This is a genomic window from Yaniella soli (assembly GCF_054782375.1).
The window spans coordinates 57672-115342 of record NZ_BAAGSP010000006.1; the positions used below are offsets into that span (position 1 = coordinate 57672).

Sequence of the window (57671 nt, forward strand, 5' to 3'; positions counted from 1 at the left end):
AACTTGGACCTCGTCTATGCTCACGCGGTGAACGGTGACGCCATCCACATCCAGCACGTGAGCAAACGTAGGTTTTCTCATAATGAGCGCATCGAGCTGTCGAGAGGCACGACCCGCTGCCATATCCTCAAGTGCCTCGCCCCCGGTGAGCATCAAGGCAATAATCAACCCGGCCAGGTATTCTTCAACGGCCAGGGTAGCCACCATCGCGACCACCGCCAGGATGTCTAAACCCCAGTGGCCGGCCTTGAGTTCGCGCAACATGTCGATACCCGTTAAGACAATGGTCATACCGACCACAAGGTAAGCGGTGACGGCCAGCGCTGTGGGCATATTGGCGAAGAAGAAGACAACACCCAATATCAGGCCAATTACAACCAGCAGGACAACAGGATGCAGTAGTGGATGTCGGACTTCGCGCGTGTTCTGGCTCATGTCACACAATGATGGTCTGACGTGCCGATAATTTCCACCAAGGAAAGCCATCCCTAACTCTGACGGGCGGAAATTTCGGCTATGTTTTGCGGCAACGTCGAGTAGGAGGAGCCGTGTTACCTCCGGTGGACGCATCAAGATTGAAGCGTTTATTGAGTAAAATACCTGGATATTCGTTCGCCTGAAGCGTAGGGGATCGAGTGGTGACATGTATTCTTTGAGAACGCGCCTCTACCTTTACAGTGAGTCTGGGAGTGGACCGTTGTGACCGACCAAATACCGGAAAATTGACGTGAATAGACCACTGCAACGCAAAAAGGTTGGTATTTTATGGTGTAGCTCACTTTATTGCAAGCCTTTGTCCTGTACTGGCAATAACGTTTTGGCTGTTGTCAAATTAAACAGTCAATACCTGATAACAGTCTGGCTAGAGTCTGTAATTGTCCTGCCAATCTTGTTACCGTTGGAACTCTAGGGGTTGTGTCTACAAATACTGGTCCTGTATTTCAGGGCAGTGAGTAGGACGCGACCTGTATTTGTTTTTTGTTAGCAAGTCGCACATAAAAGGACGTGAGGAGGAGCTCACCCGCCACTAGGTGGCGGTGGGTCAAAGCACCATGAGCGAACCAAGCACAGGCCAACCCGTAGTACGGGTTGAGAATGTTTATAAGATCTTTGGTCGGCGTCCCAAAGCTGTCGTAGAGCGGATGCGCAACGGCGCGACTCGTCAGGATGTTGCAAAAGAGGGAACAGCTGCCGTTATTAACGCAAGCTTCAATGTATACCCCGGTGAAATTTTCGTTGTCATGGGGTTGTCCGGTTCGGGTAAGTCGACGCTGATCCGTACTCTCAACGAGCTCCAGCCCGCGACCTCCGGTACCGTCGAAATTTTAGGCCAGGACCTAGCAAAGCTTTCCCCCAAAGAACTTCGAGCTCTTCGTTCCGAACACATTTCGATGGTGTTCCAGCACTTCGCGCTCTTTCCACATTGGACTGTGGCAGAAAATGCTGCCTACAGTCTAGAAACCCAGGGCGTTGCCAAAGAAAAGCGCTTCGAGGAAGCTCAAGTGGTGCTCGAAGCCGTCGGCCTAAAAGGATGGGAGAACTCGTACCCATCCGAGCTTTCTGGCGGTATGCAGCAGCGTGTTGGTCTCGCTCGCGCTTTGGCAGCAGGTACCGACATCATGCTTATGGACGAAGCGTTTTCCGCGCTCGACCCGCTGATTCGTCGTGAGATGCAGGAGGAGCTCAAACAGATTCAGGCTCGACTTGGCCGAACCATTGTGTTCATTACGCACGATCTGAATGAAGCCATGTTCCTCGGAGACCGTATCGCCGTAATGAAAGACGGTGAGATTGCACAGATTGGTACACCAGAACAGATCTTGTCCGAACCAGCAGATGACTACGTCGCATCATTTACCTCCGACGTGGATCGTGCTCGGGTGCTCACCGCAGAATCCATCATGGTGCAAGCACAAGAACTCACTGAAGAAGATCGCATTGCGTTCGAACGCAAAACACTGACGGTCAAACACGACGCGACACTGCAGCAGATCGTTCCAATTGTTTTGGAAGCGCAGGGACCAATCGCCGTGGAAGGTGAAGGCTCGAGTGACCACGTAGGGTACATTCGTCTCGCCACCCTCCTCGAAGCCCTCACACCACAACAATCCGAAGTCGTCGGCGGCGCAGGGGAGGCACGCTAAATGGAATTTCCACTACCACGTATCCCATTGGGTGACTGGGTTGAAGTCATCCTTGATTGGGTACTTGCTACCCTCGGCGGATTCTTTACCGTCATCCGCAACCTCCTAGAAGACGCCTACGAACTCCTGCTCTGGGCACTCAGTACCCCAGAGTGGTGGATGGTCACCCTCGTGCTAGCTGGTCTCGGCTGGTGGCTGCGCAGTTGGAAACTCGCCCTGGGTACCGTCATCGGCTTCATTCTGATTGTTGGCGTGAACCAGTGGGAAAACGCCATGTCGACACTCTCGTTGGTTGTCATTGCGACGCTGATCGCCGTGATTATCGCGATTCCACTGGGCATTTTGGCCGCGAAATCTCAGGTTGCGTCCAAGATTCTGCGTCCCGTCATGGACTTCATGCAGACCATGCCGCCGATGGTGTACCTCATTCCCGCACTGGTTATTTTCCGCGTGGGTGTTGTCCCCGGCATGGTTGCTACCGTCATCTTTGCGATGGCGCCCGGCGTACGCTTTACCGAACTCGGTATTCGTGGCGTTGACTCCGAGGTTGTCGAAGCTGGTAAGGCATTCGGCTCGACTCCGGGCAAGATCTTGCGCCAAATTCAACTGCCCTTGGCAATGCCAACCATTATGGCCGGTGTAAACCAGGTCATCATGCTCTCGCTGTCCATGGTCGTGATCGCCGGTATGGTCGGCGCAGGCGGCCTTGGTGGTGAAGTCGTTGCCTCGCTGAACCGTATTAACGCTGGCCTTGGTTTCGAGTCCGGTCTCGCCGTGGTCATCCTGGCCATGTACCTCGACCGGCTCACCTCGATTCAAGCGAAGTCATAGAACCGCGCAAATCTCGCACTCTTAAGCTCTATATTCGAAGATAGAAAGGAACACGTTGATGATGAAATCACGTATATTCAAATCCGCAGCCGCACTCTCCGTAGCTGCTCTGGCGCTCACTGCTTGTGGCGACAACGGCGGAGACAATGGGGGCGACAACGCCGCCGGAGGCGAAGGTGGTGGCGAGATCACCATCGGTGTCTTCAACGGGTGGGAAGAAGGCATTGCCGCTTCTGAACTGTGGGCCTATGTTCTCGAGGAAGAAGGCTACGACGTCACCCTCGAGTACGCAGACCCAGCTCCTGTCTACTCTGGTGTCTCCACTAATGACTACAACTTCACGCTCGACACTTGGCTGCCAGTGACGCACGGTGACTACGTCGAAGAGTACAGCGAGGACATGACAGATCTGGGTGTCTGGAACGACGAATCCTCGCTGCACCTTGCAGTAAACGAGGACGCCCCAATTGAGTCACTCGATGAGTTGGCTGAAAACGCGGACGAGTTCAACAACGAGATTGTTGGTATCGATCCAGGCGCAGGCCTCACACAGACCACTGAGGAAGAGGTCATTCCAACCTACGGCCTGGAAGACATGGAGTACACCACCTCCAGTACCCCAGCAATGCTGCAGGAACTCGAAACCGCTACTGAAGCGGGCGAAAACATTGTCGTGACTCTGTGGCGTCCACACTGGGCATACGACGCCTACCCTGTTCGTGACCTGGAAGATCCAGAAGGTGCGCTCGGTGGGGCCGAAAGCATTCACACCTATGCGAATACCGAATGGGCCGAAGATGAAGCCAATGCTGACGTAGTCGGCTGGCTCGAGAACTTCGAAATGGATTCGGAAACGTTGTACTCGTTGGAAAACGTTATGTTCAACGAGAACCCGGATGCTGACGACTACCGTCCAATCGTTGAAGAATGGGCTGCAGAGAACCAAGAATACGTTGATGGCCTGACAAGCTAGTCCTGCCTCAACTTACTAACAGCCGCTGGCTTCCACCACCCATATGGAAGCCAGCGGCTACTTTTAACACAGCGGAAGGACACTTTTGGCAACATCGCTCACAACACGGCAGCAATTTGTCGCCACTGGACTCACCGCCAACGCAGGATTCGTCGACGGCCTCTTTTTCATCCACCTCGGCGGATATTTCGTGTCCTTCATGTCTGGGAACTCCACCCGAGCAGCAGCCGACCTCGCCCAGGGCGACTTCTCAGGATGGCTAGCCGCATCGCTGCTCATCGTCGGGTTTCTCATCGGTGTGATGTTGTCATCCTTCGCGGTTCGCTTCGGCCCTCAACGCTTCCATCCACCCGCAGAATCGTTGCTCTCCGAACAGATTACGCCACACGGTTCAGCCGTCTGGACCGCCTACATACTGATGCTGCTCGGCGGGACCACCGCTATGATTCCGACAACCGAAATGGTGGCCCCATTCATCGTGGCCTCGGCAACCGGGGCCATCAACGGGACGTTTACCCGCAGAGGCGAGGTCACCGTTGGGCTGACGTATATGACCGGAACTCTCGTGAAAATGGGCCAATCCTTGGCGTCCGCCATCGCTCTGCGCTCTTCGGTCTATTTGTCACGGTTTCTCAGGTATCTCATCCTCTGGTTGGCGATTGCTATCGGTGCACTGGTTGGCGGCTGGGCATATCTTGAATTCGGGTTAGCTGCCATTTGGCTGTCGGTGCTTGCCATGACCGGACTGGTGGTTGCTGTGACATGGCGGGCGGCGAAGCGACGTTAAAAGGGGTGTGGGGTCTACCCGCCGAAGCGAATAGACCCCACGAACTGTGAGCACACGAGGAAGTTATGCGCTGACTTTCGCGTCAGCGGAGAGGTAGCGTTCATACGCCGGCAGCGTCAGGAAGTCCTCGAACTTTTCTGACAGTGCGGATTCGGCAAACAGTTCTTTTGCGTGATCCAGGCGGTCACCGTCGTAGCGTGTCAGCCCAGCGAAGCCTTCTTCAATCTTCTGACTGACCCACTCGGTGGTGATGGTCTTGGTCGAACCATCTGTACGCTGGGCCTGCGTTCCGGTATGGATCCACTGCCAGATCTGTGAACGGGAGATTTCTGCGGTGGCAGCATCCTCCATCAGTCCATTGATGGCAGCGGCGCCGGAACCGTTGAGCCAAGCATCCATGTATCGGATACCGACTTCAATATTGGTGTCTAAGCCAGCCTCGGTGATCGAACCCGTCGTGGCCTGTACATTGATGAGCGCATCCGCCGACGGGACGACATCTTCACGCTTATTGGTACGAATCTGGTGTGGTGCATCGAGCAACAGTTCATCGAAGACACCCATACAGGTTGGTACCAGACCGGGGTGGGCAACCCACGAACCATCGAAGCCATCTTTGGCTTCACGAGTCTTATCCTCGCGAACCTTCCGCAACGCTTCTTTGGTGCGTTCTGGGTTTGACGACTCGGGAATAAACGCTGCCATCCCGCCGATCGCTGATGCACCACGTTTGTGACAGGTGCGCACCAGCAAATCGGTGTAGGCCCGCATCATCGGCTGCGTCATCGAGACATCAGCACGGTCCGGCAACACATAGTCTGCACCAGAGTCGCGGTAGGTCTTAATGATGGAGAAGATGTAATCCCAACGCCCGGCGTTCAACCCGGCGGCGTGGTCACGCAGTTGGTAGAGGATTTCCTCCATCTGGAAGGCCGCGGTGATCGTCTCGATCAACACGGTGGCACGAATGGTGCCCTGGGGAATACCCAAGTAATCCTGCGCCTTGTTGAATACGCAGTTCCACCAGCGAGCTTCTAGATGATGTTCGAGTTTCGGCAGGTAGTAGTACGGGCCGCGACCCAGCTCGACGAGTTTTGCGGCGTTGTGGAAGAAGTACAGCCCGAAGTCCATCAGGGAACCGGCCAGCGGCTCACCGTCAACTTCGATGTGGGACTCATCGAGGTGCAGTCCACGGGGTCGCACGATGATCGTTGGCATCTGGGCTAATGCTGGTTTCTTGAGTCGGTAGGCCTTGCCCTGTTCCGAAGTGAAATCAATATCATGACGGATCGCGTCATAGAGGTTGACCTGACCGCTGATCATATTGTCCCAGTACGGGGAGGAGGCGTCCTCAAAGTCAGCCAGCCAGCATTTTGCTCCCGAGTTCAGGGCGTTGATCGTCATTTTTCGGTCCACCGGTCCGGTGATCTCGACGCGACGGTCTTTGAGCCCCGGGGCAAGGGGAGCAACCCGCCATGAATCGTCTTCACGGATGGTACGGGTCGATTTTTCAAAGTCCAGTTGTTCACCTGCTGCCACTTTTGCCCGGGCGTCCTTGCGCGCTGCAAGCAGTTCGAGGCGTTTGGTGTTTTGTTTGGTGTGCAGGTAGCCCAGAAATTCCAGGGCTTCGTCGGTGAGGACTTCGCGCTGCCGTGCATCGAGTTCACCGAACACGGCAACCGAGATGCCTTGTGGTGTTGTGTGTTGGATAGTTGGTGATGCCATGGCGGGTGCTCCTTAGCTTGCCTAGCGAATCAGACTAGAACTGTTGGGATTCGGTCGAATCAGCCAACGCCGTGGTGGACGATTCTGGGTTGACGGTGGTGGAAATGAGGTCGAAGTAGCCGGTACCTACCTCACGCTGGTGACGGGTCGCGGTGAAACCATCTTTTTCAGCAGCAAACTCTGCCTGCTGCAGTTCGACGAATGCAGACATCTGACGTTCGGCGTAGCCTTTGGCCAGGTTAAACATTGAGTAGTTCAGCGAGTGGAAACCGGCCAGCGTGATGAACTGGAAGGTGTAACCCATGGATGCCAGTTCGCGCTGGAACTTGGCGATGGTGTCATCATCCAAGTTGGCTTTCCAGTTGAAGGATGGCGAGCAGTTGTAGGCCAGCATCTGGTCGGGGAACTCAGCCTTGACTGCTTCGGCGAATTGACGTGCAACATCCAGATCTGGAGTCGAGGTCTCCATCCACAGCAGATCCGAGTATGGGGCGTAGGCCTTGGCACGAGCAATCGATGGTTCCAGGCCGTTTTGGATGTAGTAGAAACCTTCGGACGAACGCTCCCCGGTGAGGAACTGGTGGTCGCGCTCATCGATATCGGATTGCAGCAGTGTCGCGGCCTCGGCGTCGGTCCGGGCCACAATGAGCGACGGGGTATCAGCAACGTCGGCCGCCAAGCGTGCCGCGTTGAGGGTTCGCACGTGATGGGAGGTCGGGATGAGCACCTTGCCGCCCAGGTGACCACATTTCTTTTCGGAGGCAACCTGATCTTCCCAGTGCACACCGGCCGCGCCGGACTCAATCATCGACTTCATGAGTTCATAGGCGTTGAGTGGTCCACCGAAGCCTGCTTCCGCATCAGCAACGATTGGCACCAGGTAATCTTCAACGCTCTGGGTACCTTCGGCCCATTCGATCTGATCGGCACGCATCAGCGCATTGTTGATCCGGCGAACAACCTGCGGCACCGAGTTGGCTGGGTACAGCGACTGGTCCGGGTACGTGTGACCGGCGAGGTTGGCATCCGCTGCAACCTGCCAACCGGAAAGATAGATCGCACGCAGCCCGGCTTTGACCTGCTGGACGGCCTGGCCACCGGTCATCGCGCCGAGGGCGTTGGTGAACTGACCGTTGGGATGTTCGGAGGTGAGCTGATTCCAGAGTTTTTCTGCACCGCGACGGGCCAGCGTGTGTTCTTCTTGCACACGACCACGTAGACGGACGACTTCCTCTGCGGTGAAGTCACGAGTGATGTTTGCCCAACGGGGGTTGGTGTTCCAATCCTGCTGAACTTGATCCGCAGCTGCCTGAATTGCCTGTTCCATGTTTCTCCCTAAATTCGCAGTTCGAATTGTGTGGTGCGATTGCCAACCTCTGTGAGCTGTGCAATCGGTGTAGGAACTACTCTGCCGTGCTGCGCAACCCAACAACAGAGGAATCAACGGAAAAGAATAGCGAAAATTTTCAGTGCAAAACTTTTTGGCATATTCTGGAGATCTGCATGATTTTCATCAGATATACCGTCACAGGGCGTGAAGATCGGACAATCTTTACAGCATAATTTCTAGTATATTAGCTTGTTTTGGGAACTTCGGGGTCGGTGCTGAAATATCGGGCCAAAAACACGCCGAAAAGTTTTCCAGAAATCTTCTTCGTCTATGTTCGAGCAGCCTCGTTTTTGGCGGCTACTGGAGGGGCGTATGCCGTGTTGTTGTGAAAATCTCCGATTGTTTACTATGCTGCTACTATGACTTCAGCCACAGATCCCGACGCGGGTACCAATCCAGAGTCATCAGAGGCGACAGTGCCAGACCGGATCGATCCGGTGATTTTGGGTCATCGTCTACGACACTTTCGAACAGAGGCAGCCATGACACTGGATGGCTTAGCGTCCAAGCTCGGCGCCACGGCGTCGCATCTATCAATGATTGAAAATGGCAAGCGCGAGCCAAGAGTCTCGTTACTGTCGCAGACCGCGGACCTTCTTGGCGTAGAAGTTGCCGATCTGCTGAACCCGGAGGCACCATCGGCGCGTGCCGCACTGGAAATTTCAGTGGAGAAAGCTCAGCGCGCCCCGCATTGGCAGGCCATGGGTCTGCCAAATATCCGGGTCTCGTCTGGTATGTCCACGCCGGTATTGGAGGTCATTGATGGTCTGACCCGTGAGCTGCGGCGCCAATATGCTGAACAGGCCGCCACGCCCGAAGAAGCGCGACGCGCCAATGTCGCGATGCGAAAGGAACAACGGGAACGCAACAACTACTATGCCGAACTTGAAACCCAGGCGTCTGAACTGCTCACCGCAGTCGGACATGATGAAGGCCCGCTGTCCTATCACGCCATCGCTGATATAGCCGACCATCTCAATTTTGAGCTGCGCTTCATTTCCTCGCTGCCACACTCCACGCGGTCTGTCACAGATCTCAAGAACCGCATCATTTTTCTGGCAGACTCCCGCAATCCGGACCACGATCCTCGTTCTGTTGCCCTGCAGGCATTGGTGTCGTACGTGCTCGGACATGGTGAGCCCGTGGATTATAAGGATTTCTTGCGGCAACGCGTGTCCACCAACTACATGACGGCTGCGTTGCTCATGCCGGAAAAGTCTTTGGTCAAACAGTTGCGGCGCCGTAAGAATGACCGTGACCTTGCGATTGAGGATATCCGAGATGCCTATTCGGTGTCCTATGAATCTGCAGCCCATCGATTTACCAACCTTGCTACACATCATCTCGACATCGAATGCCACTTCCAGAAAGTGCATGAATCTGGTGTCTTGCACAAGGCATATGAAAATGACGGGGTCAATTTTCCGGTGGATTCGATCGGTGCCATTGAAGGGCAAGCCGCCTGTCGGTATTGGACCTCGCGTGAAGTCTTTGGCACCAGCGACCGTTTCCGCCCGTTTAACCAGTACACCGACACCGTGGTCGGGACGTTCTGGTGCACCGCGGTGGTGGAACCCTCGCATTCCTCACTGTTTTCCCTGTCCGTGGGCATCCCATTTAATCAAGCACGCTGGTTTCGTGGGGCAGACACCGCCGAGCGGTCCCGATCGAACTGTCCGGACCCCACCTGCTGCCGCACACCCTCGGCTGAGTTAGAGGCGCAGTGGGGTGGATACGCGTGGCCGGCGGCTCGCACGAATGCGCATATGTTGGCAGCCATGCCGCCGGGGTCTTTTCCGGGTGTGGATGACGTCGCGGTGTATGAATTTTTAGCTGCGCAAGAACATCTGGGCCAATAAGCTTATTTTGATCCGGCTTGCGTTGCCGATTCGACATGCCGCTGTTACAGTGAGATCGCTAGACTGTTTGCGACAGCTGTGCCCATTTTCGTCTTGGACTCCTTGCAGCTTGTCGTTCCTGCCCAATGAAAGGTGCCCACCGCACATGCGTCTGACCCTTGGTAAATTCGTAGTTCACCCTCAGCACGGTCCTGCAGAGGTCGTTGAGCGCAAAACCAGGAAGGTCAAAGGTGAAGATGTCGAGTACGTAGTGCTTGAAGTAGAAGATCAGCGCCTACAGATCGCCGTTCCCGAAGACAGCCTGACAGAAATTGGTGTCCGTGACTTGGCCAGCCATACGCGGTTGCGCAAACTCATGTCGCTACTGGCCAAGACCGGTGACAAACTCGAAACACAGTGGTCGCGCCGTCTCAAAGCACTGCGCGAGAAGCTGGCAACCGGTGACCTCGACAATGTCGCAGAAGTCGCCCGCGACCTGTACCGTCGCCAGCAAGAAAAAGAACTTTCCATGGCTGAGCGCAACCTGTATCAGGAAGCCAAAGACATGGTGGTCGCTGAAGTCGCACTCGTCCTTGACGTCGACCACGAAGAAGCCGAAAAGACCATTGACGGCGCTATCGACGGTGTTCCCCTGACTCGCTTGGGCCTGGACCGCGGTAAAAAATAACTTTCCATAACGCATGCCGTCTCAAAGAATTCTTTGAGACGGCATTGTTGTACCATCTCATCGCGATTCTCCCGTGCTCAGGTAATCCAACATGGTGAAAGGGCAGGCATGCTGCTAGAGAACAAAACTGCTCTGGTCACCGGTGGCGGCCGCGGGATCGGGCGAGGCATTACCGAGCAATTCTTAGCCGAAGGTGCCAACGTCGTCGTCGTGCAACGTCGCAACCTCGACGAAGAGCTCGCCAATCATCCACGCGTGGCACACATCAGCGCAGATCTCGGTGACCTGAAACAGTTGCCCGCGGTGATCGAAGGCACGGTAACACACTTCGGCGGAGTCGATATTTTGGTCAATAACAGCGGCGTGATGTGGGAACGTAGCATCGCCGACATCACCCCGGATGAATGGGACCAAATGGCAAACGTCAATATGCGTGCCCCGGTCTTTCTCATTCAAGCCGCACTGCCGCACCTACAGCAGCACGGCGGCAGCATCATTAACATCGGCTCCATCGAAGGTATGGCCGCGAACCCAGAACACGTCCTGTATGTCACTTCGAAAGCCGGCATTCATGGAATGACCCGTGCACTCGCAGTGGACCTCGGTGAGCTTGGCGTCCGGTGTAACGCCATTGCGCCGGGGTGGATCAGCTCTGAACTCAGCGAGCAGTACATTGACTCGCTCTCGCCCGATGGTTCGGCACGTGATGATTTGAACCGCCTACACCCGGTCGGCCGGGTCGGCACGCCCGCGGATATCGGTGGCGCCGCAGTGTATCTGGCCAGTCAGCGTGCAAGTTTTGTGACCGGTCAGGTACTGGTTGTCGATGGTGGCCGGACCGCTCGGCTACCGATGCCGGTGTGAACTACGAAAGTTATTCGATGACTGCAATGGGCTCACCCAACACTGACTCATCGACAACGACCCCGAGCCCCGGCCCGTCGGGGAGTTGAATATAGCCGTCTACAACATCGACCGGGTTGGCCGGGTCATAATGAACATCATCCAAATATGGTGCGGCAATCCAGGTTCCCTCGTTAAGTTTGGGGTGCACAGTGGCCGATACATGGGTGCAGGCTGCTGCGATAATGTTGCCACCCCATGAATCGTCGCAGGTATGTGGTCGCGACCGTATCTGGCACATATCCCGCACTTGTGTCATGGGGCGAATCCCACCAATGCGTGTGATTTTCATACCGAACCCGTCGCACAGCTCCTGGCCGACCGCGTCCAGGGCAGTTGACAGGTTCTCGGTGGACTCTCCAGATATAACGGATGACGGAGGCGCTCGCGGACCGCTAGATTTTCTTGCAAGGTACTGCATGGTTGCTCTAAAACAAAGGGAACATCTCGGCATTCCCTACTGAGCCGCAGTACGCCCTGACCCGTCAAGCCCCGATTCCCATCCACGGCCAGACGTGCACGTTCTCCAATGTGTTCCCACACTGCTTTGACCGCCGCGATGTCATCTTCTACGGGACGCCCACCGGCTGTCAACAGCAAGCGGGAGTATCCTTTTGAGACCTTTTCGGCTGCCTGTGTGATACGCATAGCAGGCCATTACGGTCCGTTACGCCGTTATGGGATAGGCAATGTGCTACTGTTCCAATACTACCGGTGGCACAAGCACAAGTTTGCCGGGATAGGTTTTGTCGATGAAATCCTGTTGCGCCGCACGAATCTCTTTGAGCTCATACGTCTGCGAGACCAACGGAGCGATCTCATTGCGTTCCACATCCCCAATCAGATTGGTAAAGACCTCGTCTTCCTGGAACGTGCATGCCAGCAAGCTCAGATCCTGGAGATACACCGTGCGCAAATCGATCTGGGCCAGTGATCCACCGATTGCCGCGGCCACCGCATAGCGGCCACCGAGTTTCAAGGTTTTCAGGACATCGGCTACCCGTTGCCACCAACAATATCGAGTACGACGTCGACGGACCGCTCGCCGAGCACTTCGACGGGGTGTTCAGCGCGGTCGATGACCTGCGCGGCGCCTGCATCACGCACAGCTTGGGCCTTCGCGGGAGAGCTCACGCCGATGACTTCGGCACCGCGTCGGTGTGCCAGCTGGACGGCTGCCAGCCCGACCCCACCTGACGCACCAGTGATGAGTACGCGTTCCGCCCCAACGTCAGCACGATCCAGCATGTTCTCTGCTGTGGTTACGAGCACGGCACCGCAGCGAGTGCAGCATCTGACCAATCGGAGAGGACCGCGTGTGTTTCGGCAGATGCGATGGCCACAAACTGCGCGAATCCGCCGTCGCATTCGCTTCCCAACGTCCAGCTTTCATAGTGGCGCCGATCCACATAGTGGCGCAACATGTTCCGGACCATCACCCGCTCGCCGATACGGGAGGCATCCACCGCACTACCGACGGCAACAATGTGCCCCACAACGTCGGCGCCTTGAATGCGTGGAAATTTCAACGGGGTGCCAGACCAGCCAGCGTCATCGTTGGAGATCTCGCTGAAACCTTCAGCCCCACCGACATTGGTAGCCTCCTCGACGGTTTTCGAATACCAGCCCAATCGAGTATTGATATCGGTGTTGTTGACGGCTGCAGCATCGACCTGAATCAGGACTTCATCAGCGGCAGGTTGTGGGACGGAGACATCGGTTCGATACTCAAGCTTATCCAACCCGCCATGTCCGATCAGCAAGACGGCCGCCATTGTGTGCGGTAGAGCCATTACTCATCCTCTGTATCGTCGCCGACCACAGACAGGGAACGGCGTAGTACCGTACCGTCCTCCACGGTCGAGTTGTACTTCTCGACCTGTTTTTCAACGGTGGACACCGAACGCGGACGGATTTTCAGCTGTCCCTCGGCCGGGATACCGGCGACGAGCTGGCGTGCCCGGAGTATTTCGACATCGATTTCTGCGCCGAGGAACATCACGATGTTGAAGACCCACACCACAAACAGCACCGCCATCACGGTCCCGATCATGCCGTAGGACGAGTATGAAGCGAAGTAGGTTAGGTAGATGACCATGGCGACGCCGGCCACCAGAATCCCAATCACCGCGAAGATTGCACCGATCGAAAACAACCGGAAGCGGCGTTCTACGTTGCCGGTGAAATGATAGAGGACCCCAACCAATGTGACCACGAGGATAAGTACCACTGGGTATTTCACCCACGTCCACACAGGCAGGAAGGTATCCGTCATCGTCTCCAGGGCAGATTCAGCGCCGAGGGCCTGTGCAACCGGGGCGAACACCGCATTGATGATGGTGTCGTTCAGGGCCAGGGAGACCAGTGCAGCCACCACGATGATCACCACGGCTAACGTGATGATCAACATGGTGAGGTTAAAACGGACGGCTGAGCGGCCTTCAACCACGCCATAAATGTTGTTCATGTTGCGCGAGAACGCTTTGACATACGCCGATGCTGACCACAGGGCCACAACGGCACCGATGATCAGCGCGATCACGCCGCCCGATGCCGAATCTGTCATGGTGTTGAGCACGTCGGTGACGAGCGCCTGATACTCGGACGGAACAGCTTGAGAGACGAAATCTTCAACGAAGTTCTCTACCGTATCGGCAGCGGAGGCTAACACGAGGGTGAGTACCGAGAACACGGCCAACAGTGTCGGTGCTAGTGACAGCACCGCGAAGTACGTCAGGATGGCAGCACGGTCTGTTCCCTTATCGATCAGGAACTTTTGGATGGCGCGCTTTAGCGCGTATCCCATGGCGGAAGCCGGGAGGCGTTGGGCCGGCTTGCGGTCCGTGGGATCGTTCAGTGCACGCTGTTCTGCGGCGATCGTGCGTTCCATATTGTGTTGATTTGTCACGGCGAGCTGCTTTCTCCCAACGGAAAGTTGACTGGTTCCAGTGTAGAAACATGACAACGCCTTGTCAGCTCTCACTGTGCGTCAGACCGAAGTATTTCCAGCTGGCTCACGGAGACCTGTGGTGAAATAGGTCAGAATTGACGTCCACTGTAGAATCTGTTTGAGTCAGCTGTCTGCTGGTATCCACATATGTCCGATAAGTAGCAAGAAAAGTTATGCCAAAATCGTCCACTCGGCGCAATAGCCGCCTGACCACACCGGTGATGATCACCTTCGTCGTCGTTGCAGTCGTTATGCTTGCCTTGACCGTGACTTCGGTGGTCAAAGCTATGACCCGCGGTGATGATCCTGTGGTCGTCAACGCTGTCTTGACCGGCCAGTCCATGGAGGTCAATCGCACGACCGGGCTGGACGTGATTCGTTTCCAAAGCGTGCGCGCCCCGTTGCCAACGGAAGAAGATGTGCCAGACACACTTGATACCTGCATGGCGGGCGAGGCTCGCGAGCATCTCGCCAGTCTTGCTGGTGAAGGTACCTCGCTGGATGTCGAAATCGAAGCCTACGCGAATGCGCCAAATGGTGAACTTTGGGCAGATATTTATCATAACGGCGAAGATCTCGCGCTGGAAATGGTCGAAGCCGGGTATGCAGTCGTTGATCCAGCCTCGGTCGACGACCAACAGACACTGGACGCCTTGAACGCAGCGCAGGAACAAGCACGCCAGGACGAGCGTGGCATCTTCTCCAAAGATGCCGAATGCACTCTGCCGTCCTATGTTGACCCGATGATTGCGGGTCTCAATGATCTGCCACCTTCGCCGCCAGCCAATGATGTCACCGAGCTGACCAAATACATCGGTGAAATGAACTCGATCCGATCAGACGCTCAGCAGGCCGTCGCGGTGCTCACAGCCATTCCCGATACTTCAAACGACGACTCCGTGGCCGCATTGGCCTGGGGTGACGCCAAAGAAGAATACATCTCCACCCTCGAAACCCACCTGGAAGAAATTCGCGGACTTATCGAGGATGCCCAGGACAACCGCGCGGATCTGCGCGATACGAATCAAGCCTCACAGTCCAGCTCACGTCAGGCCCAGCCGGAACCGGAACCATCCGCTGACGAACAGCCGACAAATGAGCCTGCACAACAGCAGTCGGACGACGAGCAGCCTCAACAGCAGCCGACCCAACAACAGGCTGCAGCAGAACCCGAACAAGAGCAGTCACCTGCTTCGCAGGAGCCTGTCGAGGCAGACGCCCAGCCGCAGGATAACCAGGACCCGCCTGAACTTGGCAGTTCGAATAGCAGCAATAGGGGCCAGACGGGACAAGGCGAGTCCTAACATCATCGATGTTGTAGTACGCGAGTCCACGATGCTGTGGCACGGGTGCGGAAGTGGAATCTTCTGACGGATGATTCTGTGTGTTAGATTGGCGCCGATGCGGCCTCTTGGGTGAATAGCTCACCGCAATAGGAGGAAAGCCCAATGACACAGAATATTTTTGTTCTCGGTTTAGACGAACTCGGCCACGAAGAACTGGCCAACCTGCCCGATGCCGAGCAGTATACATTCCACGGCCTCCTGACGATCGATGAGCTCCAAGGCGGACTCATCTCATTTTCTGACTTATACGGCCAAGCCGTGGAACAACTCGAGCGTTTCGAGGGTTCCATCGATGCCATCGTGGGCTACTGGGACTTCCCGGTGAGCATGTTGTTACCGCCGCTCTGCGAAAAATATGGGTTACGCTCCAAAAACCTTGAGGCCGTCGTCAAATGTGAACACAAATACTGGAGCCGACTCGAACAACAAAAAGTAATCACCGAGTACCCGGGATTCGACCTGATCGATGTTGACGACCCACAAGCCCGTCTGCCTGACCACATGTCATATCCAGCATGGGTGAAGCCCATTAAATCCTTCTCTTCTGAGGGAGCACACCGTGTTGCAAACGACCAAGAACTCAAAGACGCCCTGGCCGAAGAACGTGCTGCTGCCGAACGCGTCGGCACCGCATTCGATGAAGTGCTCGAGCAGCTCGAACTGCCCGCCGAGATCGCAGAGGTGTCCGGCGGCGCATACATGGTGGAAGAAGCTGCCAGTGGCAAGCAATACACGGTGGAAGGGTATAGCTGGGGCGACCAAGTCGAAATTATCGGTGTGATTGATGCGCCGACTTATGAACACTCCTCGAGCTTCCTGCAATACCTCTACCCCTCGGCACTGCCAGACGACGTGCAAACACGGATGACAGACGTCACCCGACGCATCATTGCATCGATCGGTCTGACAGACAGTACGTTCAATGTCGAATACTTCTGGGACGAACCGACACAACGGTTGAACTTACTCGAGATTAACACCCGGCATTCCCAATCACACGCCCCACTGTTTCACAGTGTGGACGGTGTGACCAACCACGCGCCAATGGTCGATCTGGCCCTTGGAAACAAGCCACACATGCCCACCGGCGAAGGCGAATACCCGATGGCCGCCAAATGGTTCTGGCGACGGTTCTCCGACGGTGACGTCCAAAGAGTCCCGACCGACGAAGAGGTCGCGACCATTGAAGCGCAGCACCCGGGCGTCATCGTTGAAATCGCAGCACAAGAAGGCACCCGACTCTCTGACGCCGACAGCGAGGACAGTTACAGTTTTAGTCTCGCCGAGATCTTCACCGCCGGTGCGAACGAAGACGAACTGCGACACCTCTATGACCAGTGTCGCGAAGCCCTCATATTTGAAATCGATGAAGTTGAATAAGGAGCCTCATGCGCACCGTCACTTCCTTGCCGTATCCCGTCGAGGAAACGGAACACCTTTGGATTCCAATGTCCGATGGCACCCGATTGGCCGCGCGACTCTGGAAACCCGTATCAGCACAAGACGATCCAGTGCCGGGTGTACTGGAGATGATCCCGTATCGCAAACGGGACCTGACTGCCAAGCGCGATTCGATTCACCATCCGTACATGGCTGGCCACGGTTACGCCTGCTTGCGTGTTGATCTGCGCGGCTGCGGCGACTCCGAAGGCGTGCTGACCGACGAATACCTGCCCCAAGAACTCGACGACGTCGAAGAGGTGCTCGCCTGGATGCACGACCAGCCCTGGTGTACTGGTCGATCCGGCATCATGGGTATCTCCTGGGGCGGGTTCAACGGTCTCCAGGTGGCTGCACGACAGCCCAAAGGTTTAGACGCGGTCGTCACCGTGTGCTCGACCGATGATCGTTATACCGATGATGTGCACTACATGGGCGGACTGATGTTGACCGACAACCTGTCCTGGGCTTCAACCATGTTCTCCTATAATTCGAATCCGCCAGACCCTGCGATCGTGGGGGACCGGTGGCGTGAGATGTGGCAAGACCGCATTGAAAACAGTGGGCTGTGGTTAGAGAAATGGTTGCAGCACCAGCGCAAAGATGACTACTGGCGCCACGGCTCAATCAATGAGGACTACTCCGACGTGCAGGTCCCCGTCTTTGCGGCCAGCGGTTGGGCCGACGGCTACTCCAATGCGGTCTTCCGGCTGCTGGCGGGACTCGACACCCCAACCCGCGGTCTGATCGGACCCTGGAGCCACAAATACCCGCATCTGGGTCAACCCGGTCCGGCCATAGGATTCTTACAAGAAGTCGTGGCCTGGTGGGATCATTGGCTCAAAGATGACAAAGACAATGGCGCGATGGATGGCCCTGAGCTCGCGATCTGGATGCAAGACACCGTTGCCCCCGCGACCACGTACGAGCAACGCCCGGGACGGTGGGTCGGTGAGCGCAGTTGGCCCAGTCCGCGGATTGACTACACCCGTTATCCGCTGGGTCGGCACCGAATCCTGCGTCCAGAAACCACCCAGGATGACGTCCCCGCGTCACCTGAACTTACGGTCGAGTCCCCGTTGTCCGTTGGGAAGTTTGGTGGCAAATGGTGTTCATATAACGCACCACCGGATATGCCCTACGACCAGCGTGAGGAAGACGGCGGGTCGATGATCTTTGACAGTGAGCCACTACCTGAGCGGCTTGAACTGTTGGGGTCGCCCGAGGTGGAGCTGTCGATTTCGGCCGATCAACCCGTAGCTATGGTCGCCGTTCGCCTTTCCGATGTTGCCCCAGATGACTCTGCCACACGCGTCAGCTACGGGGTACTGAATCTGAATCACTATGCGGGGTCCGATAACCCGCAGCCCCTAGAACCCGGTGCAGCGCAGCAGTTTAGAGTCCAGCTCAACGGGCTGGCACAGTCCTTTCCGGCGGGCCATCGTGTCAGGATTGCGGTGTCAACGTCATACTGGCCGGTGGTGTGGCCGTCCCCGGAGCCGGTGCGACTCACCATCGACCCAAATGAAAGCGCATTGGTTTTGCCCGTGCGCCCAATGGAGGCCGATGATGAACTGACCCCGGTGTTCGGTGAACCAGAAGGTTCCCCGCCGTTGGAGACCACCCAGATCGAACCCGATGAACACGATTGGACCGTCAGTCGCAATCTGGTGGATCTGACCGGAAAACTTGAAGTTGTCAAAGATCTCGGGGTGGTTCGGTTCGAAGACATTGACTTGGATGTCACCCGTCGCGCGGTCGAGCGCTATACGTTTGCCGATACCGATGTGAACTCGGTGCGCGGTGAAACCGAGTGGACCATGGGCTTCAGGCGAGGTGACTGGGACGCGCGCACCTACACCAAGACCGTGTTGACATCGAGCCCCGAATCATTCCACATTTACGCTGAGTTGGACGCATATGAAGGCGAAATTCGGGTCGCGTCAAAGACCTGGAACACCAGGGTGCCCCGCGACTTTATCTAATAAGGAGCCCCTATGGAGATTTTGAGTAGCCGCATCTTGCTGCGACCACAAGACCCGGCCCGTACCCAGGCGTTCTATCGAGATACCCTCGGTCTGGCCATCCACCGTGAATTTGGCCCGCCCGACAGTCCGGGCATGGTCTTCTTCTGCGGCAATGGGTTGCTCGAAGTCTCGGGGCACGCCGCCAGCAACGCTGGCCCAGCCCACATGTCGTTGTGGATGCAGGTGAGGGATGTCGCTGCCGAATATCAGCGACTTGACGCCGCTGGTGTGACGACGTTGCGGGAGCCGCGCACCGAATTTTGGGGACTCATGGAAGCCTGGATTGCCGACCCCGATGGCATCGAGATCGTGCTCGTCCAGATTCCACAGGACCACCCGCTGCGTCGTGACCAGCGCTGACGTCTGTTGTGTCGCAGCGACCCGTACGGGATCTACTGCGTCCTGCGCAGTCCACCCTGCCACATGATGTCATACGGCGTCGCAGCTTCGACGCGCTGCGTGATCCCGGCGGTCACAAAATCTTTGGCACGTTCCGCGGCTTCCAGCGCGGTGCGACCCTTGGCCAATTCAGCGGTCACGGCCGCGGCCAATGAGCAGCCAGCGCCGGAGACGGCGTGATTGCCAATCTTGGGTACACTGAGCACCTCGAGATGTGAGCCGTCATAGAACACATCCACGGCTTCGGGGCCATCGAGACGAATACCGCCTTTGGCCAACACCGCGGTCCCGGCTGTGTCATAAATCTTGCGGGCGGCATCCTTGAGTTCATCGAGATTGGTGATGCTCATGCCGGAAAGCTGCTCGGCCTCAAAATGGTTTGGCGTCGTCACCGTGGCAAGCGGTAGCAGCTTGGACTTGAGCGCTTCGTCGGTGTCTTGCGCTGCGCCAGGCTCTTGGCCCTTACAGATCAGCACCGGATCCAGCACAATATTCTGCCACTGTTGGGATTGCAGGGCGTTAGCAACGACCTCGATGGTCTCGACCGAGCCCATCATGCCCAGTTTGACGGTGTCGAGTTGACCGGTGAAGTTCGCCTGAATGGCCTCCAGCTGGTTTTCGAGCACATCCGGCGCCACGCGGGTCAGACGGTGGTTCCAATCATCGTTCGGGTCAAACGCGACAATGCAGGTCAAGGCGGCAGCACCATAGGTGCCGAGTTCTTGGAAGGTTCGCAGGTCGGCTTGCGCGCCGGCGCCACCGGTGGCTTCGGACCCGGCGATGGTCAGGGTTACTGCTGGTGAATGAATGCTATACATGCACCCATCATATATGGCCTAGGCCAATGTTCGCATGTCGTGATGTCACAAGTCGTCAGACATTCTCATCGATCGTATCCGGTTCGATCACGTGGACAAATGAGGTTGCCGCCCAACGCCCAAGGGCCATCAAAATTGCAGCGGGGAAACCGATGATCGGAATCAACAGCGGGATGAGTCCTTCGCCGCCGCTCGTCAGGACGGTCAGACCATAGAGCATCCCGATGATGGCGTAGGCCAGGATGTGGATTGATTGGTTCAACTGATGCCGCAGCAGCCAGTTCGTCAGCAGTGCCAACGGTAAACCGAGCACGAGACCGGACAGACCCACCAACGTCAACAATGGCGTGAGGTCACCCACCGTGTCCGCCAGCGGCATGAGGTTGAGAATCACCACGATGCCGGCCATCAAAATGTTGGGCACCAACCAGGCCAATAGGAAACCGTAGATCGACATCGACAGCCGAGTCTTGGGGTCGGTGTTTTTGCGCCGCTTCGGTGCGGAATCGTATTTCTCTGGGACAGGTGTGGTCACAATGGGGCCTTCAATCGAATGCTTCAGGTTTGGTCTTAGTCTAGTGTTTTTTCGCACAGCCCGAGTAGGCTTTGTGGTTATGGCAACAACGGCGGTGGGTGCACGGGCATGGCCCGTGGTGGTGGTGACGGGAATTCTCGCAGCCATGCACGTCTGGAAACTTCCCTCTGCCCTGGAATTTATTCGAGCCGACCTCGGCATCAGCCTGGTTGCCTCCGGCGCGCTGGTCGGCGTGGTGCAGATGGCCGGTGGGCTCGGCGGCCTAGCCGCTTCGGTTGTGGCAGAACGTATCGGGGCCAAATATACGGTGGTCGTCGGCATGCTCTGTGCGGGCCTCGCATCGGTTGCGGGCGGTTTCGCAGTCAATGCTGGATGGTTGATGACGACGCGCGCCATCGAGGGCGTGGGCTTTATTCTCGTCACGGTCGCCGCTCCTGCGATGGTGCGTGCGCTGGCCCCGTCCGACAAAGTCAATGCCGCGATGGGCTGGTGGGGCGGCTTTCAAGGCACCGCACTCTTTCTCGGCGTTGGCATCTCTGCGGTATTACTCAACGCCACTGATATCACCTGGCATACGTGGTGGTTCATCATGGGCGGGGTGACACTCGCCTTCATCCCGGTTGTGCTGCGCAACGTACCCGCCGATGCACCAGGCGTCGTCAACATGACCCGCATCAAACGCGTCATTATCTCGTCGGTTCGTACCCCGTTGCCGTGGGCGCTGGGGATCATCTTTGCGTCCTACACCCTGCAATGGGGTGCGGTGCTGAGTTTTCTCCCCACAATTTTCGGCGAGGTAACCTTGGCCTCCGCGATCGATGTGGCCATCATCATCGGTATCGCAACCGCGATTGTCGGTGGGCTCAATGGGATCGCGAACGTCGTGACCGGTCTGCTGCTGCAACGCGGCCATCCACCGCGCCGACTGCTGGTCATCGGGTTGGCCACGATGGCCATCACCTCCACGGTGGTGTTCGCCCCAGATTGGAGCACCGTGCCAGGCAACATCGTGTGGGCACTACTGGCCGCAGGTGTGTTCTCTTTTGCTGGCGCCCTGGTCCCGACGACCGTGACGCGACAAGCCGTCGACATTGCGCCACCGGGTGGCTCACCGGCCGCAGTCATCGGGCTGATCACCCAAATGTTCAACCTCGCGAACTTTTTCGGGCCCGTTGTGCTGTCGGCCATTGCTTCGGCGGCCGATGGTTGGCACCTTTCCTGGACCATGACCGTCACGGCTTCGGTCATCGGCATGGCCATGACCCTGGTCTTTGTGCCCCGCGGCGTCGACCCATTCAAAACCAACGGCCAGTCTTGATTACAATATCCATGAACCATTTCAACGCCAGCTGGGGCAGCAGCTGAGGACGGGGCCGTCGAGGCCGTGACACCGTCGCGAGACAACGTTTGTACGAAGGACGATTTCGTGACTGAAACAACCCATGCCAACCAGCCGAGTGGCAACTATGCCCCGGTTGGCACCCACATTTACCCGGTCCTGTTTGCCATCATGGCCGTGGTGCTGATCCTGTCAAACATCGGTGCTGCCAAAGGGGTCCAGTTCGGGCCGCTTTTGACCGACGGCGGCTTCTTCCTCTTTCCAGTGGCCTACATCGTCGGCGACATCATCTCCGAGGTCTACGGGTTCAAAGCCTCCCGCAGGGTCATCTACTCGACCTTCATACTGTCTGCGTTCGCCTCGCTGACCTACTGGATCATTATCGTCTTGCCGCCGGCCGAATTTTACGATGGTCAAGAGGCTCTGGTCAGGACGCTCGGGCCGGTCCCGCTGATCGTATTGGCCTCCCTGGTCGGTTTTCTCATGGGCCAACTGTCGAACGCGTGGATTATGGTGGCGATGAAACGCCGCAGCGGAGAACGGTATCTCTTTGGGCGCATCGCCGTGTCCACCCTGGTCGGAGAACTCTTAGACACCATCGCGTTTTCGGCCATCGCTGCAACGGTGATCGGCATCGAAACCTTTGGCCAATACCTCGTCTTCGTGCTGATCGGGTGGGTTTGGAAATTCATGGTCGAAATCGTGCTGGCCCCCGTCACCATGTGGATTATCCGCAAAATCAAAACCGCCGAGCCCAATTATGGTGTGCTCACCGATGCCTAATACTACGTAATATGTCATGTCACTTTGCCGAGGCGTCGCGAATGTGGTTAGCTAAGTCACCAGAATCACGAGTGCTGATCTTCTAAGCCCTGGCTGATCAGCCAGCAACCCTCTTGCCTATAGTGGGGTGCTCCAGGTGATGATTCGGCTGAGTCCAACCGTTCTCAGCAAGTATGGCGCCGCACGTGGACGACGTTCTGCCGACGCCACGATCATCTGTAGGAGTCTGACATGACACAGACCGTTGCTACACCCGTCGTCAACAGTACCGACGCGACCATCGCCGAACTCTGGGAGCAGCTGGACCCGGTATTCGATGACATTCTGGCCTCCGCACCAACCCGCGATGCCGCCGGCGGCATCGATACGGCACCGGTTGAAAAGCTTCGCGCAGCCGGCTTTACGCGGTTACGCGTCCCGCAAGCCTATGGCGGGTACGGTCTGTCGCTGCCGCAAGCCTATACATTCTTCGTCGCGCTCGCCGCCGCCGATTCCAACCTTGCCCAAGCCCTCCGTGCGCACTGGAGTTTCGTTGAGGACGTCTTGAGCCGCACCGATGAACACGCAGCGTTCATCCACCGGTGGCTCACCCGATTGGGTGCCGGTGACATCATTGGCAACGCCATTACCGAACGCGGCAACGCACACGGTACCACCGCAACGCGACTGACACATCATGACGGTCAGTGGAAACTCGATGGCACCAAATACTATTCGACCGGCACCGGGTATGCGGATTGGATTGCTGTGGCAGCCACCGGAGACGACGACGAGCCGGTTTCATTGGCCCTGCCTGCCGATGCCTCCGGGGTGCACATCGTTGATGACTGGGATGGTTTCGGGCAGCGGCTCACCGCCTCGGGGACGACTACGTTCAGCGACGTAACCGTTGATGCAACAGAGATTTTCCCGGCCGGTCTCGGGCTGGAATCGGGGGATCGCACGGCCTATGGTCAGGCCGCCTGGCAAACCGTGCATCTGGCCACCCTGGTCGGCATCGCCAAAGCTGTGCTGCGCGACGGTACCGCCTACGTCCAGAGCCGGACTCGCACGTTCAGCCACGGTGCAGCGGGTACAGTGCGTTATGATCCGCAAGTGCTGCAGTTACTGGGCGAGCTCAGTGCGCAGGTCGCTGGAATCGAAACCATCTTCCACGCGATTCCACCGGTGCTAGCCGAACACTTTGCTGCCGATGCCGCCGGTGACCAGGTACCCGAAGCTGCCATCGATGAGTTGTATGCGCAGGTGTATCAGGCCCAACAGGTCATCGCCCCGGTCACGCTCGAAGTGGCAACCAAGATTTTTGAAGTTGGTGGCGCGTCCGCAACATCGCAGGCCCGGGCTTTCGACCGCCACTGGCGCAACGCCCGGGTGCTGGCCAGCCACAACCCGCTGATCTATCGGGCGCGCATTCTCGGCGACTACCTGGTCAATGGTGTTTCACCGGAACGAAAATACACGGTGGGCCAAGCAGAGTCCTCACGTCCTGGGTCGGGATCCTCTTGACTTCCTGCATGGCCAGGGCCATTCTGTAGCAATGGATGCAGTCTCGCAAAGGTCAACACTTGTCCACGACACCGTTCGCCTCGAACAACTGGTCGTGGCACCCCTGTCGGCGGTCTGGCAGGCCTATGCTGAGACGGCCGTGCGAAGCCAGTGGTCCGTGCCCGCGGGCCAATCCATGGTCTTTGACGCAGACGACTTCCACGCGGGAGGGCGTGCCCGTTATCGCTGTGGTACGCCCGGATCGATGGAGTTTCATGGCGTCATCGAGTATCACTTCATCGAGCCCGAAGACACGATCGTGTATACCGAAACGGTTCGCATCGGTGAACAACTCTTGGCTAGCAGTCTGGTCTCCTGGGAATTCATCCAGGAAGTCGACGGTATCTGTGTGGTCGTCACGGATCAGACCACGTCATATGTGGGACGAGAAATGATTGACGACAGTCGCAACGGCCACACCATCGCCCTCGAGCAGCTCGTGAGTTTCCTCGAGTAGTTATTTCGAGTAATACCGGCCCAACATGTGGTCTTTGAATTCGTAGAAGTCGCCGTCGATGATGGTTTGCCGGATGGTGTCCACCAGCCGGATGGTAAAACGCAGATTGTGAATTGACAGCAGCGTGCCCGACAGAATTTCGTCACCCTTGATCAGGTGCCGAATATACGCCTTCGAGTAGTGCTGGCACGTGTAGCAATCGCAGCCTTCCTGCAGCGGCGACAGGTCACGAGCAAACTGTGCCCGCGGTAAGTTGATGCGTCCGTGGTCGGTATAAAATGCGCCGGTTCGCGCCACACGGGTTGGGGAGACGGCATCAAACGTATCGGCACCAGCCTCAACTGCCGCAAAGAGGTCATCGGGTTCTGAAATCCCTAGTAAGTGCCGGGGTTTGTCTTCCGGGAGTTCCTCAGCACACCAGCCCACGATGGTCCCGAGGTTTTCTTTTTCGAATGCCCCACCGAGTCCGTAGCCGTCAAAACCTGCCTCGGTGCCGTCGAAATCGGTGCGCATCGCACTGAGATCTTGGCAGGCTTTGCGACGCAGATCCTCGTACTGGGCGCCCTGAATGACGCCGTAAAGCGCCTGATATGGACGATCAGCACGCCTCTGGGTGAGGTTTGCGTGCTCATTGAGACTGCGCTGTGCCCACCCGCGGGTGCGCTCCAACGATTCGACCTGATACCCGCGCGAATTATGCAACGTGGTCAACTCGTCAAATGCCATCATCACGTCAGCCCCGAGCTGATGCTGAATGTTCATCGAAATTTCGGGAGTGAACCGGTGCCGGTCACCGTTGATGTGCGACGTGAACCAGACCCCGTCATGATCTACATTGGCCAGACGCTCTTTGCCCGGCGCCACCGCGTCATCGGAGCCCACTTTGCCTTGAGCCTCAGGGCCGGTCATATCGATGACCTTTTTGAACCCGGAACCCAGCGACATGACTTGAAAACCGCCCGAGTCGGTGAAGGTTGGTCCAGGCCAATTCATGAATGTACTTAAGCCGCCGTGCAGATCCAACAGTTCTGGGCCGGGTTGTAAATACAAATGATAAGCATTCGACAACACGGCTTGGGCACCTAAGTCTTTGACGACTTCCGGTAGTACCGCCTTGACGGTGGCTTTGGTTCCCACTGGAATATACGCTGGGGTTTGAATATCGCCGTGCGGAGTATGAATCGTACCGGTGCGGCCGTGCGCACCGTCAAGACGCGTGCCGAGGCGAAAAGAAAAGTCACTGGGTTTTGGCATGAACGCTAGTCTAGCCGCTCAAATACGAAGCCTCGCGCTCGCAATATTTCGAGTACATGCGACCAGTCAATGCGTTCTTGTTCCAACCGTGTGCCCGGGTGGGTACACAGATAATCGTAGGCTGCTGCTTCCGATGTGGTCAGTAGGTCGAGATCACCGGTGAACGGCTTGGTCTCTTGTGCCCACAGGTCGTGGAATTGCTGCAGGGTTGGCAGGTCCATCAAGAGGGACGTGGCATCGACCCCGGCCGCTCTGAAAGTATGCAAAATGCGGAGACCGTGGGTGTCGAGATCACCCCAATAATAGACGTCTGCGCTTGCCAGCCAGGGAAGTTTCGCCAGTTCCGGGACGGCTGTGCCGCGACCGAAAATGGCAATCGTATCTTGCATGGCGGGAAGCGTCAGCAACGAGATGAGATTCTCGACGATCAACACCCGACGTGGCTTCACATCCAGTGCCGCCAGTTGATCCAACGGTGCTGAAACATCCGACAGGGCACCAATGTGATGGGTGTTATCGAGCAGGCGGATGCGCCACAAACTTGGTTCGGTCGCGATGCCCAGACTCATATGGCCGGTGTGTGCACGATGCAGGGCCGTCACGAGCCGACGGTTCGCCTCGATCCATTTCGTGTCAACACCACGTACTGGCAGTTGTCGGATGTAGAGCTCCGAAGCAGGGTGCTGCCCAAGCCATACGAGCACGTCCACGAGTCGTTGAAAATCTATGTTGGTGAGTGCGACAATCCCATCAGCATCGCGGGCCAGCACACTGCGGAGGTTCTCTGACGAGTCCAATGCGGCCAACAGGCTCTCGAATCGTCGCAAGAGACTCGTCCACTGGTCGGTTTTACCGATGATGCTTGCCAGCGTATGGCCAGCTGGAATTTCTAGGCGCAGCGGGACGTCCTGGCGGCCCAGCAACGACCAGTGTCGAGTGCCCCAGACGACCGCGTCGGACAGCTTGGGATGTGCACGCCACGAGGCTACCCAGTCAATGACCGTCTGCTGGTCGGCCATCGCCTGTTGCTGTGTTGGCGGGTGCAGCGGAAAACTTGCAGCCGAGCCATCGGGTGTCTCATGGCCCAGGTGTTGCAGCGCCCAGCTGCCGGCTTTGCGCTGGTACGTTTTCTTCAACCGTTCGATCGCAGCGGTAGTTGTAACCTGCTTTACCATAAGCCCTCTGGTTCAGGTTGCACCGGCGGGGCCGCATCGGCAGTCGTCGAGGGTTCGTCCCCGTTTGTGGCCGGAGACTGTTGTTCATCGGCCGTGTCGGTCTGGACTTCGCTGGCTTTGTTGACCGCACCGTTTCGTGTCGACTGAGGAGCGCTACCGGGCGCATCTGCGGTGACCAACGAGACACGCGATTTTCGGGCGTCTTCGATACTGATCACCGCGGTGCCATCAATGTATTGATCGAGTGTTTCCAACAGTTTCAACGGCGTTGCTAGCACCATGTGGAAGCCAAATTCCTGGAAGATATCCATCGCCAACCTCGTAAACCGACTGTCGGCTTTATCGAAGGCCTCATCCATCATGACCGTAGCAAAACCGGGCACATCAGCATCCACACCGGCTAGTTGATAACGCAGCGCTGCCGCCAGGCAGAATGTCACGAGTTTTTGTTGTTGTCCGCCTGACAACCCGTCGGATGAATCGAATGCATCAACTTCGGTTCCAACCCCGTCGGTTTCTTTAGCCCGGAAACGCACATGGTACCGGGTGTCGAGCACCTGTCGTTCCCAGGTCACATCAGCTGGTTCAGATGAGCCGATCTTCTGCATGATGCCGTTCATGATGTGGAAGCGTGACTCTGCCGAGTCGCGGTCCTGTTCTGCCCATGAACCCGACGAAATCTCGTGCAGGTCCGCTAGGAACTCGCGGGCCTTCTCGTTTTGGTTATTGAGCACCACGATGTTCAAATAGGTATTTGGATTGAATTCTGAGCGCGCTAAGGATTCGTTAATCGGCGCGATACGGTCCTGGACCCGACCCAAGTTGCCACGAATCTCGCTGGCCAGGTTTGCGACGTTATTGCGCGACTGTGTTTGCAACAGGTCAAAGAAGCGGTCCTCAAAGCGGGGCAGTCCATCAGAAATAATGTTCTCCAGCAGGCGTTGATACCCGGCACGGTCGTCGATAAAGACCGATAAGTTCGCGGCAACGGCTTCCCAACGGGTTCGAAACTCTTGGGCGAGACCTTGGAATTTCGAAGCTGCATCAGAGGCAGCGCGTTCGAGTTCGTGCTGCTGTTTATGCAATCGCGTCGATACTTGACGCGAAACCCGATCCACCTTCTCGTGGCTCAGGCGTCGTGTTTCAGAGACCTCCAAGAACAGTGCGTCGAGTTCGGCCGTGAGATCGTCTGCGACCTCAAGTGACTGCACTTGGGTGTCCAACTCATCCAGTGCTGCCTCTAACGAGCTGACACGGTTTTCTGAGGCGATACGGGTCTGGAGTTTCTCCTCGTACGCTTTCTCAGTGGCCGTCTTTTTCGAAGCCGCTTCGGTCAAGCGCCGTTGCGCCTCCAACAGATCACTGTTTGACGATTGCAAATCGACGAGCTTTGTTTGTAACTCATCGAGCCGCATCTCCGCGGTGACGACATCGATGGCCTCCCAACGCAGTGTTTCGATATCTTCCAGCAAGTGCAACCGCAACTGTTCATGGTTCTGACGCTGCACAATTTTCTCGAGCCGTTGTTCTAGCTGCTCATCTTGTGCTGTGAGCTCTTGGAGCTGCTCGGAGAAACTGTCATATTTTTCGTTGTTACTAAACCCCATGACCCAATGGGTTGGGTCATTGACCTTGTGCCGGTCATCTTTTTCATAGCGATTGGCACCACGACGCACCTGACCGGCTCGTGTCACAGCCCGCTGATAGTTGCCAAATTCACTGGCTTTTTCGACCGCCTGGTAATCAAAACGATGGGTCAGTTCCGCATAGATCCAGGGCTGCATCGCATGGTCGGCCACCGCCACACGGTTCACGACGGACTCTGGATACTGAAGACGCTTAGGCTGTGGATCCGACGACGGCACGACCTGGGAGACTAACCGCGTGCCAAGATGCTGGCTATCAACGGCCTCCAACACTTTGGTTGCGTGTGCTTGCGGAATGAGCAGCGTTGTTGAGAATGGACGCAGGACACGTTCGATGGCGCCGGTCCAGTCTCGGTAGTCGTGCCGAACTTCCATCAACTCACCGGCAAATGGCAACGTCTGTTCCGGCAGGCCAGCCGCCTGTGTAATGATCTGGCGTGCCCGTTGGAGCGGCAGCGACATATTGGACTGCGAAGCCTGTAGTGATTTGAGCTCGGCCTGCAATGCCTTGCGGGAGTCTTCGTTGTGACCGCGTTGTTTGGTGACGTCATACAGCTGGTGTTGGAGTTCTTCACGGCGTGTGGTCGCATTCGCCGCATCTTGAGCTGCTTGGGCTCGCAATTCATCAAAATCACGTCGCTTATATGGCAGTTCAATGCTGACGCGCAACAGGCGCTGCTGGAGATCGTTTCGTGTTTGTCGGGTGGCTGCCACCTGGTCTTGTTGTGCTGCAACACGATCTTCCAACGTTTGCAGAGCCCCGCCACCCGCGGCCAACAACTCCTGATTGGCGATCGTATGGTCGTCAGTCGCATCTCTGCGACGTTGCTCTGCGGTTTCAAACGCGTCGCGGTGTTCCGCTAACTTCAACCGAGCATGTTCGATTTCTTTGGTGATCAGATCATGTTTGGTCAGCGCCGTGTAGTCGTCAATGCCAGAGACCAAATATTCTGTGCGTTGAATTCTGGACTGCGCAGCCTCGTAGGCTTCGGCGGGTTCACGAAGTTGTTGGAGCACATCGCGTTGTTCACGAGCATCAACGACGGTGCTGTGTGCTTGCGATAATTCCTGGAACTGTTCTCGAGCAGTCCGGGCGAGCTGGAAGGTTTTTGGCTCGTCCAACATGAAGGAACGAAACAGGTCATCGAGATTGCCCAAGGACTTGGCGGATTGGGTTCGATGCAGCAGCTTGAGCGCGTTATCGCCGGAGATCTTCAGAATGCGTTTGAAACGATTCGAAAATGTGGAGTGCCGATCGGTGATCAGCTCAGCTTCGGCAACGTCACGTTTGAGCTGTCGCACATTGATGCCAGCATCAATGAACTGCGCGAACTCGGTGAGTTTTCGGTCGTCCCGTAGGATGATCGATTGCTCTTGGACATCAGCGTTCTGCATGGCGCCGCGGCGCAGGTAGTAGAGCTTAATCAACACGATGGGGGCAGCATCGGTGCCATTGGAAAAACTCAGTTTGACCGCGGAATACGTCGCTTGTTCTCGCAGATATGTGCTGACGACTTCACCGGTCTCAACATCGGTGGCCCGACGATACGCGCCGCGCACGTACGAGACGAGACTGCGCGCATGCGGCCCACGAGCAGCCCCTGCCTGGGCAGCAGCATTGAACCGGATCTCACCGCGCGGCACCAACACTGACGAGACCGCATCTAACAGTGACGACTTGCCGGAACCCGAAGGACCGGTGATAAGAAATCCCTGTCGGGTAATGGGAATTTCCCAATGATTCTGGAAGGTACCCCAGTTGAGTACTTCAATTTTATTCATGCGCCATTGGTCGGGGAAGATCGTGGATTGTGTGGTCATTGATCATCTTCCTCGTCGTCGTTGGCTTCATCTTCGAATGGAAGCTGCTCGGTGAGGATCTTGTCGTACTCGCGCCGAATAGCGGTGATTTCTTCTGCCCCAAAGATCACCGCAAGCACCGGTGAGATCTCGAATCGGCCCGGGGTAGTCGTTTCATAGAGGATGCCCAGATCCGTGAACTTGTTCCATGCCGAACGGATACGGTTCTCAAATTGTGCCGGGTCGGTCCCACCCACACCTTCGAAGACCGCTAACTGTTCTATCGTCTCGCCTTCGTCTACGACTGCACGAGCTTGTTCGGCATCTTGCATCAGCCGTTGCCGCAAATGCAATAACAATATTGTTTGGATATGGGTCAAATTCTGTGCCCGTACTACCCTCGGAGCGTCCACTTCGTCGACGTTTCGTACAAACGCCACTTCGCGTTCATGATCCACCACCAGCGTGAGAAACAGGTCAGCTAACCGTGAGCGGATCATGGTTTCGTCGACCAGAATTCGGGTCCACAGTTTGCTATGTCGGTCCGCCGAAATATATGGGCCACGCAGCAATTGCAGCAGAGCGCGGCGTGATTGTTCATGCAGCGTGCCGGTATCGGTCTCCCATAGCCGTCCGTCGTCGGGTGTTTCCGGCTCAGGGACGAGAGGGTCGGGGAATGCATTCTCGGTCACTGCGGAATCCTTTCGGTAAACAGAAACGTTTCGATGTGACCGCTGCGGCCATCCCACGCCACGGCTTCCGTATTGCCTGCCAGCCATTTGCCATGTTCTTGGCCCAAGACGACGAGTCCGACGACTGAAGCGATGCCTTGCGTCGCCGGAAAATCTGACAGGACTTCACCGATGGTGGCGGTCCCATGTTCGGTGATCATGGTATTGACGTTTGTCTCGAGTTCGGTCATATCGATATCCATGGTGCGCGCCAGCTGTTGGATTTCTTCTAACGAGACGATACCCGTCGAATTTTCTTCTAGCGACGTCTCGACGCGGTAGTCACCAGGATTTTTGAGCCGTAGCGACGAGATTGATGAGATCTGGGGCAGCCGAGATAGCTGGAACTCCACATCGAATTCGGTGGTGGCACGCACGACCTCCGACGCTCGCATCGCGTCTTTCAGCGCGGCCCGTAACTCGCGGTTGAGTCGGCGTTCTTCGGTCAGGCGCTGTGTTTGAACAAAGCGACGAAGGCTCCGGCTAAAGGACGTGAGAATTTGGTGCACCTCGGTGGACCGCTCTTGAAGGACCGGCAGCATCCCGCGCAGGGCACGCATTTGCGGCGGTGGAAGGTGTTCAGCGAAGTCGCGTTCGGTGATCGTTTGGATGGCATCTTCGAATTCCATGCCGCGTTCTGGGTCCAAGAGTAACGCATAGAACCCGTAGAACGATCGCCCAGCATCGGAATCCGCCAGGATATCGACACCACGAAAGATATCTTCTAGAACGGCTGAGCGTGCGTCATCCGAGTCGATGAGTTTTTCGCGTAAATCATGGTTGAGACCTTCGACTTCTTGGCGTACACGACCAAAGTCGGAGGGCACCTCGGTGACCAAGTTGAGGATTTCGGCGACGCGTTCGGTGGCTTTCTCCTGATCGAGGACGTCAATCTCACCTTCGGAAAGACGCTGAATCTCTTCTTCGATGCGCGCTTTGTCTGCTTCGAGGGTGGCCAGCCGTGACGTGATGTCCGGGTCGGTATCGACCACTAACTTCGACATGAGATTCTGGATGGTCGCTAAGCGTGATTCCGTCACGGTCCGGCGTGGCGTGTGTAATTCGTCAACGAACTGCATGGCTGCCAAGGCACCGGGGGAGAGTTCGAAGGTTTCTTCTCGCTGCTCGGTGCTGGGGCGTCTGATCAGAATACCGGAGCGGCGCCAGTCAGAGACATATTCCTGGGCAGTGCGTGGAAGTTCAAAACCTTCTGACCGGAGTTCTTCGAGATCCTCTGTGACCTGCTCAAACAGTTCGGGCGCAGGGACTTGCCGCTGTTCGCCCGCGAGTCGCTGTTCCAGGATTGCCAGGACGATGTGCCCGTTTTGAGCACGCAAAATGGCCCAGGCTGCATGGGTGTCAGCAATGCGTTGATGGGCAAACGCCCGGCGGACCAAACTCATATGCTCACCGCAACAGTTGACGAAGCGACATCTCAACATCGGCCAGTTGGTCTGGGTCGACGGCAATTCCGCGAGTGATCATCCGTGTGGCTGCTCGAATCACCTTTCGATCGTCGACGGCGGCCGCCCCGATGAGCTGGTCTCCATCGACCACAAAGATGACGTTGTCACCGCGGTGGACGAGCTGTTCGTGAGCCTGCGGGATGACGCGACCGACTGCCTGGGCGTCATGGCCAAACTGGTCGGACCATACCCACTGCGGAGTTGGGGCATCGGGCTGAGTACCCATGATGGTATGTACCACCCGGGCTGCGGAGGCCCGCCCGTGATCCCAATGATCCTGGCGGGACTGACCGTGTTTGCGGCAGACGTCCCCGATGGCATACACCCCGGCGAGCGATGTGCGGTAGCCGTCGTCAACGACGATCCCGTCATCAATGCTCACTCCGGAGCCTTCGGCAACTGTGACGGCGGGTTCAACACCGACCGCGGCGATGACAATATCAAAATGGTCGAGGTTTTCGCTCACGGTGAGCCGGCGGGGGACGACCTCAACCTGTTCCGTCATCGTGGTGTATAAAACGTCGGCAAGCTCTCCAAAAATCTGGGTCGCCGGCACCTGGGGAGTAAACGCGGTGACGTTGGCCCCAAGATGTTTGGCCGATGTCGCCAGCTCGGGTGCAAGTAACCCGCTCCCGGCAATTGCCACTGATGTGCCGGGCCGCAATGCGTCGCGTAGCGCGTCGGCATCGGCTAGCGACCGCAGCGTATACACCGGTTTGTCGAGTTCCAGGGTTTTCGGCACGGCTCCCGTTGCGATGACCACCTCATCCGCTTCGACCTGCTCCGTGAGCGTCTCGACGACCAGACGACTGCTGCCGTGAGCTGGTCGTTGGTTCAAGCGTAGGACCGTATCTTGTATCCAGGTGACTGCATTGTCGACGAACCATTGGTCCGGGGCAAGTGCCAGTTCGACGTCGTCACCCACCAAATATTCGGTGGACAGTGGTGGACGGTCCAGCGCGGTCTCGTGCGGGTCAATGATCGTCACGCCCCCGGTGTATCCGGCGTCGCGCAGGCCCGCGGCCACGGAGAATCCGGCCACTGAGCCTCCGATAATGACGGTGTTAGGCATCGGTTCCCGGGGTCAACATGACACGACCGTCGACGACCTCTACCTTGTGCGTTGGTGCATCCTGAGTGGCGGGTAGGTTCAGTACCTTGCCGTTGGCCAGGCAAAAACTCGACGCGTGTTTCGGGCATTCGACGGTTTCGTCTTCGACCCAGCCTTCGGAAAGCGAGTAGTTGCCGTGGGTGCAGCGGTCATTGAGTGCGTAGATGCCTTCATCGGTGCGAAATACCGCGATCGGTTCGCCACCGGTCACATCGTGGCCGATATAGACGCCTTCTTCGATGGGGAAATCTTCCGGTGCACCAATATCGATGCTAGTCATAGCTACCTCCTGTCATAGGTTAGACGCCCCAGTTTGCCCAGGCCATCGCCTGGGTCACAAGTTTTCCGCGACCGCCTTCAAAATCTTGTTGCACATCGGTAGACAGTGCTTCGTCCGGGGTCAACCAGGCGACCTGCAGGGCGTCTTGGCGTGGTTCGGTGTCACCGCGAACCGGCACAACGTAGCACAGCGCGACGGCGTGTTGGCGTTCGTCAGTGAGGCCTGACGTCGAACCGTACGGGAAATACTCGGCCACTGTAAAGGGTGTCAGCGTCATGGGTAGTTGCGGCATCGCCAGCGGGCCCAAATCCTTTTCTAGGTGACGCATCAGGGCATCGCGAATGGGTTGCATGTATTGCACACGGCCGGAGATAAAGGTGTAGCGGAATGTCCCGGACGCATCGGCCCGGTACAACAGTCCAACTTCTACGACGCGGCCATGTTCATCGAGGCGCACAGGGATTGCTTCTACATAGACCATCGGCAACCGTGCGCGGGCCGCGGCCAATTCCGTTTCATCTAGCCACCCGGGATTCGGGTCTGGAGTTCGAACCGTCATGGCCTCCACTCTACAACTACAATTGGGTCCATGCCTTCATACCGAGCGATCCTGCCCATAGGCGACGTTTATCCAGGTCACGGTCCAGAAGAGGTCATGGATTCGGCCGTTGCCGCAGTGTCATCGATTGCAACCGTCGAACAGACAGACATTCAGATTTTGTCAAATGTCCCGCAAATCGTGGTGCGGTTTCATATTGCTGACGACGGAGATGCCCATCGTGTCAGCGCTGCCATGGGCGACGCAGTGTCGGCCGTTGCGACGACTGGCCCGCCACGGCTATTACTGCGGCGCGGTGGCCGTTGGATCCCCATTTAGAGCCGCAGTCTAGCTAGCGGTCCTCAGCATCATCGGCATAGACGAGGTGCTCGATGGCCTGTTTCTCCGCGATCGAAATTTGATAGCGACGATTCTCGGTGGCGGCAAGCACAACGAATGATCCAAGCAGTGCGACACCGACCAGAATGAATGATGCGTCTTCACCAAACAGCCGGGTGCCGATGATCGCGGCCATCCCGAAACTGAACCCGATGGCAATCGACATGCGGCCGCGACCGGTCAATGTCAGCCGGGACAATACTATGAGCAAGACCACTATGGCGAGGATGGCCCACACTGTTTCGGGTATCCAGAAGAGATCCAACACGTTCCACGACGCCATCGCGGTGAAGACGGTGGTGCCCGAAAAAATCAGCATCCAACCGGTAAAGGCGCCGATGGGCATATCGACGAGGAAGCGTTCCTTGGCGTTGCGTTCGGTGTACCTGTTCAAGCTGCCCACCGCACGAGCTAGTAACACGGTGGCAGCAATCGAGGTGATCACTTCGAGGCCGACGTCCTGGAAATGCGCCAGCAGTTTCGTGGCGGCCGCCAACAGCATCGCATTGGACACGTACCACGCGGTCGTGCGATTCCGGACGGCCGAATACTGCGACGGTGCCCACTGATACAGGGTGTATAACAGCATGGCGACCCACAACAACGGCCATGCCGCGACGTGCCAGAAGGCCATCGACATGAGCGAGGTTGAACCACCATAGAGTCCGTCGTGTGCTTCAATCATCGACGGCCACGGTCCCAGCCAGCCCAGACTGAACAGCCCAACGACCACAAACAGTACCCAGCTGATACTCAGCGTGATGCGACGAAACCCATCGAGCTGCTTCGGGTCTGGATTATCCGTGACCGGTTTACGAAACGGCAGCACGAAATCTTCGGCTTCCTCGCGTGCTTCATCGGTTGCCGATGGAGGCGGTGACGGGGTTTCCGCTTCGATCGAGCGTGCTTTGTTGACGATGCGATCCAGGCGCTGCCACTCGGGCAGGTTCTGCTGGGCGCGCTCGAACAGCTCCTCGTCGGAGAGGTACTCGTCGGGCTGTTGTAACATCGGCCGATTGTCCGGTCTCGGAATGTCATCGGACTCCAGGCGGCGTGCGGCTCGCAACAGGGCTTGAGTTTCGCGCTCTTGTTGACGACGACGTGCCTCGAGGGCCTGCTCGTATTCGAGTTCAGCCATCCGTTCCGATTCGCGTTCCCACTGCTCTTCCAACGCTTGGCGTGCTTCTTCCACTTCGGCGGCCAATTGTTGTGCGCGTGCTTCCGCGAGACGCGCTGCACGGCGATCATCCTGGAGTTTTTGCCAGCGGGCCTGAATGCGATCTGGTGTATTGGCTATCGCCTGCTCAATATCGTCCTGGGTCGGCCCACGAAATGAATCCAGCCACGCGTTGAACCGATCACGTAAGGTCCATTTTTCTTCCTTGGGTGCCTTAGTCGTCTTCCGCTCGGGCACCGGAACCGCTGAGACATCGGACTCGACGGTCTCATCAGCCTGTGGTTCAGCGGGGGCAGAAGGCTGGTTTTTCAGTCGTGATAACGCATCTGATGAATCTGACGAACTTTCGGTCACGTGCACGCTCCTCCCACCGCCCGGTGTTGCCCATTAAATAAGTCTGCCCATTTTACTGCCCGGGACACTAAATCAACGAGCTGACACGCTTTAGTGGCTCGGGTGAATGGGGCCGGGTTCAATGTACGGTGCGAAACTGAGTGTCTGCTGGGAAGTAAACGACCGGTGCTCACCGGTGAGCGGGTCCGCAAATGCTAATCCATCCGCCAATAATTGCAGCGGTTTGGTGTAGTCATCGGCACGGTGCTCGAGCAGTTCGGGGTAAAACCGATCGTGCAGTACCCCGTGTCCTAGCGCTGCCAAATGGATGCGTAATTGATGCGTGCGACCGGTCCGCGGGTGCAGCGCCACATGGGCTAGCGCCCCGTCATCGTTGAGCTGGTACGACACCAAGGTGATGTCGGTGACGGCATTCGGTCCGGTGGTGGGGGCGTGGCTTCGCCGACGCTTGCCGATCCGGGGTGCTTCAAGCCGTCCAGATGCACGCGGAGCATAGGCTTCGACTTCGGCGTTGATGATCCCTTTGGTTTTGATAATGCGATTTCGGTACGTCAGTGGGAACCGCTCAAGATACAATTCGGCGGGGGCGGGCAGTTGTATCACGGCACGATATTGGCGGGTGACGCGACGGTGTTCGAAGAGTTGTTGATAGGCGCCACGAGTTGCGGGATTCGGAGAGAATAACAACACCCCGGCGGTGGCACGGTCTAATCGATGCAGCGGGACTAGATCGGGGATGCCCAATTGGTTGCGCAACCGCACCAGCGCGGTTTCCTGCAGGAACTGGCCGCCCGGCGTTGTCGGTACAAAGTGTGGTTTATCGGCCACCACCAGGTGTTCGTCCTGGTGGAGCACCCGGACATCGAAGGGAATGCGCTGTTCATCGGGCACCGAGCGGTAATACCAGATGAACTCGTGCGCGCTGGCGGGCGTGTGCTCGGTGATGCGGGTACCGTCATTGCCCACGATGTCACCGACCGCGATGCGTGAGGCCAACGCCTCGTGTCCCAGATGCGGAAATCGGGCGCGTAAAAATTGCACGACCGTCGTCTCGACGTCAGCCGGGATGCGCAGGCGAGTGGGTCCAACGCCGTCGCGAACAGGTAATGGTGGTGTGGGCATGGTGCTAGTTTAGGCCCGAAACCGTATCGCGTTGGGCGTGGTGTAGAACCCGGCATCGACCAGGTGTGAGGCGAGCTCGGTACCCGTGATGGGTTCGCCGTTGACCGTCGAGACCGCCAGCTTGTCGACCTTGGCGCGCTGCAGCGCGTCGACCAGCGCGTTTGCCGCCGCGGCGAGGTGTTGCTCGCCAAACTGCAATACTGTCTTGCCGCCGCGTTCCAAATACAGCACCGGTTCACCGTTGACGAGCACAACGTAGGCACCGGCCTTACGTCCGGGACGATGCCCATCGGTTGCGGGCCAGTCCAGGGTGGCACCATACGGGTTGGCCGGATCGGTTGCGGCTAGGCCGATGGCCTGTGGATGGCGGGGGTCGTCATCATATGCGCGCAGCGCATCAATGGTCGCCGCGGTGGAAAACTGTGCGGCACCCAGCCCCTCGATGAAATACCCGCGCCGAATATGTCCCGACTCTTCCATCTTGGATAACAACCGATAGTATGCCGAGAACCCGCCGGGCAGGGCTTCGGCAGTGACGGCCCCTCGGGTGATGACGCCGTAGCGGTCCAGCAGGTATTCGGCCTGAGCGTGCAGGGCAGCAGTGTTTTCATCGGTGCGTTGCGGCAGGAGCGACCAGCGACCCACCGCGGTTGGCGGGTCTGGATTGCGAGCAGCATGCGCGGTGGGCGCCAGACGGTTGAGCCGACGCAAGCGTGCTTGGCGTCGCGGGGCTGTGCGTTGCGTCGGAGCACGCGTCGAGGACTTCGCATAGGTGGCACGCACCGCGGTGAACGTGTCATTGGTGACCACCCCGGCCCAGAACAGATCCCACAGGGCCGCCAACACATCCTCTCCGGGAGCATCCAGTTGCGCCGTCAACGCCGAGGAGAACCAGCCACCGGTATCGGTCAGTGCTTCGATAATGGCATCGTGGATCGGTTGTCGCTCATCGGTGGGCCGGATGGGCAGTGTCAGGTCGACCGTATCGACGTGGTGGAAGGCCACCGACTGGTCCGCGGCCCCGACCATCACAAACTGCCCGGTGGCCAGCAACTCATCGAGCATTGCGGGCCGGTAGTCGTCGACGCGTGCCGGCAGGATGGCGGCTTCCCAGACTTGCGCGGGTGCAGCGAAACCGGTGAGCTGATCCAGCACGATCGCCAATCCGTCGACCCCGCGTTCCTGTGGTGTGGGCATCACTTGGTGCTGTGCCAGCAGATACCGGGCATAGGCGGCATGTTCGACGGGTTCGACTTCGGCACGCAGCTGGGCCAGTGAGCGCCGCCGGATCCGGGCGAGCACGTCGACGTCGCACCATTCATCGGTGGCCACCGGTCCCTCACCGGCCGGCGGATTCGGTAAGTACGCGCCCAGCGTCACCCGGTGTTGGGCGGCTAACCGTTGCAACACTTGATGGGCGATGACCGGACCGATGCCGAAACGTGCGGCGACCTGTGGTGCGGTAAATGGGCCGTGGGTGCGGGCGTAGCGGGCCACCAGATCGCCCAGTGGATCATCAACCGCATCCGAAAAGGCTGCCGGGACGCCCATGGGCAGTGGTATGCCCAGACCATCGCGCAGCCGGGGTGCGTCTTCGATGCCGGCCCACAAGTGTGCCGGCCCCATGCGCACGGCAATCGCGCGTTTGTCCGCGACCAACTGTTCCACCAGGTGCTCGGCGGTTGCCTCGTCGACGGCGTCGTCATCCTCGCGTAGTCGCGCGGCCAACTCGGCGGTGGACAACGGACCTAACAGGCGCAGCAGATCCGCGACACCTTCTGTTCCGTGCAGCCGACGCGACGCTGAGGTGTGCTGGAGGTCGGCTTGCACCTGCGCGATGACGTCCTCGTCGAGCAGTTCGCGCAGCATATCCTGACCCAACAGTTGGGACAGTAGGCCGGGATCCAGCGACAGTGCCGCAGCCCGACGCTCGGCCAGCGGTGCATCGGTTTCGTACATGAACTGCGCGGTATACCCGAACAGCAAGGTCTGGGCGAAGGGCGAGGCCTGCGGCGTCTGTACCTCGACCACGCGGAGCACCCGGGTACGAACCTGCTCGAGGACCTCCATGAGCCCGTCGACGTCATAGACATCCTGGAGGACTTCGCGCACCGTTTCTAAAATAATCGGAAACTGCGGATACTTTGAGGCCACGGCTAAGAGTTGCGCGGCGCGTTGGCGTTGTTGCCACAGCGGTGTGCGTGTGCCCGGGTCGCGTCGGGGCAGTAACAGCGCCCGGGCCGCATTTTCACGAAAATGCGCGGCGAACAGGGCCGATCCGCCGACGTGCTGTCGCAGTTGGTCGCGCAGGTCTTCGGGGTCGAACCAAAAGATATCGGCGGCCGCCGGTTCGGCATCGGTGGCGGGCACGCGTACGATGATCCCGTCGTCACCGGCCATCGCATTGGCATCGAACCCATAGGTGGCTTTAACCCGCTCAGAGATGGCCAACGCCCAGGGTGCGTGCACACCCTTGCCAAACGGAGTGTGCAAAATGATGCGCCAGTCGCCGAGTTCATCGCGGAATCGTTCCACGACGATCGTGGTGTCGGTGGGTAGATGTCCGGTCGCGTCGCGCTGCTCGGTCAGATAGTTCAGCAGATTGGTCCGGGCGTTGTCATCTAAACCTGCGGCGCGCAACCGCTGGGCGATGTTGGGATCCGCCAGTGCTTCACGTCGAAATGCCCCGGTGGCGCGTCCCAGTTCGAGGGGTCGGCCGGGTTGGTCGCCGCGCCAAAAGGGCAGACGTCCGGGGCGTCCAAATGCCGGGGTGACCAACACGCGGTCATGGGTGATGTCTTCGATTTGCCAGGTGGTTGCGCCCAGGATGATCGTTTCGCCGACCCGAGATTCGTACACCATCTCTTCATCGAGTTCGCCCACGCGCTTGGCCGCATCGGATTCGGTAGCCAGATAGACCCCGAAGAGCCCGCGGTCGGCAATGGTCCCTCCCGAGGTGACGGCCAACCGCTGGGCTCCGGGGCGGGACGTAATGGTGCCGGCTTCGCGGTCCCACACCACGCGCGGCTTCAACTGGGCGAACTCATCCGAGACGTATTTGCCCGCCAGTAAATCCAGCACCGAAGCGTACACATCCATGGACAGCGTGGTAAACGGCGCGGCACGACGCACCACATCGAGCCACTTTTGGTCGACCAGCTCATCCATGGCCGCGGCCGCGATGGTGTGCTGCGCCAAGATATCCAACGGGTTGGCCGGGATCTCGATGGCCTCAATTTCGCCGGTCATCATGCGCTCGGTGACCACCGCAGCGTCGACAACATCGCCCCGGTGCAGCGGGAAGAACCAGCCGATGGACACCTCACCCACTTGGTGTCCGGCACGCCCCACGCGCTGCAGACCCGCCGCGACCGTTGGTGCAGCTTGCAGATGGATCACCGCATCCACAACCCCCATGTCAATGCCTAATTCCAATGAAGACGTGGCTACCACGCACCGCAGCGTGCCCGATTTCAAGCCGTCTTCGACCTCGGCGCGGGCCGTGGCCGACATCGACCCGTGGTGGGTTCGCGCAAATTCTTGTTCCGCGTCCTCACCGTGCTCCCACAGTTCATTGAGCGATTCGGTGAGTCGTTCCGCCGAGCGTCTCGAATTCACAAACACTATCATCGACCGATACTGCGCGGCGATCTCCATGATGCGCGCTTCCACGTGCGGCCACATCGACGTATTTTCTTCGGGTGAGGCTCCGGCATCCGGTTGGGTCATGTCGGTCACCGGCACCGAAACGGTGATGTCCCAACGTTTCTGTTCGGCCCCATCGACGACGCGGACCGGTTGGACCCCGCCCAGGTACCGTGCGACTTCTTCAGCCGGGCGCACCGTCGCCGATATCCCAATGCGTTGCGCCGGCTGCTCCAACAGTGCATCCAACCGCTCCAACGACACCGCCAGGTGCGCGCCGCGTTTATTGCCGGCTAACGCATGAACCTCATCGACAATCACCGTTTCTACCCCGGCCAGCGTCTCACGAGCCTTTGACGTTAACATCAGATACAGCGACTCGGGTGTGGTGATCAGAATTTCTGGGGGATCGGTGATGAGCCGACGACGATCCCGCGCCGAAGTATCTCCGGAACGCACGCCGGTGCGAATCTCTGGCACCTCGAGCCCCTGGGCCTGAGCCATTTGTGTAATGCCGACCAACGGGGCCGTGAGGTTTCGTTCAACATCGACCCCCAACGCCTTTAACGGGGAAATGTAGAGCACCTTGGTGCGGTGCTTACCCTCGGTCGGGGTGGTAATCAGCCGGTCGATGGCAGACAAGAAGGCCGCCAGCGTTTTCCCCGACCCCGTCGGAGCAATCACTAATGCATGCTCCCCGGAGCTAATCGTCTCCCAGGCACCCAACTGGGCTCTGGTCGGCGCATCAAAAGACCGCTCAAACCAAGAGCGTGTGGCATCAGAAAACGCTGCCGGCACCGAATCTGTCATGGCACCAGACTACTGGTGGTGATACGGCCTACCGGCGGAAATCTCCTGCGCGCGATAAATCTGCTCGGTTACCATCAACCGCACCAGCTGATGCGGAAACACGAGATTCGACAGCGACCACACCGTATCGGCCCGCGCTCGCAGCTCATCATTGACACCGTAGGCACCACCGATCACCAACACCACACTGCGCGAAGTATCAAAAAGCTGTTGCAGGTGCTCCGCCAGCTGCGGAGAACGGAAATTTGTGCCCCGTTCGTCCAACAGCATCACGTGGTCTTGTGCACGAACTTGCTTCAGAATCGCAGCAGACTCTTCATCACGAGACCGTTGTTCGCCGGCGGTGGTGTGTGGCACCAGCTTGAACTCGATGTCGTAGGGTTTTTTCAGTCGCTTGGCAAAACGTTCGATGCCATCTGCGACCCACGCTTCGTGTCGCTTGCCCACTGTGATGATGCGTATCGTCACGCGCTACTCCCACTGCTCGATGTTTGCGCCAGGTGTCATGTGCCATTCCAGTGTAGAGGTCGCCGCGCGATCGGGTGCGCGGAGTTGTTAGAGTATCTGACGTGAACCCGACCACAATCACGCGGGGAGTGTATACAGGATCGCGATGATTGTGCCCCAGATGTTAGGTGGCTGGCCAACGACTCGGCTCTATGTATACACTGAGGGTATGCGTGCCAGTGAACGAGCCTACGAAGCACTGCGCCGGGACATCCTGAATTGGGATCTGCCACCCGGCTCGGTGCTTGCCGAGGTTGACCTCTCAGAGCGTCTCGGGGTGTCCCGCACCCCGGTGCGTGAAGCCGTGGCGAAATTGGTCGCCGATGGTCTGGCCGATGCACAGCGGGGGCGGGGGACCGTCGTCTCTGATGTATCGTTGGACGATCTGGCCGATATGTTCGTGCTGCGCAGAGTACTCGAAACCGAATCAGCCCGATTGGCCGCAACCAGTGACCATGCTGCGAAGTTTGGCCCACTGGCCCAGAAATTCCACGCCGTCACCGAAAACGCCCAGATTCTTGAAGACCCCGGACCGTACTACCAGCTGATTAACACCATGGACGAACTCATCGACTCCGCGGCCGGTAACAGCTATTTGTCCACGGCACTTTCAAATTTGCGCGTGCACCTGGCGCGCGTCCGCAGAATGGCCAAAGATAATCCCACCCGTCTCGCCGCCTCCGCGGTAGAGCATTCCAAGATTGCCGAGGCAATCGCCAAAAAAGACCCACTGTTAGCCAGTGCAGCGACGACCATGCACCTGCAGGCGTCGCTGGATCACATTCTCACCCATGCAGAAACTCCGAAGGGACGTCATGATTAACCACGAAGTACGCGTCTACCCATCCGCGCAGCATCTTCCGCACGAAGACCAGCTGGCGTACAAGATCGCTCAGGTCGCCGCTGACGAGGTCGCAGTGACTGACGAAGTCAAAGACATGATCATCAACCGCATCATCGATAACGCTTCGGTTGCCGTTGCCTCGTTGAATCGTGCCCCTATTGTGTCGGCGCGCGCACAGGCATCCACGCACGCACCATCCACCGGCGGGTCCGGATCTTCCGTGTTCGGTGTTGACGAGAAAGTCTCCCCGGAATGGGCCGCTTGGGCCAACGGTGTGGCCGTTCGTGAACTCGACTACCACGACACCTTCTTGGCCGCGGACTACTCGCACCCCGGAGACAACATTCCGGCCATCTTGGCCGCAGCCGAGCACGCCGGCAAATCGGGTCACGAGTTGATTCGCGGTATTGCTACCGGATACGAAATCCAGGTCAACCTCGTCAAAGCGATCTGCTTGCACGAGCACAAGATCGACCACATTGCCCACTTGGGCCCGTCAGCCGCAGCCGGTCTCGGCACGCTGCTGGGCGCCGATACCGAAACGATCTTCCAGGCCGTTGGCCAGGCCCTGCATACCTCCACCGCCACCCGTCAGTCTCGCAAGGGCGAAATCTCCACCTGGAAAGCACACGCGCCAGCATTCGCCGGCAAGATGGCCGTTGAATCCATCGACCGTGCACTGCGCGGCCAGACCTCACCCGTCCCAATTTATGAAGGTGAAGACGGCGTCATCGCCTGGATGCTGGATGGCCCAGAAGCCAATTACACCGTGCCGCTGCCCGAGGAAGGCGAAGCCAAACGCGCCATTCTGGACACCTACACCAAGGAACACTCGGCCGAATACCAAGCACAAGCTTGGATCGATCTGGCTCGTAAGCTCAACCAAGAGCACCCAGAAGCCACCGACCCGGCCAATGTTGAATCCATCCTGATCAAGACGTCGCACCACACCCACTACGTGATCGGTACCGGCGCCAACGACCCAGAAAAGATGGATCCAACCGCTTCACGCGAAACCCTGGACCACTCGATCATGTACATCTTTGCCGTCGCACTGCAGGACGGCGCATGGCACCACGTCGACTCATACGCTCCAGAGCGCGCACAGCGTAAAGACACCGTCGAACTGTGGCACAAGGTCTCAACCGTCGAAGATCCAGAATGGACCCGCCGCTACCACTCGCTGGACCTCAACGAGAAGGCATTTGGCGGTTCGGTGGAGATCACTATGAAAGACGGCACCGTCATTACCGACGACATCGCCGTCGCCGACGCCCATCCGCTCGGTGCTCGCCCATTCGAGCGCGAACAGTACATCAACAAATTCCGCATGCTTGCCGAAGGCATCGTTGAAGAAGCCGAAATCACGCGCTTCCTGGACGCCGTCGAGCGCCTGGATGACCTCAAAGCTGGTGAACTCGACCAGCTCAACGTGGTCGCCAAGCCCGGTTACATCAACGCGGCCGAGGCACCGAAAGGACTCTTCTAATGCTGTATTCGAAAGTCAGTCCCGCCGAAAAACGTGTCGCCCTGCGCAAGATGCTCACCGCCGGAGCTGCCCGCCAGTTCCCGGGTGCATTCAACCCGCTGTCTGCACGACTCATCGAAGAGAAAAATTTCGATGGCGTCTACATCTCGGGTGCGGTGCTCGCCAATGATCTGGGCCTGCCCGACATCGGTCTGACCACACTGCCTGAGGTCGCCAATCGTGCCGGACAGATTGCCCGGATGACGGATCTGCCCGCCTTGGTCGATGCCGATACCGGTTTCGGTGAACCCATGAACCTGGCACGCACCATCCAGGAACTCGAGCACGCTGGCCTGGCCGGTATGCACATCGAGGATCAGGTATTGCCCAAGCGCTGTGGCCACCTGGACGGCAAAACCGTCGTCGATACGTCGACGATGACCCAGCGGATCGCCGCAGCTGCCGATGCCCGCATCGATGACAACTTCCTCATCATGGCGCGCACCGACATCCGCGGTATTGACGGCATGAGCGCCGCGGTGGACCGTGTCAAAGCGATGGTGGACGCCGGCGCAGATGCGATCTTTCCGGAGGCAATGAAGGATCTCTCCGAATTCGAGACGATCACCAATGCCGTCGACGTGCCCGTCCTGGCGAACATGACAGAGTTTGGCAAGTCCGAACTGTTCACACGTCAGCAACTGGCTGATGCCGGTGTGGCCATGGTGATCTACCCGGTTACGCTATTGCGTAGCGCAATGGGGGCCGCCGAACGGGTTTTGGATACTATTAACGCTGACGGTACACAAAATGCCTCCGTAGACCAGATGTTGACCCGGTCTCGCCTCTACGAGCTCGTAGAATACGAAGACTACAACGCGTTTGACTCGGGTATTTTCAATTTCGAAGTACCCGGTCTGGATATCGAAGCCAACGCCGAAACCCTCTGATTGGAGAATGTATGTCCGAAGAGATTAGAAAAGGCCTAGTCGGTGTTGTCGCCGATTCCACCGCCATCTCAAAAGTCAATCCTGACACAAACTCGCTGCTCTACCGCGGTTACCCGGTCCAGGACCTGGCTACCCACAAATCGTTTGAAGAAGTTGCGATGTTGATGTGGCACGGCGAACTGCCATCCGAGGCCGAACTCGACGAGTTCATCAAGCTGGAACGCGCTAACCGCGCCCTGGACCCGGCCGTCAAAGAAGCCATCGACCTGTTGCCCAAAGACGCCCACCCGATGGACGTCTCACGCACTGCAGTTTCCGTCATCGGTGCACGCCACGACGATGCCGAAAATGACGACCCATCGGTTGAACTGCGCAAAGCCAAAGAACTCTTTGCCGCCTTTCCCGCGGTCGTGGCCTACGACCAGCGCCGTCGCCGCGGACTCGACGTCGTAGAACCACGCGATGACCTGGATTACTCACAGAACTTTTTGTGGATGACCTTCGGCGAAGAATACGCGCCAGAAGTCGTCGACGCCTTCCGCGTGTCGATGGTGCTCTACGCCGAGCACTCCTTCAACGCTTCGACGTTCACCGCACGTGTCATCACCTCGACGCAGTCGGACCTGCACTCGGCCGTCACCGGGGCAATCGGTGCGTTGAAAGGGTCGCTGCACGGCGGTGCCAATGAAGCCGTCATGCACACCTTCAACGAGATCGGTATCGACAAAAACGAATCTCGCGACGAAGCCGCGACCCGCTCCAAGGCATGGATGGAAGCCGCACTGGCCGAGAAGAAAAAGATCATGGGCTTCGGTCACCGCGTCTACAAGAACGGTGACTCTCGCGTGCCATCGATGAAGGAAGCGCTCGACAGGATGATCGAGTACTACGGTCGTCACGAAATGCTGGGCCTGTACGATGGTTTGGAGAAAGCCATGGCCGAGGCAAAAGACATTCAGCCGAACCTGGACTACCCGGCCGGCCCGACCTATCACCTGATGGGCTTCGACACCGACATGTTCACCCCGCTATTCATTGCGTCACGCATTACGGGTTGGACCGCGCACATCATCGAACAGCGCGCCGACAACGCCTTGATTCGTCCACTGTCCGCCTACCACGGACCAGATCAGCGCTCGTTCTAACCGAGAACTCAAAAATGACCGCGGACCACGAGGTTCGCGGTCATTTTTGGCTGCGCTCACCGTGATATGTTGAGAATGTGCGACGCATCTCCATCACCACGCTCAGCCTTGCGGGATTGCTGTTGTCAGGCTGCTCAGCCTTACATGGTGCCGGCGCACAAGCATGCCCAGCCCCGCAGGAACCAGACTCTAACGCCATCATGGACGTGCGCCCACCGTCGTTGGACGAGATCTTGCACCCGGATTCGCTGCAGCTGTCGCAGGACGGTACGCAACTTGCCGCGATGCACGGCAACCAAATACTGATCTGGGACGCAGCCGAGGGCGGTTCACCCAGTGACAGCATCGGCGAGGCGACACATCCCACTGGTTCTGGGCCGCTGGCGGTCACACCTGATTTCTCACAGTTTGCTCATCAAAGTGCCGACGATGCTGTCGCGGTTGTTTCTCCCGACGGTGAGGAACAGACTATCCAGCTCGAGCAGCGGCACGACAACGAAGAGGTCACGCAGCTGGAAATCAGTCCTGACGGAGAGCAATTAGCAGTGCGTGGCAGCTCCGGAACCATCGCCATCTTCTCCATGGCAGACCAAGAACTCGAGACGACGCTGCCAGCTTGTGGCGACTCTGGCGGCGAGATGTCCTTCAGCCCAGACTCATCGAAACTCTTTGCCGCGAGTCGTCACAAGGCCACTACCGTATGGGATCTGGCAACCGAAGAAACCGTGCTGGAACTGCAATCCGATGACGTGTACTACACACACGGTGCCTGGAGTCATGACGGCTCCCGTCTGGCGATCAGCGCAACCTCGTTCGGTCACGGGCCCGAGGACCACTGGAATCTGACGTTGATGGACACCACAGACTGGGAAATGATTCGTACCTATCCAGAACTGTCGCCAGTTGCCACGACCTTTTTTCCTGACGACGACGAACTTCTGGTCGCCAACGGATCGACATCAATCCAACGCTGGGAGATCGGAGCCATTCCGGATGAACTGGAGACCGGGGTGGTTAACTATCAGGCGCAACTCTCGCCAGGCGGTACTCTCGCGTATCTTGCGGACCGAGAAACGCTAAACCGGTTTGACCTCGAGTCGGGTGAGACAGACGTTACGTACGATATCCCAGAGTTTGACTGCTCCGAGATTGCCGGAGCAGATATGTTTGACGAGTGCTCCGAGTAGTTCTGGATATGCAGAAAGCTCCCACATCATTGACGTAGGAGCTTTCTCGTCAGCGGTAGCGGAGGGATTTGAACCCTCGGTACGGGGTTGCCGTACAAAGCATTTCGAGTGCTTCACCTTCGGCCGCTCGGACACGCTACCGTGTGTTTACACCCGAGTCACTATACCCGATGTGGTGTCCAACCCCAAAACCGTCTACAAGCAGTTGGTCAATACCCAACGGGGAATTGCACGAAATTTCATAATGAGGTGTTCCGCTGTTTGTTCTTGTGGCCTATGTTGTGATGTGCATATTGAGTGGTTGACAAGAGGAGTTTCGAAGGTTTCAGCATGGATTTTGGTTCGTTGGCAGATTGGGTTGGAGCCATTGGCGGCTTTCTCGCGGCATTCGCTGCGGTGGTAGCTTGGCGGGTCAACCGTCGCATGTTGACGGTGGAGCAGCAGCGTGACGAGCAGCAGGAGGCCCGTCAACGCTACGAGAACTATATTGAAAAGCGGGAACAAGCCGGGTTGGTTTTCTCACTGGGGCTAAACTGCCCGAGCGTGATAATGATGAAAGCTGGGCGATATACCTCTTTAACGGTTCCGCAAAACCGGTCTACAACGTCCGTGTCGAAAGTAGACGCTTGGATGACTCGAGAGCGAACTATCCGTTAGAAATTGGTGCGTTACCGCCGGGGCGCTGGGTCGTGCCCAGCCATCCGAAGTTCCACTGGAGCTCATTGGTCGATTTGAGTTTAACTCCCGAACCCGTGAACTTTCTGGTCAAAGGTAAAGCACGGGGCATGATCACATCGATGACGTTCAAAGATGCCGCAGGCGAGCAATGGCACCTCGATAGCGGAACGACCATCAGCGAGTAAGGACTAGCGCTTCCTTGAAAAAAAGGTCTGCAATAACTGACCGCACTCTTCTGCGAGCACACCACCGACAACTTCGACCTGATGATTCAGTCGAGGTTCGCGCAGCACATCTAATACTGATCCGGCGGCGCCGGTCTTGGGCTCCCATGCACCAAACACCACTCGTGGCAGACGGGCTAGCACGATGGCTCCGGCACACATCGAGCATGGTTCTAGGGTGACGACCAGGGTGCAATCGGCTAGTTCCCAGCTGGAACTGCTAAGTGTCTCGACGGCAATGGAGATAGCAACCATCTCGGCGTGACGTGTGGGGTCCTGGGACCGTCGAGTCGCATTGGCCCCGGTGGCCACCAGCTGGCCGTCAGGGGCAAAAATTGCGGCACCGATGGGCACGTCGTCGGTACTCGCTGCAGTGTGGGCAGCGGCGAGGGCCTGACGCATCCACGTTTCAAGGTGGTGCTGGGACGGCAACGGTGTAGTACTCGAAGTAGTCACACAAGTACTGTAGATCATCACGCTAAACTGACTCTATGCATGTTCATTTGGTAGACCATCCGCTGCTTGCCCACAAATTGACGGTCCTGCGTAAACAAGAGACCCCGTCGATGATTTTTCGACAGGTTACCGAAGAGCTTGTCATGCTGCTCGCCTACGAGGCGACCCGCGAGCTGGCAGTCGACGACGTCGAGATCGAAACCCCCGTCACCGCGACCACGGGCAAAGAGATTGCCCGACCGAGGCCCCTCGTCGTACCGATCTTGCGTGCCGGCTTGGGCATGCTCGACGGCATGGTTCGCATGGCGCCGACCGCAGAGGTCGGCTTTTTGGGAATGATTCGGGATGACGAGACGCTGAATATCGTGACCTATGCTGAGCGTCTGCCCAAAGATCTCTCCGGCCGTCACGTGTTCCTGCTCGATCCAATGCTGGCGACGGGCGGAACACTCGCCGAGGCCGTGCGTTTCCTGTATGAACGCAATGCACGCCAAGTGTCTGCAATCTGTTTGCTGGCCGCGCCTGAGGGGATTAAACATCTCGAGGATAACCTTGCTGACATTGACGTGAATCTCTACGTTGCCGCCATCGACGAGCGCCTCGATGAAAACGCCTACATCGTCCCGGGGCTCGGTGACGCGGGTGACCGCTTATACGGCGTCGCAGACTAAGCCTTATACAGCTGTATTGGCCGCGATGTAGCTAAGAATTCGAATGTTACACGTGAGTTTCATCACTTAATGTGCGCAAAAGTCCAAATAGTGAGATGATTTGAGGGTGCCCGTTTGCGTTACGCGACCATTACGCGTCAATGTTGGGGTAACAGATACCGGTTCGAGTCAGGTTAGGCTCGAGCGTCATCGGTGCTCATCACCGTTTAGTTTGTTGAAGGAATAACTCTATGACAAGCGCGCCCCAGCAAGGTTACGTTCACGTTTCGGTTCGTAATGCACAACGCCGAGCAGAGCGAGTACAAGCTTATCGGGAGGCGGATCAGGCTCGACTCAGAGCAGTTCCTTCAGATGAGACCCCGGCCGTCGCCGAAAACGGCGTGAGTCCGGTGCATATGGAAACTGAAGCCCGCGGATTCGTATTATACGTGGGCATGGACGAGCAAGCCGCCCTTGCCGCAGGCACCTCGTTGACACGTTTAGCCAACGAACTTCGCCACTACGTTGAAACCCTTGTTCCCGGTGCAGACTCCTATGCCGCAGTGGCCATCGCGCCGGCTGATGCAACCGGTGACGACCTCGACGTGGTTCGTCAGGTCACCGCTGACCCCACGATTCAACAGGCTATCTCTCCTGAACTTGCTGCGGCTCCGGCTCCAGTGTCCACCCGTCAACCGGGTGTACTCATTGATCTTGCGCGCCGGGAAGTCCTGCTGGACGGCGAACCGCTCAACCTTACCTACAAGGAATTTGAGCTGTTGAACTACCTGGTGGAAAACGGTGGTCGTACCGTCAACCGGGAGGAATTGCTCGGCACCCTGTGGGACGTAACCGAAGAGGTGCCAAACGAGCGCACCATCGACGTCCACATTCGCCGTCTGCGAGCAAAACTGGGTCGACTCTCCGGCACAGTGCGCACCGTACGCGGTCAGGGCTACCGCTTCTACGAACACCCAGAAGTGGTTGTTTGGGCAGCGCCCGAATACTCCATCTAAACTTTCATCCGTCATCTGACCACTGCGGTCACGCGTACTCCGGGGTAGACTTCTAGCGAAGCATTCGGAAGGAGCGGCCCCAATGGCGAGTCGAGACCCACTGCAGTTTTATTTAGATAAATCGAACCCTGACGCGTGGAAAGCCGTCCTGCGATTATCCAAAGCAGTAGGTGACGATGCTCGTGCAGCAGGACTCTCGGACCAACTCATCGAATTGGTGAACCTTCGCGTTTCTCAGCTTAACGGCTGCGCGTATTGTCTCGATCTACACACCCGCTATGCCATCAAAGCGGGCGTATCAGATCAACGTCTTGGCGCCCTCGCAGCCTGGTGGGAAGCCGAAGACCTCTACACGCCAGTAGAGCGCACCTCGCTGTACCTGGCCCAACAAGCCACCGACATTTCCGATATCGAATCGGTACAGGCTGCTCAACTTGTGGCGTCCGGAGTGCTGACTGACGAACAGTACGCGGCCGTCCAGTGGATCGCGATGGTCATGAACCTGACGAACCGCATCTCGATTCTGTCGCATCATCAAGTACGTCCCAACAGCGCAACGCGAGCAGCTCTGGAAGAGTCATGACAAACCTGGACCCCAACCCAGAATTGGTCGATTTCAACGCCCCGGCTAATGCTGAAGGCCTAGCCACGGGATTCGAAGAGAAACTCGGCACTGACTACATCGTTGAGGTGCTCGAGCCGCGAGCAGTGCCACTGGGTGGCCCACGCGCCATGACCGTCCAGCGCACCATTCCGCAGCGAGCACGATCCCTCATTGGTGCCTGGTGTTTTCTGGATTACTTTGGTCCCGACGACGTGACAACGTCTGGCGGTATGCATGTTCCGCGTCACCCGCACACCGGGCTGGCAACCGTGTCCTGGTTATTTCAAGGACGCGTCGACCATATCGATTCGGCCGGAAACTGGGCTTTGGTACGTCCCGGCGAAGTGAACTTGATGAACGCCGGCTACGGCATTACCCACTCCGAAGACTCGACCGATGACACCTCTGTATTGCACGGCGTCCAACTCTGGTACGCGTTCCCGAAACAACACCGTTTCGGCGAACCACACTTAGACCAGCACCGGGCGCAGGTTGTTCGTGGCGATGGCTGGGAGGCCAAAGTTGCGATCGGCTCACTGTTGGGAGTGACCTCCCCGGTCAAAACCTATAGCCCGCTGTCGGCCGCGGAAATCTCGTTGGAACCCCACACCACACTCGAAATTGATGTTCCCGCGGAGTATGAACACGGCCTGCTCGCCGTGGACTGTACCGCAGATTTTTGCGGTGCGACCATTGAACAGGACCATTTGGGTTACTTGGGTACGGGCGTGACGAGATTACAAGTGCGTTCAGCAGACAGCCCCATACGAGTCATGCTCATCGGTGGGGAACCGCTCAACGAAGACATTGTGATGTGGTGGAACTTCGTCGGCCGCTCCCACGAGGAAATCGAGTTGTGGCGCCAGCGGTACCAACAAGAAATGGGTTTCGACGCGGCGTCCCAGAGTTCGCCGTTACGGGGCCGTACCATCACCGAACCGATCTCCGGGCCACTGCTAGACGAACTCGTGTCCACGACGTACGCGGATGACACGAGTTTCCCGCAGTTTGGCCAGTTCCCGCCGGATCAGCCGGCACCGCTTCCAGCGCCCGGACTGCCCACCGTGGCGATGAAACCGCGACAAAATCCGCCAACCGTCGCACGCCGCAAGAACGAGGAGGACGCATGACTTCCACCGACAATCCTAAATTCATTCACCACGACGGATACATCGGCATGATGGTTGATGATTCTGAGACCCTTGCTGCCCACGAAGTGTATAAAGATCACCAGGCAGCCGACGGGACCAAGCAGCGGGCGTTCGTGTCCACTGTCGTGGATGAAAACTATCGCGGTGCCGGACTGGCCGGAAAGCTGGTCAAATACTCACTGGACGATGCGCTTGAGCGAGGCTTCCGCATCATTGCAATTTGTCCGTATGTGAAGAATTGGATCGAAAAACAAGACGACCCACGGTATGCACAGGCCAGCGATACCCCGCGGCCCGAGCATTTCGAGTAAGGCAATCATGACAGAACCACGTTGGTTTCGTGACGACGACTCATTTGGTGTGCTTGATGACCACGACGAGGTCATTGGACGCAACCTGTACCGCGACGTTGAAAATCCCGCTGGGACAAAGCAGCGCGTTTTCCCGGGAGTTTTTGTTCATCCCGATCACCGAGGTGTCGGGTTAGCGTCACAACTGGTCAAGCATTCCATCGATATCAGTCTTGACGAGGGCTTCCGCATCGTACCCATTTGCCCGTATGTCGCCGAATGGATGCGAGAGCACGACGGGGGTTCCTATATGCAATACCGTGACGAACCGGGAGCGGAACACTTTAATGAATCCAACTGATCGCAAACGACTCATCATCCTGCGGCACGGCAAAGCGGCCTACCCGCCCGTGCCCGACCATGAGCGCCCACTGGCAAACAGAGGCAACACCGAAGCACCTGCCGCTGGTAGATGGCTGGTCGAGCAAGGGGTGTACCCGGATGCAATTATCACGTCCGATGCGGTGCGCACCCGTCAGACCACCACGTGGGTGATGAACGAATTCGGTGATACAGCGCCGACCCCGTACCTGGACTCGCGCTTGTATCACGCCTCAGCAACCGATGCTCTGGCAGTCATTAATGAAACCGAAGAGCAAGTGCGCACACTATTGGTTGTGGGGCATATGCCCTGGGTCCAAGATCTCGGCATGCGCTTGGCATCAGTCGATTCGAATGAAAAAGCCGTCATCGATATGGCGGAACGCTACCCGACGTTGGGCATGATGGTTTTCGAGATACCTGGCGAATGGGCAAGTCTTGATGGTCGCGACGCCGACATGACACACTTCGTGGTCCCTCGCTAAGTTCTACGTCGCCGAGCCATCGTCAACACCACGACGAGCGCTGCCACCAAGGAAATGACCATGAGCGATGCGGCGAGCCACAACGGCAATGGCACAAATAGAGTCACCGACATCGCGATGATGGCGACACCTAAGAGAATTCGTTGCCAGAACATAGTGACACACTACTGCACGGTCACAGTATTGCATCCCAGTAGGTGTTGCGAACTGGCGTCTGGGACGGGTCCAACCATGCAGCCGGCTTCCAATAGAGTTGACCGTTGCCGTCGAACACTGGAGCCCACACGTTCTGATGCACAAGCGTGTGGCAACTTGGACACAACAGCGTCATGTTTTCTGTACTTGTCTTGCCACCGTGGGCCCACCAAATGAGATGATGACCATCGGTATAGGCGACCGGTGTCCTGCAATCTGGAATGGAACAGGCTCCCAAATTGGCGAGCTCTCGTTTTACCTGCACGGGGTAGGTTCGACTCGCTCGACCACGATCCAGCAGTACACCGCCGGTTCCTAGAACTTGCGGGATGACTTCGGCATCGCACAGTTGTGCCCGGAGTGCTTGAGGCGCAGTGGTGCCACTGTTCGCAGTGCGGGATATGAACGGATGGCCCCGCTGGAGCTTCGGAATACGCAGTCTCCCCTCCCTGCCCGTAGCGTCCGACAGGTCGATTTCGATCAGCGTCGTACCGTCATCGTTGACGGTGTCGATGAGCTGTTCCGGTGCCAGTGCAATTCCCTGTAAGAACCTGGGTGGTCCCGTATCGAAACCTGCCATCCCGGGAGGTCTTCGGTAGTCATCTGGGAGGTGGAACTGTTCCGGTAAACGCTCGGCGAGCAGATCACTCAAGGTTTGATAATCCAAGGCGACTCGAAGCTGCGTTGGTGCGCCACCGAATAACGACAACCCCTGAACGGAGGGATCGAGTCGTCCTGTGGCTCGTAAGTGTGCAAAGTAGATGTCATGGAGCCGCTCGGACCGTGAACGCCTATCGAGGCGGTCCATTTCTTCTTTGGTTAGTTGGCGACCGTCCATCGTGACCGCATGAATCTCACGGTCATTGATCGCGGCATCAATATGTTCTTCAGCAGCACCCAAAATCTGGGCAGGTGTCGCGTCGTCGCGCACATCATTCATCACATCATTCAGGAAGCTATCAGGATTCGTGGGCCTCGTGGATGCTGGCTTGTTGTCTTCCGTTGACCCTTGCTCGTCGTCAGCATCGAATATTGATGTTTGATCTGGAGCAGTCTGCGCTGGGGGAGTGCAGTCTTTGGTGAGCAGGTCGTTGGCTGCCTCTTGTGCCTTCTCCGGTGACGAATAATAACGGTTGTGGTGTGCACGAAAGTTTAGACCGGCGTAGAAGATGCCAAGAAACAGCTCCAAGTTCATGACGTCGGTGACGACCTCGACTTTGAGCTTGCCGTTGACGATGCGATAACGGAACGAATTTTCGACTTTGTTGAGCACTTCCTGCGGCGGTGGTCCGTCGGAATCGATGATCGCAGCAGTCTGATTCAGGATGTCGTCGGTCATCTTTGATAGTTCCGCGGGTTTGACGGTCGTGGCAGCATTGCGGAACGACTCGTCCAACTGTGTGATGACGTCGCGGATATTTTCTGGTGTGAGATGTACCGACCGCAAATATTTCGTGACTTGGTTGAGTGACCGGACGATGCTGTCGAGGTTTTCCGGAGGGACCTCACCGGCACGATACGCTTGCGCGACGAGCGGTAACTGCGGGGCTTGACTGGGTCCTTCGATATTCGAGAGTTCTTGGCGAACGAGTTGAGCGCGATTCTTATATTGCGCAGCCTGCCGTGTTTCAATGCCCAAGCGGTGGGCAATATAGCTGTGCCCCGTCTGCCACTTTTTTACATTGGTGGGGATACCCAGCACGGTCTCTTTGTCCACCGCAATGGCACGGTCTGTCATCTTCGACAGAGTCAGCATGGTGTTATCTAAAGCGCGATTGGTCTGTCGCCAATGATCTAACACCGCGGGGAGTGTTTCATGAACATCTTCAGGAGGAGTCAGCTCGTAAGGTGCATCGTCTGACGCTGCTGCCCAAGTGGTAGCCCAGTCGGTACCATCGGCATCATGGTACCTCGCGAGTGCTTCGTACCAATCATCAGGGTGCTCTATTTGCTGGCAGAGGGCGTCGGCTAGCTTTGACATCACGGCCATCTTCATACCTGGCGTCAGATCGTGCAGCGTCTGCTGAGAAATAATGTGGTCGGTATCTGGCATTGTATCGAGCATCGTTACCCTCCTTTCCGATGCACACAACTGTATGAACAATTGCATGAGTGAGTCAGGAAGGAGCGGAGCTCTGTGGAAAAGCACGAAGAGGATTACGAAACTGTGGATATCAGGTCGGATCCGTGAGCCGAAATGCTATGAGGAATATTCGATCCGAAAAGCACCAGGAATCGGGAAAACGAAAAGCCCCTGAGATCTCATCTGCATCAGATCTCAAGGGCTCAGGATCCGCATGATAATGCGAAACTTATGAGCGCGCCCTAAGGGATTCGAACCCCTGACCTTCTGTTCCGTAGACAGACGCTCTATCCAGCTGAGCTAAGGGCGCTGGGCAACGAGATATAACTATACTCGCACTTTTTGAAAATGCAAAATCGAAGATCGGCGCTGATCCGAAAACCGACTGTCGCCGTCGAAAAAGTAACTCGAATAGAGATTTTTCGTGCGTACTCGCCGCGAAAAAATACCGAAATTGCGCCAAAATCTCTCGACATACCCTCGAAAAGCGGTGGTATCGCTCACTTTTGCTCATGTAGGTGACGAGAATGTTGTCTGGGAGCGAAGTCCTGGTGAATCATCTTCCCCAAAGCCGCGAAACAGGCTGCTAAAGTATGCGACATAGACTCTCGTTCCGACCGGAACGGTTCGCAGCACGACGACGTGCTGGTATTGTCATGCTGCGGTTGGTAAGTCGATACGAAAAAGGATCCACATGGTTGAAAACGCCGCCTCTGATCTGGCTGCACAGGTCGAGGACACCGCACCCACCAATTACGCACCGTTATTGAATTGGGTCAAAGAAACAGCGGAGCTAACCCAACCGGACTCGGTCTATTGGGTGAACGGTTCGCAGGAAGAATACGATCGCATCGCCCAAGAAATGGTTGACGCCGGTTCGTTGGTTCGTCTCACGGACCCCCAGTTTCCAAATTCTTATGCGGCCTTCTCT

At 57.5% G+C, this 57671-nt stretch carries 55 protein-coding genes, 2 tRNA genes, 1 pseudogene and 1 riboswitch (2 of these 59 cut by a window edge); of the genes and pseudogenes, 31 read left to right on the forward strand and 27 right to left on the reverse strand.

Annotated elements, in window-relative coordinates; genetic code table 11:
• A protein-coding gene (locus ACYVJT_RS04675) for a heavy metal translocating P-type ATPase (RefSeq protein ID WP_343956537.1) crosses the window boundary here: on the reverse strand, positions 1-435 show its beginning. 1473 nt of this gene lie to the left of the window's left edge; the window shows 435 of its 1908 coding nt (coding positions 1-435); its start codon is at positions 433-435; the stop codon falls past the left edge of the window.
• A gap of 617 nt (positions 436-1052) precedes the next feature.
• Here ACYVJT_RS04675 and ACYVJT_RS04680 point away from each other — a divergent pair.
• The 4 genes from ACYVJT_RS04680 (at position 1053) to ACYVJT_RS04695 (ending at position 4735) form a co-directional block, all read left to right on the forward strand.
• Positions 1053-2144 (forward strand): quaternary amine ABC transporter ATP-binding protein, encoded by a 1092-nt coding sequence (locus tag ACYVJT_RS04680; protein ID WP_343956538.1) that lies wholly within the window; start codon positions 1053-1055, stop codon positions 2142-2144.
• The gene (locus tag ACYVJT_RS04685) at positions 2145-2975 is read left to right on the forward strand and encodes an ABC transporter permease (protein WP_343956539.1); all 831 of its coding nucleotides are present in this window, start codon (positions 2145-2147) and stop codon (positions 2973-2975) included.
• Between the two features lie 58 nt (positions 2976-3033).
• Entirely contained in the window at positions 3034-3948 is a 915-nt protein-coding gene (locus tag ACYVJT_RS04690; protein ID WP_343956540.1) for a glycine betaine ABC transporter substrate-binding protein, read from the forward strand.
• A gap of 85 nt (positions 3949-4033) precedes the next feature.
• Positions 4034-4735, forward strand: a complete 702-nt coding sequence (locus ACYVJT_RS04695) for a YoaK family protein (protein ID WP_343956542.1) — start codon at positions 4034-4036, stop codon at positions 4733-4735.
• 63 nt (positions 4736-4798) lie between these two features.
• Here ACYVJT_RS04695 and aceB read toward each other — a convergent pair whose 3' ends face one another.
• Complete coding sequence (aceB, locus tag ACYVJT_RS04700; protein WP_343956543.1) at positions 4799-6460, reverse strand: malate synthase A; 1662 nt, start codon at positions 6458-6460, stop codon at positions 4799-4801.
• Positions 6461-6494: 34 nt separating this feature from the next.
• On the reverse strand, positions 6495-7787 hold the full coding sequence (aceA, locus tag ACYVJT_RS04705; RefSeq protein WP_343956544.1) for an isocitrate lyase: 1293 nt from the start codon (positions 7785-7787) through the stop codon (positions 6495-6497).
• A gap of 422 nt (positions 7788-8209) precedes the next feature.
• On the opposite strand from aceA, the gene ACYVJT_RS04710 reads away from it, so the two are divergent.
• The 3 genes from ACYVJT_RS04710 (at position 8210) to ACYVJT_RS04720 (ending at position 11240) form a co-directional block, all read left to right on the forward strand.
• Complete coding sequence (locus ACYVJT_RS04710; RefSeq protein ID WP_343956545.1) at positions 8210-9709, forward strand: helix-turn-helix domain-containing protein; 1500 nt, start codon at positions 8210-8212, stop codon at positions 9707-9709.
• Between the two features lie 145 nt (positions 9710-9854).
• Positions 9855-10376: a CarD family transcriptional regulator gene (locus tag ACYVJT_RS04715; RefSeq protein WP_343956546.1), complete on the forward strand. Its 522-nt coding sequence runs from the start codon at positions 9855-9857 to the stop codon at positions 10374-10376.
• A 108-nt stretch (positions 10377-10484) separates the two neighbouring features.
• Entirely contained in the window at positions 10485-11240 is a 756-nt protein-coding gene (locus tag ACYVJT_RS04720; RefSeq protein WP_343956547.1) for an SDR family NAD(P)-dependent oxidoreductase, read from the forward strand.
• 10 nt (positions 11241-11250) lie between these two features.
• Here ACYVJT_RS04720 and ACYVJT_RS04725 read toward each other — a convergent pair.
• The 5 genes and pseudogenes from ACYVJT_RS04725 to ACYVJT_RS04745 form a co-directional block, all read right to left on the reverse strand.
• Positions 11251-11927, reverse strand: a pseudogene (locus tag ACYVJT_RS04725) (enolase C-terminal domain-like protein).
• A 46-nt stretch (positions 11928-11973) separates the two neighbouring features.
• Positions 11974-12258: an MDR/zinc-dependent alcohol dehydrogenase-like family protein gene (locus tag ACYVJT_RS04730; RefSeq protein ID WP_343956549.1), complete on the reverse strand. Its 285-nt coding sequence runs from the start codon at positions 12256-12258 to the stop codon at positions 11974-11976.
• 17 nt (positions 12259-12275) lie between these two features.
• Positions 12276-12551: a zinc-binding dehydrogenase gene (locus ACYVJT_RS04735; RefSeq protein WP_343956550.1), complete on the reverse strand. Its 276-nt coding sequence runs from the start codon at positions 12549-12551 to the stop codon at positions 12276-12278.
• On the reverse strand, positions 12542-13072 hold the full coding sequence (locus ACYVJT_RS04740) for an alcohol dehydrogenase catalytic domain-containing protein (protein ID WP_343956551.1): 531 nt from the start codon (positions 13070-13072) through the stop codon (positions 12542-12544). Before ACYVJT_RS04740 ends, ACYVJT_RS04735 begins: the two co-directional genes overlap by 10 nt.
• Complete coding sequence (locus tag ACYVJT_RS04745; RefSeq protein WP_343956552.1) at positions 13072-14187, reverse strand: YihY/virulence factor BrkB family protein; 1116 nt, start codon at positions 14185-14187, stop codon at positions 13072-13074. The genes ACYVJT_RS04740 and ACYVJT_RS04745 overlap by 1 nt, the downstream gene beginning before the upstream one ends.
• A gap of 215 nt (positions 14188-14402) precedes the next feature.
• Between ACYVJT_RS04745 and ACYVJT_RS04750 the strand changes: the two genes are divergently transcribed.
• The 4 genes from ACYVJT_RS04750 (at position 14403) to ACYVJT_RS04765 (ending at position 19402) form a co-directional block, all read left to right on the forward strand.
• Complete coding sequence (locus ACYVJT_RS04750; RefSeq protein ID WP_343956553.1) at positions 14403-15533, forward strand: thermonuclease family protein; 1131 nt, start codon at positions 14403-14405, stop codon at positions 15531-15533.
• A gap of 144 nt (positions 15534-15677) precedes the next feature.
• Positions 15678-16955 (forward strand): ATP-grasp domain-containing protein, encoded by a 1278-nt coding sequence (locus tag ACYVJT_RS04755; RefSeq protein WP_343956554.1) that lies wholly within the window; start codon positions 15678-15680, stop codon positions 16953-16955.
• Between the two features lie 8 nt (positions 16956-16963).
• Positions 16964-19000 (forward strand): CocE/NonD family hydrolase, encoded by a 2037-nt coding sequence (locus tag ACYVJT_RS04760; protein WP_343956555.1) that lies wholly within the window; start codon positions 16964-16966, stop codon positions 18998-19000.
• Positions 19001-19012: 12 nt separating this feature from the next.
• On the forward strand, positions 19013-19402 hold the full coding sequence (locus ACYVJT_RS04765) for a VOC family protein (protein WP_343956556.1): 390 nt from the start codon (positions 19013-19015) through the stop codon (positions 19400-19402).
• Between the two features lie 32 nt (positions 19403-19434).
• On the opposite strand, the gene thiD is transcribed toward ACYVJT_RS04765, so the two are convergent.
• Complete coding sequence (thiD, locus tag ACYVJT_RS04770; RefSeq protein WP_343956557.1) at positions 19435-20259, reverse strand: bifunctional hydroxymethylpyrimidine kinase/phosphomethylpyrimidine kinase; 825 nt, start codon at positions 20257-20259, stop codon at positions 19435-19437.
• Positions 20260-20314: 55 nt separating this feature from the next.
• The gene (locus tag ACYVJT_RS04775) at positions 20315-20794 is read right to left on the reverse strand and encodes a hypothetical protein (RefSeq protein WP_343956558.1); all 480 of its coding nucleotides are present in this window, start codon (positions 20792-20794) and stop codon (positions 20315-20317) included.
• A 79-nt stretch (positions 20795-20873) separates the two neighbouring features.
• Between ACYVJT_RS04775 and ACYVJT_RS04780 the strand changes: the two genes are divergently transcribed.
• The 4 genes from ACYVJT_RS04780 (at position 20874) to ACYVJT_RS04795 (ending at position 24918) form a co-directional block, all read left to right on the forward strand.
• Entirely contained in the window at positions 20874-22112 is a 1239-nt protein-coding gene (locus ACYVJT_RS04780) for an MFS transporter (RefSeq protein WP_343956559.1), read from the forward strand.
• Positions 22113-22220: 108 nt separating this feature from the next.
• Positions 22221-22916 (forward strand): queuosine precursor transporter, encoded by a 696-nt coding sequence (locus ACYVJT_RS04785; RefSeq protein ID WP_343956560.1) that lies wholly within the window; start codon positions 22221-22223, stop codon positions 22914-22916.
• A gap of 63 nt (positions 22917-22979) precedes the next feature.
• Positions 22980-23096: riboswitch (SAM riboswitch) on the forward strand.
• 51 nt (positions 23097-23147) lie between these two features.
• Positions 23148-24422, forward strand: a complete 1275-nt coding sequence (locus ACYVJT_RS04790) for an acyl-CoA dehydrogenase family protein (protein WP_343956561.1) — start codon at positions 23148-23150, stop codon at positions 24420-24422.
• 31 nt (positions 24423-24453) lie between these two features.
• Positions 24454-24918, forward strand: coding sequence for an SRPBCC domain-containing protein (locus ACYVJT_RS04795; RefSeq protein ID WP_343956562.1), 465 nt, complete (start codon positions 24454-24456; stop codon positions 24916-24918).
• Here the strand turns inward: ACYVJT_RS04795 and tgt are convergent, their stop codons facing one another.
• The 8 genes from tgt to ACYVJT_RS04835 are packed head-to-tail and all read right to left on the reverse strand — an operon-like array spanning position 24919 to position 34940.
• Complete coding sequence (tgt, locus tag ACYVJT_RS04800) at positions 24919-26172, reverse strand: tRNA guanosine(34) transglycosylase Tgt (RefSeq protein WP_343956563.1); 1254 nt, start codon at positions 26170-26172, stop codon at positions 24919-24921.
• A 5-nt stretch (positions 26173-26177) separates the two neighbouring features.
• The gene (locus ACYVJT_RS04805; RefSeq protein WP_343956564.1) at positions 26178-27347 is read right to left on the reverse strand and encodes a Wadjet anti-phage system protein JetD domain-containing protein; all 1170 of its coding nucleotides are present in this window, start codon (positions 27345-27347) and stop codon (positions 26178-26180) included.
• Complete coding sequence (locus tag ACYVJT_RS04810; RefSeq protein WP_343956565.1) at positions 27341-30814, reverse strand: ATP-binding protein; 3474 nt, start codon at positions 30812-30814, stop codon at positions 27341-27343. The genes ACYVJT_RS04805 and ACYVJT_RS04810 overlap by 7 nt, the downstream gene beginning before the upstream one ends.
• Positions 30811-31485: a DUF4194 domain-containing protein gene (locus ACYVJT_RS04815; RefSeq protein WP_343956566.1), complete on the reverse strand. Its 675-nt coding sequence runs from the start codon at positions 31483-31485 to the stop codon at positions 30811-30813. The genes ACYVJT_RS04810 and ACYVJT_RS04815 overlap by 4 nt, the downstream gene beginning before the upstream one ends.
• On the reverse strand, positions 31482-32927 hold the full coding sequence (locus ACYVJT_RS04820; RefSeq protein WP_343956568.1) for a DUF3375 domain-containing protein: 1446 nt from the start codon (positions 32925-32927) through the stop codon (positions 31482-31484). The genes ACYVJT_RS04815 and ACYVJT_RS04820 overlap by 4 nt, the downstream gene beginning before the upstream one ends.
• Before the next feature lie 4 nt (positions 32928-32931).
• Positions 32932-34062: an NAD(P)/FAD-dependent oxidoreductase gene (locus ACYVJT_RS04825; RefSeq protein WP_343956569.1), complete on the reverse strand. Its 1131-nt coding sequence runs from the start codon at positions 34060-34062 to the stop codon at positions 32932-32934.
• Positions 34055-34381, reverse strand: coding sequence for a non-heme iron oxygenase ferredoxin subunit (locus ACYVJT_RS04830; protein ID WP_343956570.1), 327 nt, complete (start codon positions 34379-34381; stop codon positions 34055-34057). The genes ACYVJT_RS04825 and ACYVJT_RS04830 overlap by 8 nt, the downstream gene beginning before the upstream one ends.
• 19 nt (positions 34382-34400) lie before the next feature.
• Entirely contained in the window at positions 34401-34940 is a 540-nt protein-coding gene (locus ACYVJT_RS04835; protein ID WP_343956571.1) for an NUDIX hydrolase family protein, read from the reverse strand.
• A 30-nt stretch (positions 34941-34970) separates the two neighbouring features.
• On the opposite strand from ACYVJT_RS04835, the gene ACYVJT_RS04840 reads away from it, so the two are divergent.
• Positions 34971-35258: a hypothetical protein gene (locus ACYVJT_RS04840; RefSeq protein ID WP_343956572.1), complete on the forward strand. Its 288-nt coding sequence runs from the start codon at positions 34971-34973 to the stop codon at positions 35256-35258.
• 13 nt (positions 35259-35271) lie between these two features.
• Here the strand turns inward: ACYVJT_RS04840 and ACYVJT_RS04845 are convergent, their stop codons facing one another.
• The 4 genes from ACYVJT_RS04845 to rlmH form a co-directional block, all read right to left on the reverse strand.
• On the reverse strand, positions 35272-36849 hold the full coding sequence (locus ACYVJT_RS04845; protein WP_343956573.1) for a TspO-related membrane protein: 1578 nt from the start codon (positions 36847-36849) through the stop codon (positions 35272-35274).
• Between the two features lie 90 nt (positions 36850-36939).
• Positions 36940-37971, reverse strand: a complete 1032-nt coding sequence (locus ACYVJT_RS04850; protein WP_343956574.1) for a pseudouridine synthase — start codon at positions 37969-37971, stop codon at positions 36940-36942.
• Between the two features lie 9 nt (positions 37972-37980).
• Complete coding sequence (locus ACYVJT_RS04855; RefSeq protein WP_343956575.1) at positions 37981-42426, reverse strand: Lhr family helicase; 4446 nt, start codon at positions 42424-42426, stop codon at positions 37981-37983.
• A gap of 9 nt (positions 42427-42435) precedes the next feature.
• Positions 42436-42894: a 23S rRNA (pseudouridine(1915)-N(3))-methyltransferase RlmH gene (gene rlmH, locus ACYVJT_RS04860; RefSeq protein ID WP_343956576.1), complete on the reverse strand. Its 459-nt coding sequence runs from the start codon at positions 42892-42894 to the stop codon at positions 42436-42438.
• Positions 42895-43102: 208 nt separating this feature from the next.
• Between rlmH and ACYVJT_RS04865 the strand changes: the two genes are divergently transcribed.
• The 5 genes from ACYVJT_RS04865 to ACYVJT_RS04885 all read left to right on the forward strand — a co-directional run bounded on the left by ACYVJT_RS04865 (position 43103) and on the right by ACYVJT_RS04885 (position 48527).
• Positions 43103-43756 (forward strand): GntR family transcriptional regulator, encoded by a 654-nt coding sequence (locus ACYVJT_RS04865; RefSeq protein WP_343956577.1) that lies wholly within the window; start codon positions 43103-43105, stop codon positions 43754-43756.
• Complete coding sequence (locus tag ACYVJT_RS04870; protein WP_343956578.1) at positions 43749-45266, forward strand: MmgE/PrpD family protein; 1518 nt, start codon at positions 43749-43751, stop codon at positions 45264-45266. The genes ACYVJT_RS04865 and ACYVJT_RS04870 overlap by 8 nt, the downstream gene beginning before the upstream one ends.
• Positions 45266-46195: a methylisocitrate lyase gene (gene prpB / locus ACYVJT_RS04875; protein ID WP_343956579.1), complete on the forward strand. Its 930-nt coding sequence runs from the start codon at positions 45266-45268 to the stop codon at positions 46193-46195. Before ACYVJT_RS04870 ends, prpB begins: the two co-directional genes overlap by 1 nt.
• Positions 46196-46206: 11 nt before the next feature.
• On the forward strand, positions 46207-47340 hold the full coding sequence (locus tag ACYVJT_RS04880; RefSeq protein ID WP_343956580.1) for a bifunctional 2-methylcitrate synthase/citrate synthase: 1134 nt from the start codon (positions 46207-46209) through the stop codon (positions 47338-47340).
• 77 nt (positions 47341-47417) lie between these two features.
• Complete coding sequence (locus ACYVJT_RS04885; RefSeq protein ID WP_343956581.1) at positions 47418-48527, forward strand: WD40 repeat domain-containing protein; 1110 nt, start codon at positions 47418-47420, stop codon at positions 48525-48527.
• Between the two features lie 53 nt (positions 48528-48580).
• Here ACYVJT_RS04885 and ACYVJT_RS04890 read toward each other — a convergent pair.
• A tRNA-Ser gene (locus tag ACYVJT_RS04890) sits at positions 48581-48668 on the reverse strand.
• Between the two features lie 189 nt (positions 48669-48857).
• Between ACYVJT_RS04890 and ACYVJT_RS04895 the strand changes: the two genes are divergently transcribed.
• A complete protein-coding gene (locus ACYVJT_RS04895; RefSeq protein WP_343956582.1) occupies positions 48858-49184 on the forward strand; it encodes a hypothetical protein in 327 nt (108 codons plus the stop codon).
• 74 nt (positions 49185-49258) lie between these two features.
• Positions 49259-49390: a hypothetical protein gene (locus ACYVJT_RS04900; RefSeq protein WP_343956583.1), complete on the forward strand. Its 132-nt coding sequence runs from the start codon at positions 49259-49261 to the stop codon at positions 49388-49390.
• A 3-nt stretch (positions 49391-49393) separates the two neighbouring features.
• Here the strand turns inward: ACYVJT_RS04900 and tadA are convergent, their stop codons facing one another.
• A complete protein-coding gene (tadA, locus tag ACYVJT_RS04905; RefSeq protein ID WP_343956584.1) occupies positions 49394-49885 on the reverse strand; it encodes a tRNA adenosine(34) deaminase TadA in 492 nt (163 codons plus the stop codon).
• Between the two features lie 35 nt (positions 49886-49920).
• Between tadA and upp the strand changes: the two genes are divergently transcribed.
• The 7 genes from upp (at position 49921) to ACYVJT_RS04940 (ending at position 54462) form a co-directional block, all read left to right on the forward strand.
• Positions 49921-50556 (forward strand): uracil phosphoribosyltransferase, encoded by a 636-nt coding sequence (upp, locus tag ACYVJT_RS04910; protein WP_343956585.1) that lies wholly within the window; start codon positions 49921-49923, stop codon positions 50554-50556.
• Positions 50557-50786: 230 nt separating this feature from the next.
• The gene (locus tag ACYVJT_RS04915) at positions 50787-51551 is read left to right on the forward strand and encodes a winged helix-turn-helix domain-containing protein (protein ID WP_343956586.1); all 765 of its coding nucleotides are present in this window, start codon (positions 50787-50789) and stop codon (positions 51549-51551) included.
• A gap of 82 nt (positions 51552-51633) precedes the next feature.
• Positions 51634-52134: a carboxymuconolactone decarboxylase family protein gene (locus ACYVJT_RS04920; RefSeq protein WP_343956587.1), complete on the forward strand. Its 501-nt coding sequence runs from the start codon at positions 51634-51636 to the stop codon at positions 52132-52134.
• Positions 52131-53285: a pirin family protein gene (locus tag ACYVJT_RS04925; RefSeq protein WP_343956588.1), complete on the forward strand. Its 1155-nt coding sequence runs from the start codon at positions 52131-52133 to the stop codon at positions 53283-53285. The genes ACYVJT_RS04920 and ACYVJT_RS04925 overlap by 4 nt, the downstream gene beginning before the upstream one ends.
• Entirely contained in the window at positions 53282-53617 is a 336-nt protein-coding gene (locus ACYVJT_RS04930; protein WP_343956589.1) for a GNAT family N-acetyltransferase, read from the forward strand. The genes ACYVJT_RS04925 and ACYVJT_RS04930 overlap by 4 nt, the downstream gene beginning before the upstream one ends.
• Positions 53618-53624: 7 nt before the next feature.
• Positions 53625-53957 (forward strand): GNAT family N-acetyltransferase, encoded by a 333-nt coding sequence (locus ACYVJT_RS04935; protein ID WP_343956590.1) that lies wholly within the window; start codon positions 53625-53627, stop codon positions 53955-53957.
• Positions 53944-54462 (forward strand): SixA phosphatase family protein, encoded by a 519-nt coding sequence (locus tag ACYVJT_RS04940; RefSeq protein ID WP_343956591.1) that lies wholly within the window; start codon positions 53944-53946, stop codon positions 54460-54462. Before ACYVJT_RS04935 ends, ACYVJT_RS04940 begins: the two co-directional genes overlap by 14 nt.
• On the opposite strand, the gene ACYVJT_RS04945 is transcribed toward ACYVJT_RS04940, so the two are convergent.
• The 3 genes from ACYVJT_RS04945 to ACYVJT_RS04955 all read right to left on the reverse strand — a co-directional run bounded on the left by ACYVJT_RS04945 (position 54459) and on the right by ACYVJT_RS04955 (position 57050).
• Complete coding sequence (locus ACYVJT_RS04945; protein ID WP_343956592.1) at positions 54459-54617, reverse strand: hypothetical protein; 159 nt, start codon at positions 54615-54617, stop codon at positions 54459-54461. The genes ACYVJT_RS04940 and ACYVJT_RS04945 overlap by 4 nt on opposite strands.
• A 20-nt stretch (positions 54618-54637) precedes the next feature.
• Entirely contained in the window at positions 54638-56722 is a 2085-nt protein-coding gene (locus tag ACYVJT_RS04950) for an HNH endonuclease signature motif containing protein (protein ID WP_343956593.1), read from the reverse strand.
• A 254-nt stretch (positions 56723-56976) separates the two neighbouring features.
• Positions 56977-57050 (reverse strand) — tRNA-Arg (locus ACYVJT_RS04955).
• 384 nt (positions 57051-57434) lie between these two features.
• Between ACYVJT_RS04955 and ACYVJT_RS04960 the strand changes: the two genes are divergently transcribed.
• Positions 57435-57671, forward strand: partial view of a phosphoenolpyruvate carboxykinase (GTP) gene (locus tag ACYVJT_RS04960; RefSeq protein WP_343956594.1) — the beginning only. It continues 1611 nt past the right edge of the window; only the first 237 of its 1848 coding nucleotides appear in the window; its start codon is at positions 57435-57437; the stop codon falls past the right edge of the window.

Excerpts from the sequence above, each read along its gene's own strand:
- ACYVJT_RS04765 (WP_343956556.1), top strand. The coding sequence starts at position 19,013 with ATGGAGATTTTGAGTAGCCGCATCTTGCTGCGACCACAAGACCCGGCC.
- ACYVJT_RS04760 (WP_343956555.1), top strand. The coding sequence starts at position 16,964 with ATGCGCACCGTCACTTCCTTGCCGTATCCCGTCGAGGAAACGGAACAC.
- ACYVJT_RS04710 (WP_343956545.1), top strand. The coding sequence starts at position 8,210 with ATGACTTCAGCCACAGATCCCGACGCGGGTACCAATCCAGAGTCATCA.
- tgt (WP_343956563.1), bottom strand. The coding sequence starts at position 26,172 with ATGCCAAAACCCAGTGACTTTTCTTTTCGCCTCGGCACGCGTCTTGAC.
- ACYVJT_RS04690 (WP_343956540.1), top strand. The coding sequence starts at position 3,034 with ATGATGAAATCACGTATATTCAAATCCGCAGCCGCACTCTCCGTAGCT.
- ACYVJT_RS04820 (WP_343956568.1), bottom strand. The coding sequence starts at position 32,927 with ATGAGTTTGGTCCGCCGGGCGTTTGCCCATCAACGCATTGCTGACACC.
- thiD (WP_343956557.1), bottom strand. The coding sequence starts at position 20,259 with ATGTATAGCATTCATTCACCAGCAGTAACCCTGACCATCGCCGGGTCC.
- ACYVJT_RS04935 (WP_343956590.1), top strand. The coding sequence starts at position 53,625 with ATGACAGAACCACGTTGGTTTCGTGACGACGACTCATTTGGTGTGCTT.
- ACYVJT_RS04920 (WP_343956587.1), top strand. The coding sequence starts at position 51,634 with ATGGCGAGTCGAGACCCACTGCAGTTTTATTTAGATAAATCGAACCCT.
- ACYVJT_RS04830 (WP_343956570.1), bottom strand. The coding sequence starts at position 34,381 with ATGACTAGCATCGATATTGGTGCACCGGAAGATTTCCCCATCGAAGAA.
- ACYVJT_RS04945 (WP_343956592.1), bottom strand. The coding sequence starts at position 54,617 with ATGTTCTGGCAACGAATTCTCTTAGGTGTCGCCATCATCGCGATGTCG.
- ACYVJT_RS04680 (WP_343956538.1), top strand. The coding sequence starts at position 1,053 with ATGAGCGAACCAAGCACAGGCCAACCCGTAGTACGGGTTGAGAATGTT.
- ACYVJT_RS04780 (WP_343956559.1), top strand. The coding sequence starts at position 20,874 with ATGGCAACAACGGCGGTGGGTGCACGGGCATGGCCCGTGGTGGTGGTG.
- ACYVJT_RS04805 (WP_343956564.1), bottom strand. The coding sequence starts at position 27,347 with ATGGTAAAGCAGGTTACAACTACCGCTGCGATCGAACGGTTGAAGAAA.
- ACYVJT_RS04790 (WP_343956561.1), top strand. The coding sequence starts at position 23,148 with ATGACACAGACCGTTGCTACACCCGTCGTCAACAGTACCGACGCGACC.
- ACYVJT_RS04940 (WP_343956591.1), top strand. The coding sequence starts at position 53,944 with ATGAATCCAACTGATCGCAAACGACTCATCATCCTGCGGCACGGCAAA.
- upp (WP_343956585.1), top strand. The coding sequence starts at position 49,921 with ATGCATGTTCATTTGGTAGACCATCCGCTGCTTGCCCACAAATTGACG.
- ACYVJT_RS04795 (WP_343956562.1), top strand. The coding sequence starts at position 24,454 with ATGGATGCAGTCTCGCAAAGGTCAACACTTGTCCACGACACCGTTCGC.
- ACYVJT_RS04685 (WP_343956539.1), top strand. The coding sequence starts at position 2,145 with ATGGAATTTCCACTACCACGTATCCCATTGGGTGACTGGGTTGAAGTC.
- ACYVJT_RS04895 (WP_343956582.1), top strand. The coding sequence starts at position 48,858 with ATGGATTTTGGTTCGTTGGCAGATTGGGTTGGAGCCATTGGCGGCTTT.
- ACYVJT_RS04720 (WP_343956547.1), top strand. The coding sequence starts at position 10,485 with ATGCTGCTAGAGAACAAAACTGCTCTGGTCACCGGTGGCGGCCGCGGG.
- ACYVJT_RS04880 (WP_343956580.1), top strand. The coding sequence starts at position 46,207 with ATGTCCGAAGAGATTAGAAAAGGCCTAGTCGGTGTTGTCGCCGATTCC.
- ACYVJT_RS04750 (WP_343956553.1), top strand. The coding sequence starts at position 14,403 with ATGCCAAAATCGTCCACTCGGCGCAATAGCCGCCTGACCACACCGGTG.
- ACYVJT_RS04870 (WP_343956578.1), top strand. The coding sequence starts at position 43,749 with ATGATTAACCACGAAGTACGCGTCTACCCATCCGCGCAGCATCTTCCG.
- ACYVJT_RS04835 (WP_343956571.1), bottom strand. The coding sequence starts at position 34,940 with ATGACGGTTCGAACTCCAGACCCGAATCCCGGGTGGCTAGATGAAACG.
- ACYVJT_RS04810 (WP_343956565.1), bottom strand. The coding sequence starts at position 30,814 with ATGACCACACAATCCACGATCTTCCCCGACCAATGGCGCATGAATAAA.
- ACYVJT_RS04855 (WP_343956575.1), bottom strand. The coding sequence starts at position 42,426 with ATGACAGATTCGGTGCCGGCAGCGTTTTCTGATGCCACACGCTCTTGG.
- ACYVJT_RS04840 (WP_343956572.1), top strand. The coding sequence starts at position 34,971 with ATGCCTTCATACCGAGCGATCCTGCCCATAGGCGACGTTTATCCAGGT.
- ACYVJT_RS04930 (WP_343956589.1), top strand. The coding sequence starts at position 53,282 with ATGACTTCCACCGACAATCCTAAATTCATTCACCACGACGGATACATC.
- aceB (WP_343956543.1), bottom strand. The coding sequence starts at position 6,460 with ATGGCATCACCAACTATCCAACACACAACACCACAAGGCATCTCGGTT.
- ACYVJT_RS04865 (WP_343956577.1), top strand. The coding sequence starts at position 43,103 with ATGCGTGCCAGTGAACGAGCCTACGAAGCACTGCGCCGGGACATCCTG.
- aceA (WP_343956544.1), bottom strand. The coding sequence starts at position 7,787 with ATGGAACAGGCAATTCAGGCAGCTGCGGATCAAGTTCAGCAGGATTGG.
- ACYVJT_RS04950 (WP_343956593.1), bottom strand. The coding sequence starts at position 56,722 with ATGCTCGATACAATGCCAGATACCGACCACATTATTTCTCAGCAGACG.
- ACYVJT_RS04825 (WP_343956569.1), bottom strand. The coding sequence starts at position 34,062 with ATGCCTAACACCGTCATTATCGGAGGCTCAGTGGCCGGATTCTCCGTG.
- ACYVJT_RS04925 (WP_343956588.1), top strand. The coding sequence starts at position 52,131 with ATGACAAACCTGGACCCCAACCCAGAATTGGTCGATTTCAACGCCCCG.
- ACYVJT_RS04755 (WP_343956554.1), top strand. The coding sequence starts at position 15,678 with ATGACACAGAATATTTTTGTTCTCGGTTTAGACGAACTCGGCCACGAA.
- ACYVJT_RS04740 (WP_343956551.1), bottom strand. The coding sequence starts at position 13,072 with ATGGCTCTACCGCACACAATGGCGGCCGTCTTGCTGATCGGACATGGC.
- ACYVJT_RS04715 (WP_343956546.1), top strand. The coding sequence starts at position 9,855 with ATGCGTCTGACCCTTGGTAAATTCGTAGTTCACCCTCAGCACGGTCCT.
- prpB (WP_343956579.1), top strand. The coding sequence starts at position 45,266 with ATGCTGTATTCGAAAGTCAGTCCCGCCGAAAAACGTGTCGCCCTGCGC.
- ACYVJT_RS04850 (WP_343956574.1), bottom strand. The coding sequence starts at position 37,971 with ATGCCCACACCACCATTACCTGTTCGCGACGGCGTTGGACCCACTCGC.
- ACYVJT_RS04915 (WP_343956586.1), top strand. The coding sequence starts at position 50,787 with ATGACAAGCGCGCCCCAGCAAGGTTACGTTCACGTTTCGGTTCGTAAT.